The organism is Occultella kanbiaonis (assembly GCF_009708215.1).
Lineage (GTDB): Bacteria > Actinomycetota > Actinomycetes > Actinomycetales > Beutenbergiaceae > Occultella > Occultella kanbiaonis.
Window position 1 is genome coordinate 5,415,300 of sequence record NZ_CP046175.1, and the last position, 56,847, is coordinate 5,472,146.

Annotated in this window: 50 protein-coding genes (2 of these 50 running past the window's edge); 23 read left to right on the forward strand and 27 right to left on the reverse strand. The window is 72.4% G+C overall.

Annotated elements, in window-relative coordinates:
• The 5 genes from GKS42_RS24855 to GKS42_RS24875 form a co-directional block, all read left to right on the forward strand.
• Positions 1 to 685, forward strand: the 3' portion of a protein-coding gene (locus GKS42_RS24855) for a CPBP family intramembrane glutamic endopeptidase (protein WP_154796273.1). 137 nt of this gene lie to the left of the window's left edge; 685 of the gene's 822 nt are visible here — the last part of the coding sequence; its start codon lies beyond the left edge, outside the window; the stop codon is at positions 683 to 685.
• Between the two features lie 67 nt (positions 686 to 752).
• On the forward strand, positions 753 to 3,500 hold the full coding sequence (locus GKS42_RS24860; RefSeq protein WP_168217979.1) for a lysylphosphatidylglycerol synthase transmembrane domain-containing protein: 2,748 nt from the start codon (positions 753 to 755) through the stop codon (positions 3,498 to 3,500).
• A 193-nt stretch (positions 3,501 to 3,693) separates the two neighbouring features.
• The gene (locus tag GKS42_RS24865; RefSeq protein WP_168217980.1) at positions 3,694 to 4,920 is read left to right on the forward strand and encodes a PP2C family protein-serine/threonine phosphatase; all 1,227 of its coding nucleotides are present in this window, start codon (positions 3,694 to 3,696) and stop codon (positions 4,918 to 4,920) included.
• A gap of 86 nt (positions 4,921 to 5,006) precedes the next feature.
• Positions 5,007 to 5,471: a Fur family transcriptional regulator gene (locus GKS42_RS24870; RefSeq protein WP_154796276.1), complete on the forward strand. Its 465-nt coding sequence runs from the start codon at positions 5,007 to 5,009 to the stop codon at positions 5,469 to 5,471.
• Positions 5,472 to 5,485: 14 nt separating this feature from the next.
• On the forward strand, positions 5,486 to 6,994 hold the full coding sequence (locus GKS42_RS24875; protein ID WP_154796277.1) for a catalase: 1,509 nt from the start codon (positions 5,486 to 5,488) through the stop codon (positions 6,992 to 6,994).
• Between the two features lie 131 nt (positions 6,995 to 7,125).
• Here GKS42_RS24875 and GKS42_RS24880 read toward each other — a convergent pair whose 3' ends face one another.
• Positions 7,126 to 7,503 (reverse strand): ankyrin repeat domain-containing protein, encoded by a 378-nt coding sequence (locus GKS42_RS24880; RefSeq protein ID WP_154796278.1) that lies wholly within the window; start codon positions 7,501 to 7,503, stop codon positions 7,126 to 7,128.
• Between the two features lie 69 nt (positions 7,504 to 7,572).
• On the opposite strand from GKS42_RS24880, the gene GKS42_RS24885 reads away from it, so the two are divergent.
• Positions 7,573 to 8,073 carry an RNA polymerase sigma factor gene (locus tag GKS42_RS24885; RefSeq protein WP_154796279.1) on the forward strand — a complete coding sequence of 167 codons (501 nt, stop codon included), beginning with the start codon at positions 7,573 to 7,575 and terminating at the stop codon, positions 8,071 to 8,073.
• Positions 8,070 to 8,708, forward strand: a complete 639-nt coding sequence (locus GKS42_RS24890; protein WP_154796280.1) for a methylated-DNA--[protein]-cysteine S-methyltransferase — start codon at positions 8,070 to 8,072, stop codon at positions 8,706 to 8,708. The genes GKS42_RS24885 and GKS42_RS24890 overlap by 4 nt, the downstream gene beginning before the upstream one ends.
• Positions 8,709 to 8,721: 13 nt before the next feature.
• Here GKS42_RS24890 and GKS42_RS24895 read toward each other — a convergent pair whose 3' ends face one another.
• From GKS42_RS24895 to GKS42_RS24930, 8 genes are all read right to left on the reverse strand, one after another.
• Complete coding sequence (locus GKS42_RS24895) at positions 8,722 to 9,753, reverse strand: WxL protein peptidoglycan domain-containing protein (RefSeq protein WP_154796281.1); 1,032 nt, start codon at positions 9,751 to 9,753, stop codon at positions 8,722 to 8,724.
• A 111-nt stretch (positions 9,754 to 9,864) separates the two neighbouring features.
• Positions 9,865 to 11,259: a hypothetical protein gene (locus GKS42_RS24900; protein ID WP_154796282.1), complete on the reverse strand. Its 1,395-nt coding sequence runs from the start codon at positions 11,257 to 11,259 to the stop codon at positions 9,865 to 9,867.
• Positions 11,260 to 11,391: 132 nt separating this feature from the next.
• Positions 11,392 to 12,672, reverse strand: a complete 1,281-nt coding sequence (locus GKS42_RS24905; protein ID WP_154796283.1) for a hypothetical protein — start codon at positions 12,670 to 12,672, stop codon at positions 11,392 to 11,394.
• On the reverse strand, positions 12,669 to 14,033 hold the full coding sequence (locus GKS42_RS24910) for a hypothetical protein (protein ID WP_154796284.1): 1,365 nt from the start codon (positions 14,031 to 14,033) through the stop codon (positions 12,669 to 12,671). Before GKS42_RS24910 ends, GKS42_RS24905 begins: the two co-directional genes overlap by 4 nt.
• Positions 14,030 to 14,887, reverse strand: coding sequence for a heme ABC transporter ATP-binding protein (locus GKS42_RS24915; protein WP_154796285.1), 858 nt, complete (start codon positions 14,885 to 14,887; stop codon positions 14,030 to 14,032). The genes GKS42_RS24910 and GKS42_RS24915 overlap by 4 nt, the downstream gene beginning before the upstream one ends.
• Positions 14,884 to 15,936, reverse strand: coding sequence for a FecCD family ABC transporter permease (locus tag GKS42_RS24920; RefSeq protein WP_435529684.1), 1,053 nt, complete (start codon positions 15,934 to 15,936; stop codon positions 14,884 to 14,886). Before GKS42_RS24920 ends, GKS42_RS24915 begins: the two co-directional genes overlap by 4 nt.
• A 140-nt stretch (positions 15,937 to 16,076) precedes the next feature.
• Entirely contained in the window at positions 16,077 to 17,216 is a 1,140-nt protein-coding gene (locus tag GKS42_RS24925; protein ID WP_154796287.1) for a heme/hemin ABC transporter substrate-binding protein, read from the reverse strand.
• Positions 17,217 to 17,283: 67 nt separating this feature from the next.
• A complete protein-coding gene (locus GKS42_RS24930; protein WP_154796288.1) occupies positions 17,284 to 18,645 on the reverse strand; it encodes an LssY C-terminal domain-containing protein in 1,362 nt (453 codons plus the stop codon).
• Between the two features lie 75 nt (positions 18,646 to 18,720).
• Between GKS42_RS24930 and GKS42_RS24935 the strand changes: the two genes are divergently transcribed.
• The 4 genes from GKS42_RS24935 (at position 18,721) to GKS42_RS24950 (ending at position 22,538) form a co-directional block, all read left to right on the forward strand.
• A complete protein-coding gene (locus GKS42_RS24935) occupies positions 18,721 to 19,149 on the forward strand; it encodes an MmcQ/YjbR family DNA-binding protein (RefSeq protein WP_154796289.1) in 429 nt (142 codons plus the stop codon).
• 69 nt (positions 19,150 to 19,218) lie between these two features.
• Entirely contained in the window at positions 19,219 to 21,204 is a 1,986-nt protein-coding gene (locus GKS42_RS24940; RefSeq protein ID WP_154796290.1) for an ABC1 kinase family protein, read from the forward strand.
• Between the two features lie 81 nt (positions 21,205 to 21,285).
• The gene (locus tag GKS42_RS24945) at positions 21,286 to 21,753 is read left to right on the forward strand and encodes a MarR family winged helix-turn-helix transcriptional regulator (RefSeq protein ID WP_154796291.1); all 468 of its coding nucleotides are present in this window, start codon (positions 21,286 to 21,288) and stop codon (positions 21,751 to 21,753) included.
• Positions 21,754 to 21,947: 194 nt separating this feature from the next.
• Positions 21,948 to 22,538, forward strand: coding sequence for a GNAT family N-acetyltransferase (locus GKS42_RS24950; RefSeq protein WP_168217981.1), 591 nt, complete (start codon positions 21,948 to 21,950; stop codon positions 22,536 to 22,538).
• 6 nt (positions 22,539 to 22,544) lie between these two features.
• On the opposite strand, the gene GKS42_RS24955 is transcribed toward GKS42_RS24950, so the two are convergent.
• A complete protein-coding gene (locus GKS42_RS24955) occupies positions 22,545 to 23,135 on the reverse strand; it encodes a YqeB family protein (protein WP_154796293.1) in 591 nt (196 codons plus the stop codon).
• 59 nt (positions 23,136 to 23,194) lie between these two features.
• Between GKS42_RS24955 and GKS42_RS24960 the strand changes: the two genes are divergently transcribed.
• Positions 23,195 to 23,806: a TetR/AcrR family transcriptional regulator gene (locus GKS42_RS24960; RefSeq protein WP_154796294.1), complete on the forward strand. Its 612-nt coding sequence runs from the start codon at positions 23,195 to 23,197 to the stop codon at positions 23,804 to 23,806.
• Positions 23,807 to 23,829: 23 nt separating this feature from the next.
• On the opposite strand, the gene recD is transcribed toward GKS42_RS24960, so the two are convergent.
• The 10 genes from recD to GKS42_RS25010 all read right to left on the reverse strand — a co-directional run bounded on the left by recD (position 23,830) and on the right by GKS42_RS25010 (position 37,553).
• On the reverse strand, positions 23,830 to 25,707 hold the full coding sequence (gene recD, locus GKS42_RS24965; protein ID WP_154796295.1) for an exodeoxyribonuclease V subunit alpha: 1,878 nt from the start codon (positions 25,705 to 25,707) through the stop codon (positions 23,830 to 23,832).
• Positions 25,704 to 29,120 (reverse strand): UvrD-helicase domain-containing protein, encoded by a 3,417-nt coding sequence (locus tag GKS42_RS24970; RefSeq protein ID WP_154796296.1) that lies wholly within the window; start codon positions 29,118 to 29,120, stop codon positions 25,704 to 25,706. Before GKS42_RS24970 ends, recD begins: the two co-directional genes overlap by 4 nt.
• Positions 29,117 to 32,572 (reverse strand): exodeoxyribonuclease V subunit gamma, encoded by a 3,456-nt coding sequence (gene recC, locus GKS42_RS24975; protein WP_154796297.1) that lies wholly within the window; start codon positions 32,570 to 32,572, stop codon positions 29,117 to 29,119. The genes GKS42_RS24970 and recC overlap by 4 nt, the downstream gene beginning before the upstream one ends.
• 33 nt (positions 32,573 to 32,605) lie before the next feature.
• On the reverse strand, positions 32,606 to 32,953 hold the full coding sequence (locus GKS42_RS24980) for a hypothetical protein (RefSeq protein ID WP_154796298.1): 348 nt from the start codon (positions 32,951 to 32,953) through the stop codon (positions 32,606 to 32,608).
• Positions 32,954 to 33,024: 71 nt separating this feature from the next.
• Complete coding sequence (locus tag GKS42_RS24985; protein WP_154796299.1) at positions 33,025 to 33,636, reverse strand: copper resistance CopC family protein; 612 nt, start codon at positions 33,634 to 33,636, stop codon at positions 33,025 to 33,027.
• 113 nt (positions 33,637 to 33,749) lie between these two features.
• Positions 33,750 to 34,385, reverse strand: a complete 636-nt coding sequence (locus GKS42_RS24990) for a hypothetical protein (protein WP_154796300.1) — start codon at positions 34,383 to 34,385, stop codon at positions 33,750 to 33,752.
• 164 nt (positions 34,386 to 34,549) lie between these two features.
• Positions 34,550 to 34,996 carry a hypothetical protein gene (locus GKS42_RS24995; RefSeq protein WP_154796301.1) on the reverse strand — a complete coding sequence of 149 codons (447 nt, stop codon included), beginning with the start codon at positions 34,994 to 34,996 and terminating at the stop codon, positions 34,550 to 34,552.
• Positions 34,997 to 35,020: 24 nt separating this feature from the next.
• A complete protein-coding gene (locus tag GKS42_RS25000) occupies positions 35,021 to 35,896 on the reverse strand; it encodes a sulfite exporter TauE/SafE family protein (protein WP_154796302.1) in 876 nt (291 codons plus the stop codon).
• Entirely contained in the window at positions 35,896 to 36,921 is a 1,026-nt protein-coding gene (locus GKS42_RS25005; RefSeq protein WP_154796303.1) for a Gfo/Idh/MocA family protein, read from the reverse strand. Before GKS42_RS25005 ends, GKS42_RS25000 begins: the two co-directional genes overlap by 1 nt.
• Positions 36,922 to 36,971: 50 nt before the next feature.
• The gene (locus tag GKS42_RS25010; protein ID WP_154796304.1) at positions 36,972 to 37,553 is read right to left on the reverse strand and encodes a hypothetical protein; all 582 of its coding nucleotides are present in this window, start codon (positions 37,551 to 37,553) and stop codon (positions 36,972 to 36,974) included.
• A 128-nt stretch (positions 37,554 to 37,681) separates the two neighbouring features.
• Between GKS42_RS25010 and GKS42_RS25015 the strand changes: the two genes are divergently transcribed.
• From GKS42_RS25015 to GKS42_RS25025, 3 genes are all read left to right on the forward strand, one after another.
• On the forward strand, positions 37,682 to 38,608 hold the full coding sequence (locus tag GKS42_RS25015) for a DNA-3-methyladenine glycosylase family protein (protein WP_154796305.1): 927 nt from the start codon (positions 37,682 to 37,684) through the stop codon (positions 38,606 to 38,608).
• Between the two features lie 117 nt (positions 38,609 to 38,725).
• Complete coding sequence (locus GKS42_RS25020; protein ID WP_154796306.1) at positions 38,726 to 39,862, forward strand: hypothetical protein; 1,137 nt, start codon at positions 38,726 to 38,728, stop codon at positions 39,860 to 39,862.
• Between the two features lie 92 nt (positions 39,863 to 39,954).
• Positions 39,955 to 41,355: a hypothetical protein gene (locus tag GKS42_RS25025; protein ID WP_154796307.1), complete on the forward strand. Its 1,401-nt coding sequence runs from the start codon at positions 39,955 to 39,957 to the stop codon at positions 41,353 to 41,355.
• Between the two features lie 162 nt (positions 41,356 to 41,517).
• Here the strand turns inward: GKS42_RS25025 and GKS42_RS25030 are convergent, their stop codons facing one another.
• On the reverse strand, positions 41,518 to 42,228 hold the full coding sequence (locus GKS42_RS25030) for a GAP family protein (RefSeq protein WP_154796308.1): 711 nt from the start codon (positions 42,226 to 42,228) through the stop codon (positions 41,518 to 41,520).
• A 123-nt stretch (positions 42,229 to 42,351) separates the two neighbouring features.
• The gene (locus tag GKS42_RS25035) at positions 42,352 to 43,527 is read right to left on the reverse strand and encodes a winged helix DNA-binding domain-containing protein (RefSeq protein ID WP_154796309.1); all 1,176 of its coding nucleotides are present in this window, start codon (positions 43,525 to 43,527) and stop codon (positions 42,352 to 42,354) included.
• 139 nt (positions 43,528 to 43,666) lie between these two features.
• Here GKS42_RS25035 and GKS42_RS26835 point away from each other — a divergent pair, with 139 nt between their 5' ends.
• From GKS42_RS26835 to GKS42_RS25050, 3 genes are all read left to right on the forward strand, one after another.
• Positions 43,667 to 45,289 carry a LuxR C-terminal-related transcriptional regulator gene (locus GKS42_RS26835; RefSeq protein ID WP_163541528.1) on the forward strand — a complete coding sequence of 541 codons (1,623 nt, stop codon included), beginning with the start codon at positions 43,667 to 43,669 and terminating at the stop codon, positions 45,287 to 45,289.
• A 272-nt stretch (positions 45,290 to 45,561) separates the two neighbouring features.
• Positions 45,562 to 45,933 carry a hypothetical protein gene (locus GKS42_RS25045; RefSeq protein ID WP_232847836.1) on the forward strand — a complete coding sequence of 124 codons (372 nt, stop codon included), beginning with the start codon at positions 45,562 to 45,564 and terminating at the stop codon, positions 45,931 to 45,933.
• Positions 45,866 to 46,978 (forward strand): class I SAM-dependent methyltransferase, encoded by a 1,113-nt coding sequence (locus tag GKS42_RS25050; protein WP_174791118.1) that lies wholly within the window; start codon positions 45,866 to 45,868, stop codon positions 46,976 to 46,978. The genes GKS42_RS25045 and GKS42_RS25050 overlap by 68 nt, the downstream gene beginning before the upstream one ends.
• A 15-nt stretch (positions 46,979 to 46,993) precedes the next feature.
• Here GKS42_RS25050 and GKS42_RS25055 read toward each other — a convergent pair whose 3' ends face one another.
• Positions 46,994 to 48,103, reverse strand: coding sequence for an NADH:flavin oxidoreductase/NADH oxidase (locus GKS42_RS25055; protein ID WP_154796310.1), 1,110 nt, complete (start codon positions 48,101 to 48,103; stop codon positions 46,994 to 46,996).
• Positions 48,104 to 48,358: 255 nt separating this feature from the next.
• Here GKS42_RS25055 and GKS42_RS25060 point away from each other — a divergent pair, with 255 nt between their 5' ends.
• The 3 genes from GKS42_RS25060 (at position 48,359) to GKS42_RS25070 (ending at position 52,261) form a co-directional block, all read left to right on the forward strand.
• Positions 48,359 to 50,038: a response regulator transcription factor gene (locus tag GKS42_RS25060; RefSeq protein ID WP_154796311.1), complete on the forward strand. Its 1,680-nt coding sequence runs from the start codon at positions 48,359 to 48,361 to the stop codon at positions 50,036 to 50,038.
• Between the two features lie 222 nt (positions 50,039 to 50,260).
• On the forward strand, positions 50,261 to 51,334 hold the full coding sequence (locus GKS42_RS25065; protein WP_154796312.1) for a flavin-containing monooxygenase: 1,074 nt from the start codon (positions 50,261 to 50,263) through the stop codon (positions 51,332 to 51,334).
• A 132-nt stretch (positions 51,335 to 51,466) separates the two neighbouring features.
• Positions 51,467 to 52,261 (forward strand): MerR family transcriptional regulator, encoded by a 795-nt coding sequence (locus GKS42_RS25070; protein WP_154796313.1) that lies wholly within the window; start codon positions 51,467 to 51,469, stop codon positions 52,259 to 52,261.
• A gap of 39 nt (positions 52,262 to 52,300) precedes the next feature.
• Here the strand turns inward: GKS42_RS25070 and GKS42_RS25075 are convergent, their stop codons facing one another.
• Together GKS42_RS25075 and GKS42_RS25080 are read right to left on the reverse strand one after the other, a co-directional pair.
• Positions 52,301 to 52,870: a 1-acyl-sn-glycerol-3-phosphate acyltransferase gene (locus GKS42_RS25075; protein WP_154796314.1), complete on the reverse strand. Its 570-nt coding sequence runs from the start codon at positions 52,868 to 52,870 to the stop codon at positions 52,301 to 52,303.
• 21 nt (positions 52,871 to 52,891) lie between these two features.
• Positions 52,892 to 53,401 carry a MarR family winged helix-turn-helix transcriptional regulator gene (locus GKS42_RS25080; protein ID WP_232847837.1) on the reverse strand — a complete coding sequence of 170 codons (510 nt, stop codon included), beginning with the start codon at positions 53,399 to 53,401 and terminating at the stop codon, positions 52,892 to 52,894.
• 98 nt (positions 53,402 to 53,499) lie between these two features.
• On the opposite strand from GKS42_RS25080, the gene GKS42_RS25085 reads away from it, so the two are divergent.
• Positions 53,500 to 53,958 carry a nitroreductase/quinone reductase family protein gene (locus GKS42_RS25085; protein ID WP_174791120.1) on the forward strand — a complete coding sequence of 153 codons (459 nt, stop codon included), beginning with the start codon at positions 53,500 to 53,502 and terminating at the stop codon, positions 53,956 to 53,958.
• Positions 53,959 to 53,981: 23 nt separating this feature from the next.
• On the opposite strand, the gene GKS42_RS25090 is transcribed toward GKS42_RS25085, so the two are convergent.
• On the reverse strand, positions 53,982 to 55,445 hold the full coding sequence (locus tag GKS42_RS25090) for an FAD-dependent monooxygenase (RefSeq protein ID WP_154796316.1): 1,464 nt from the start codon (positions 55,443 to 55,445) through the stop codon (positions 53,982 to 53,984).
• 181 nt (positions 55,446 to 55,626) lie between these two features.
• Positions 55,627 to 56,589, reverse strand: a complete 963-nt coding sequence (locus GKS42_RS25095) for a helix-turn-helix transcriptional regulator (protein ID WP_154796317.1) — start codon at positions 56,587 to 56,589, stop codon at positions 55,627 to 55,629.
• Between the two features lie 85 nt (positions 56,590 to 56,674).
• Here GKS42_RS25095 and GKS42_RS25100 point away from each other — a divergent pair, with 85 nt between their 5' ends.
• Positions 56,675 to 56,847: the beginning of a VOC family protein gene (locus tag GKS42_RS25100; protein WP_154796318.1), read on the forward strand. It continues 394 nt past the right edge of the window; the window shows 173 of its 567 coding nt (coding positions 1-173); its start codon is at positions 56,675 to 56,677; the stop codon falls past the right edge of the window.

Genomic DNA, 56,847 nt, shown 5'->3' on the forward strand with positions numbered 1-56,847 from the left:
CGTGAACATCCTCGACCGCCTCACCCGCGGCCCACTCGGGGACCAGACCGCGACGCTCAACCCGCCGCTGTCCGAGCGGCCGTACTGGGACCTGCTCTACCAGGTGCTCTCACTGACGTTCGCGCTGGCACCGGTCGCCCTCGCCCTGTACCTGCTCAGCGACACCGGTCGCAATCCGTTCCGGCGGATCGGCCTGGACCTGAGCCGCCCCGGGCGCGACTTCGGCTGGGGTCTGGCCCTCGGCGCCATCATCGGCATCCCCGGGCTCGGCCTGTACTTGGCCGGGCGCGCGGTCGGCATCACCGTGTCCGTGCAGGCGTCCGCGCTCGACCCGTACTGGTGGTCGGTCCCGATCCTGATCCTCGCGGCCCTCAAGAACGGCCTCCTCGAGGAGGTGCTCGTGGTCGGGTACCTGTTCGAGCGGCTTCGCGAGAAGCGCTGGCGACTCTGGTCGATCATCGTGGTCTCGGCGCTGATCCGCGGTTCCTACCACCTGTACCAGGGCTGGGGGCCGTTCTTCGGCAACGTCATCATGGGGGTGGTCTTCGGTCTGTTCTATTGCTCGAAATGGGGCCGACGGCGGGTGGCGCCGTTGGTCATCGCGCACACCCTGATCGATGTCGTGGGTTTTGTGGGCTACGCCCTGCTTCCCGCCGCCGCTCTGGCTGCGCTCGGGCTGGCCTGATCGAGTGGTCGGCGCCGCGCCTGGACGCAGCGACGGCCCAGGGAGCATCTCACCTACTATCGGGGACATGTCCACCGATTCCGCAGGGCCGGTGACCCCGAGGGGCCCGGTCCGCCAGGTGCGGATCCTGGACATCCCGCTGACCCGGGTCCGGCGCCCGGTCGACCTGGTCCTGATGCTGCTGTCGCTGCTCGGCATCGCCGCCGTCCTGGCGCTGGCCGTGTACGCCTATGCGACCACGACCGGCGTGACCGAGGACGTCCAGTCCGCACTGGCCCAGGTGGTCCGCACGATCCTGCTCGTCCCGGTCAACGTGATCGAGGGCCTGCTCATCCTCGTGCTGCCGATCATCGTGGTCATCGAACAACTGGTCCGGCGCAACGTCCGCGCGGTGCTGGACGCCATCGCCGCGGCAGCGGTCGCCTACGTCGTGGCCCTGCTCGCGATCTGGCTGCTGGACTCATTCGCCACGAACGCCCTGGCCCGGTCCCTGCTCCGGTTCCAGGACGGCGCCTGGGTGATCACGATCTCCGCGCCGGTCGCCGCGCTCGGCGCCTTCCTGACGGCGGTCGGCACCAGTGACCGCCGGCGCATCGTGCGGATCTCCTGGAACCTGCTGTGGTTCGTCCTGATCGTCACGGTGATCACCGGGACCGCGACGCTGGTGGCGGCGATCGTGTCCGTGCTCATCGGCCGCGCGACGGGCCTCGGCATGCGGTACCTGTCCGGGGTCCTAAGCCAGCGGGCCCATGGACTCGAGCTCGTCGAAGGCATCCGGCGGGCAGGAGTGGACCCGATCCGGGTGATCCGGATCGGTGACTCGACCCTCGCCGAGGACCTGCGCCAGGACGTCGTCGAGGCGGCGGGACCGATCGGGTACACGGCGCCGTCGTTCGCGACCCCGTCCCGGACCGGGAGCGTGCCACCGACCGCCGGGCAGCCCGAAGCGACGGCGGCGGCGGAACCCACCCCCGCGACCGACGCACTCGGCGCCGCGACCCACCCGCTCGACGGCCGGGGCGAGGCACTCGGCGGCCCGGTCGAGGCACCGGGCAACGCGACCGACGTCCTCGCCGGCCCGAGCGACACCGAGACCAGCCTGCTCGCCCAGCTGCCGGAGTCCGCGACCATCGCGAACGAACGCGAGGGCGCGAACCGGGTGTACGCCGTCATCGACTCCGACGGCGTCCGTTGGGACGCCGTGGTGCTCGACGGCGACCGGCAGGTCATCGGCATGCTCAGCGCCGTGATCTCGACGATCGTGCGGCGCGGGCTGGCCCGCCGGACCGCCGTCTCGTTGCGGCAGGCCGCCGAGCGCGCCGCCCTCATGTACTACGCCGCGTCCGCCGCCGGGGTGAACAGCCCTCGCCTGCGCGGCATCGCCGAGACCGAGGACTCCGTCCTGCTGCTCGGCGAGCACATCGACCACGCCCGCCAGCTCTCCGACCTCCCGAACAGCGCGCTCACCGACGAGGTGATGATCAACGCGTGGAAGCAGCTGCAGATCGCGCATGAGGCGGGCCTCGCGCACCGCAACCTGACCGCCGACACCCTCATGATCGCCGACGCCGCCGGCCCCGACGCAGGTGAGGTCTGGCTGAACGGCTGGGAGGAGGGCGAGATCGCGTCCGGCTCGCTGGCCAGGCGGGTGGACCGCACCCAGCTGCTGACACTGCTCGCGCTGCGGGTCGGGCCCGAGCGGGCCATCGCTGCCGCCGCCCGGGTGCTGTCCATCGAGCAGCTCGCGGAGATCGCGCCGCTCCTGCAGCCGATCGCGCTGCCGATGCAGACCCGCGCCGAGGCCCGCGCGGACAAGGCCGGGATGGCTGCTCTGCGGGCGCACCTCGTGGACTTCATCCCGACGGCGGGGGTCGTCGAGCCGATCCGGCTCAGTCGGTTCAGCGCCCGCACCGTGATCACGCTGACGATCGCGGTGGTGGCCGGCTGGGCGCTCCTGACCACCCTGAACTTCCAGGAGATCGCCGAGGTCATCAGCGAGGCGAACCCGTTCTGGATGGTCGTGGCCTTCGTGCTCGGCCTGGTCACCTACGTCGGCTCGGCGATGGGGCTGGTCGGGTTCTCCCCCGAGAAGCTCGGACTGTGGCGCACCACGCTGGTCCAGGTCGCCGCCTCCGTCGTGACGCTGGTGGCGCCGGCGGGCGTCGGCCCGGCGGCACTCAACCTCCGGTACATGCAGAAGCGGGGTCTCGAGACGCCGGTGGCCCTGGCCACGGTGGCGCTGCTGCAGGTGTCCCAGTTCGTCACCACCGTGCTGCTCCTGATCGCGATCGCCCTGCTCACCGGCAGTTCCGGGGCCCTGCAGGGCTTCCCCTCGGGCGCCGCATTGATCGTCGCGGCGGCGCTGGCCGTGGTCGTCGGGGTCGCGTTCGCGGTGCCCGCGCTGCGCCGCTGGGTGATCGCGAAGGTCACCCCGACGCTCAAGCAGGTCTGGCCGCGACTGGTCTGGGTGGTGGGTCAGCCGCAGCGGCTCGCCTTCGCCCTCGGCGGGAACCTGGTGCAGACCCTCGGCTACCTGGCGTCCTTCGCCGCCGCGCTGGCAGCGTTCGGCCAGACCCTGCCGGCCACGACCCTCGCGATCATCTACCTCACCGGCACCGCGGTCGGCTCGGCCGTGCCCACCCCGGGCGGCATCGGGACCGTGGAGTTCGCGCTCTCCACGGGTCTGCGGACCGCCGGGATCGCCACCGCGACCGCGGCGTCGACGGCGGTGCTGTTCCGGGTCCTGACGTTCTGGATCCGGGTACCCCTCGGCTGGGCGGCACTGCGGTACCTGCAGAAGCAGAATGCGCTCTGACCCGACGGCGTGACCCAGCCGCGAGCGCAGCGCTCGGGAGCGGCGTCGGCGCCGGCGGTCCGCCGCCAGGACATGGGCACCTCGGTCCATTGTGATGCAGATTCGGCCCCCTTCCGCGTTGTAGGGTGAGACTCGCTCCCAAGCCCCCGCCCCCGAAGGCGGCTGACAGTCAGAGGCGGTGCACACGATGGCGGTGAGTTTCCGCTACGCCGTGCAGACCGACCTCGGGACCGTCCGGACGAACAACGAGGACTCCGCCCTCGGCAGCCCGCGGCTGCTGGTGCTCGCCGACGGCATGGGGGGGCACGCGGCCGGCGAGGTCGCCTCGAGCGTGGCCGTGCGGGTCTTCGCCGAGGTCGAGCACTCCCCCGGCTCGGACATCCCCACCCAGTTCCTGAACGCGGGACGGGCCTCCCGGCACGCGCTCCAGGGCATGTCCGAGGCCGACGCCATGCTCGAGTCGATGGGCACCACCCTGATCGCGGTGGCCAGCGACGGCGAGCAGCTGACCATCGGCCACATCGGGGACTCCCGCGTGTACTGCCTGCACGAGGGTTCGCTCTACCAGGTCACCACCGACCACACGCACGTGCAGCGGCTCATCGACCAGGGTCAGCTGACCCCGGAGCGAGCACGCACCCACCCCTACCGGTCGATGCTGCTCCGCTCCCTCGACGACCAGCCCGGCGGCGCCGACCTGGACATCATCGCCCTGACGGTGACCCCCGGGGATCGGCTGCTCCTGTGCAGCGACGGCCTCTCCGACTACCTGTCCGCGGAGCACATCGGTGAACTGCTGACCCGGCCGGACCTGGCCGAGGCGGCCCGTGGCCTGATCAACGCGGCGCTCGTGCTGGGGACCCGGGACAACGTCACCGTGGTGGTGGCCGACGTGGTCACCGAGCCCGACGGCGACAGCGACCCGCTCGAGGTGGCGCCGGTGTTCGCCGGTGCCGTCACCGACGGAATCACGCTCTCCCCGGACGCCGGCTCGGCCCTGAGCGAGTCGCTGCCGACCATGATCATCGATCCCGCGAACCCCGCGGCCGGCGCCCAGGTGCGCACGCCGCGGCCCGTGACGGCCGGGTCGACCGGGACCGGTGACGTCGACGACACGGTCGACCTCGACTCCGACGACGGCGTCACCCTGCTCGACCGCCCGACGGCCGCAGGCGACGACCTCGGCCCGACGGACGACCAGGCGGCCCACGACCACGACCACCACCACGAGGCGGCCGTGGCCGACTCGCCCGACCCACCCCCCACCGAGGGCGACGAGCCCCGGGTGGCAACCCCCGCCGTCGCCCGTTCCTTCGAACCACCCCCGACGACGACCGCCGCCATGTCGGCGCTGCCCGGCATCCTCGCCGGCGGCGCGGTGCTCATCCTCGTCGCGCTGCTCTGGATCATTCTCGGTTGATGTCCTGGGCGTCCGGGGCCACGCTGTGACACAGGACACCCGGACCCTTTCTGGAATGAATCCAGAAAAGGTGATTGACTGCGGGGGTGATCGGGTCCGAGGCGGAGGAGCTCCTGCGGGGGGCGTCACTGCGGGTGACGCGGCCGCGGGTGACCGTCCTGACGGTCATCCATGAGCACCCGCACCAGGACGCCGCGACGATCGTCGGGCTGGTCCGTGAGCGGATCGGCGGCTGCTCGACGCAGGCCGTCTACGACGTCCTGAAGACGCTCGTCGACGCGGATCTGGCGCGGCGGATCGATCTCCCGAACTCGTCGGCGCGCTACGAGGGGCTGCGTTGGGACGACCACCAGCACGCGGTCTGCCGGCGATGCGGCACGCTGACCGACGTCCACGTGGCGCCGGGCGCGATCCCACTCGCCGTTCCCCAGGCGCCCGGCTTCATCATCGACGCCGTCGAGGTCACCTACTGGGGCATCTGCCCCGCCTGCCGGGCCGTCGGCACCTCCGATCCGGTCGCGCCCCGCTCAGAGATTTCCCACCACCACTGAAGGAGCATCACGGAATGACCGAACAGTTCCAAGACAACACCCGGCCCCTGACGACCGCGGCCGGTGCCCCCGTTCCGGACAACGAGAACGCCGTCACCGCCGGTCCGCGTGGCCCGATGCTGCTCCAGGACGTGTGGTTCCTCGAGAAGCTGGCCCACTTCAGCCGTGAGGTCATCCCGGAGCGCCGCATGCACGCCAAGGGATCCGGCGCGTTCGGCACCTTCACCGTGACGCAGGACATCACCCGGTACTCCAAGGCTGCGCTGTTCTCCGAGGTCGGCAAGCAGACCGAGATGTTCGCCCGGTTCTCCACCGTCGCCGGTGAGCGTGGCGCCGCGGACGCCGAGCGGGACATCCGCGGCTTCGCCCTGCGCTTCTACACCGAGGAGGGCAACTGGGACCTCGTCGGGAACAACACCCCGGTGTTCTTCCACCGCGACCCGCACCACTTCCCGGCGCTGAACCGCGCCGTGAAGCGCGACCCGCGCACGAACCTGCGTTCGGCCGAGAACAACTGGGACTTCTGGACGAGCCTGCCCGAGGCACTGCACCAGATCACCATCGTGATGTCCGACCGTGGCATCCCGGACGGCTACCGGCACATGCACGGGTTCGGGTCCCACACCTACTCCTTCATCAACGCCGAGAACGAGCGGTTCTGGGTGAAGTTCCACTTCCGCACGCAGCAGGGCATCAAGAACCTCACCGACGCCGAGGCGGCCGCGCTCGTGGCCGGGGACCGGGAGTCCGCCCAGCGGGACCTGTTCGACGCGATCGAGCGGGGCGAGAACCCGAAGTGGACGTTCTCGATCCAGGTCATGCCGGAGGCGGACGCACGCGACTACCGGTTCCACCCGTTCGACCTGACCAAGGTGTGGTCGAAGAAGGACTACCCGCTGATCGAGGTCGGCGAGTTCGAGCTGAACCGGAACCCGGAGAACTACTTCGCCGACGTCGAGCAGGCCGCGTTCGCGCCGAGCAACATGGTGCCCGGCGTCGGGCCGTCCCCGGACCGGATGCTGCAGGGCCGCCTGTTCTCCTACGGTGACGCCGCCCGTTACCGCGTGGGCGTGAACCACCACCAGATCCCGGTGAACTACCCCCGCGGGGCCGCCAACGTGAACACCTACCACCGCGACGGTCAGATGCGCGTGGACGGCAATCAGGGCGGCGTGCCCGGGTACACCCCGAACAGCTACGACCGGTTCTCGGACCAGCCCGCCTACAACGAGCCGGCACTCGCCCTGGACGGCGCGGCGGACCGGTTCTCCTACCGCGAGGACGACGACAACTACTTCGAGCAGCCGCGCAACCTGTTCCGGCTGATGACGCCGGAACAGCGGTCGGCGTTGTTCGCCAACACGGCCCGGGCGATCGACGGGGCCTCCGAGACCACGATCGAGCGGCACATCAACCACTGCACCCTGGCCGACCCGGCCTACGGCGAGGGCGTGCGCCGGGCCATCGAGGCCCGCAAGGCCGGTGCGCTCGGTGACGACGACCGGATCAGCGAACTCGTCTGATCCTGCTCGACACGGCGGCCCGGTCACCTCCTGAGGTGATCGGGCCGCTCCCATGTTGGGTCGGGCCGAACGCGACATCGTTGGCTGGTCCCGGGCCTGCCGAGCCAACAACCTCGCGGTCGACGGCGGGGCTAGGAGAGCAGGTGGGCCCGGCCGAACAGCTCGGCGGTCGCGCGGGCGCTCGGGGTCCCGGCGTCGAGGTCCGCGCCGGCCGCGCGTAGGGCGGCGACGATCTCGTCCTCGCCCTTGAACAGGGCGCCGGCGATCGGTGACTGGTCCCGGTTGTTGCGCAGGTCCACGTCCGCGCCCCGCTCGATGAGTGCGGCGACGGCTGGTCCGTGACCGTGATAGGCGGCCAGCATGAGAGCGGTGTTGCCGTCGGCATCGCGGACATCGACGTCGAGCCCGTGATCGAGGAACTCCAGGAGTTCGTCGGTGCTGCCGGCACGCGCCAGGTCCATGACGATCGCGATCACCGCGTTCGTGTCTGCTTCGGAGAGCGGGTCCATGGTCGGATCCTAGGCTTACCCGCAGACCTCACATTCTCGGCTCCATGCGCGTCTACCTGGGTGATGACGATGAAACAGCCCTTCGAGCAAGCGGTGTCCCGCCACGGCGGCACCGTCCTGCGGGTCTGTCGCGCCGTCCTGGGCCCCGGTCCGGACGCCGACGACGCCTGGTCCGAGACGTTCCTCGCGGCTCTGCGGGAGTGGCCGGACCTCCCGGAGGACACCAACGTGCAGGCCTGGCTGGTCCGGGTCGCGCATCGTAAGGCGATCGACGTCACCCGCTCGCGAGCGCGGCACGCGATCCCCACCGGGGCAGTGCCGGACCGGGCCTCGACGATCGGCGTCCCGGGCGGGACGGACCCGGACGTCTGGTCGGCCGTGGCCGCGCTGCCCGAGCGGCAACGCCTCGCCGTCGCCTATCACTACCTCGGCGGCCTCGCCCACACCCAGACCGCCGAGCTCATCGGCGGCACGCCGGCGGCCGTCCGCCGGGCCGCCGCGGACGGGCTGCAGTCGCTGCGTCGTAACCCGCACCTGATCGGACTTGCCGAGGAAGGACATCACCGATGACCACGAACACCAACGCGACCGCCATGTCGCCCGACGACGATGCCGCCCTCCTGATCGCACGCACCACCCCCGACGATGACGTGCTGGCCCGCCTGCACCGCCGACTGGAGGACGCCGCGCAGGAGCAGGGCCTCCTGGACGTCGCCTACTCGGAGGTCGACACCCCGGTCGGGCGGCTCCTGCTCGCCGCCACCGAGGTCGGCCTCGTCCGCGTCGCCTACGAACGTGAGGGCTTCGAGGAGGTCCTCACCAAGCTCGCGACCGGCATCGGCCCACGCGTCCTGCGGGCCCCGGCCCGGTTGGAGTTCGCAGCCCGCCAGATCGAGGAGTACTTCGCCGGTCGCCGGACCTCGTTCGACGTCGCGCTGGACCGTCGCCTGTCCCATGGCTTCCGCGGCCTGGTCCAGCGGCACCTGCCGGACATCGCCTACGGACACACCGAGACCTACCGCGAGGTCGCGATCCACGTCGGGAACCCGGGCGCCGTCCGGGCCGTCGGATCCGCCTGCGCGACCAACCCCCTGCCGGTCATCGTGCCGTGCCACCGGGTCCTGCGTGCGGACGGCTCACTCGGAGGCTATGTGGGCGGTCCGGACGCCAAGGCGACCCTGCTCCAACTGGAGCGGGCTGCCTGACCGGCCCGGTGGCTCAGGCCGCGCTCTCGCGACGGCCGCGACGCACACCGATCACCACGGCGACGGCCAGGATCACGAAGAGCACCATGAGCCATCCCCAGGGCACGGCCCAGGTGCTGGCGCCGGCGGCCACATCGGCGCCGATCACGCCGTCGACGGCCTCCGGTGTGAGGACCAGGTCGGCATTGACCCGGATCAGTGGCCACCCGCTCAGGACCACCGATCGCTCCACGGCGGAGCCCGGCATGATCTCCTCGACGGTGCCCGTCACGGTGCTGCCGCCGGGGCCGCCGAGGGTGACGGACTCATGGGCCAGGGTTCGCACGTTGCCCACGTTCGTGACGGTGTAGGTCAGGACCGTCGGCGCCGCGGCGATCGGGTTGATCACGAGGTCCTGGCTCAGCCGCACGTTCGAGACCTCGAGTCCGACCTGCTGCTCGCCGGCGACGCGCACGTGCAACCGTGAGCCGAGGCGTCGATCCAGCCGCACCGTGCCGCCGTCCGCCGACGAGGTGTAGGCGGCGACGATGCCGCCAGGATGGTCGCCGGGGCTCGCGTCCACGGGCACCGCCAGCGTGAACGGCACCTCGACGCTCTCCCCCGCCCCGAGCGTGACCTCGGTCGTCTCGAGGGTGACCCAGGTGCCGAGATCCGCGGGCGCCACGTCGGCCGGCTGCAGGTCGAGGTGGCCCTGCGGGGTGGTGTAGCCGTCCGCGGCGTAGATGGCCAGGGGGAGCTCCGCCGTCCCGAGGTTGGTGACCACGAACGCGTCGGCGATGACGTCACCCGGGCTCACCGCGTAGTTGAAGTTCGGGCGTCCGGTGCCCTGGTCGTTGTCGGCCGGGGCCACGCTCCAGGTCAGTTCATCGGTCGCGACGTCCGCCGCCGCCGGCGCCTGACCACCGACGGTGGTACCCACCAGCAGCGCGAGGACGAGGACCCACAGCATGGGCCGGGCGCGCGCCGCCGCCGCGGTGCCGGCATCCGGACGCCGGACGCGCACCGTTGAGGGCGCGGGGCGGGATCGAGGCGAGGCGCTGTACATGTCGGTTCCTTCCGGCCGCGGGGGCGACCGCCGGTGACCCCGGCCGACGGAGCGCTGGGCTCCGCCGACCGGGGTCGCCGTACTGCTCGGAGGATGCTGGACGGGTACTGCTCAGCCCAGCGCGGTGAGGGTCAGGGTCGAGGTGTAGGCCCCGGCCGGGGTGTTCGCGGGGGCGAGCAGCGCGAGCTGCGCATCCACCGTGACCGTGCCGAGCGCGTGACCCGCCGACGCGGAGACGAGAGTCTGGGTGCTACCCAGACCCGGGTTGCCCGCCGCCACCGGAGCCCCGGGCTGCACGCCCGCGAGCTCACCGGTCAGCGCCGGGGTCCAGCCGAGGGCGCCACCGGCGAAGGTGTTCGACCCGGAGCTGAACGCACCGGCCACACCCGAGATCGAGAACTGCTGGCCGCCCTCGCGGGTGTCCTCGATCGCGATCGAGTGCAGGTTGCCGTTGGCTGCGAAGCCACTCGCGTTCGCGGTGGCGGTACCGAGGTTCACGGCGCCGCTGCCCTGGATGGTCCAGGAGAACACACCCGGCTCGGGCTCACTCGGCTCGGGCACGATCACCTCGATCGGCACGTCGCCGTCGCCGGGCTCGCCCGGCTCACCCTCGTCGTCCACGGTCCAGGCCACGGAGACCGGCGCGGCCGGCTTCTTCGGGTCGGCGGCACCACCCGAGGAGTACCAGTAGGAGGACTGACCGGTCGCGTACTGGAAGGTCACGTACGACTGCGGGAACGATCCCCAGTTCGCGCCCGTCCGGACCTGCGGGCTGACGCCGCCGCCCGGGTCCACCTCGACGCCCAGGTACTCCGGCGTCGCAGTGAAGCCGTCCGCGTCGACACTCAGCCCGGTGAACGTGGCCAGCTCGATCACCGCAGGCGTGAGCTCCTCCCACAGGGTCGGGTCCTCCATCGAGGCTCCCCAGCCCGACCCGGTGCCGGTGAGGGTGCCAGTACCGTCCGCGGCCACCGTGAGGGTGGGGTCGCTGACGGTCCAGTAGGTCAGGCCACCGTAGAAGACCACGGTGTAGTCACCGTCCCACGAGATCTCCGCGGTGCCGGCCTCGGTATCCACGGTGCCGGTGCCGGCGGACAGGACCACCTGGTTTCCGGTGGTGCTGCGGGCGCCGGTGCCCACGGCTGCGCCGCTGGCGTTCTGGCACTTGGTGGACCAGGTGGGCTGGGCCCAACCGCCGTCGGCGGTCGGCTTCTCGATCGCCACGTTGCCGACCTCGGTCTGGTAGAAGCCGTCGGCCTCGGTCCAGACCCGGCTGCTGCCGGCGTTGCCGGCGGCCCCGGCGACGAGGAAGTTGCAGCCACCGAAGTAGGCGCCGCCGCCGGCCTCCTCGCTCATGGCCCAGCGCAGGGTGACGTCGTCGACCTCGGTCGCTGCGGCCTGGGCGGGCGCCGCGATCGCGATGCCCGCCGAGAGTGCGACTGCCAGGGCCCCCAGCCCTGCCAGGACGCGGCGGCCGGACGATCCTGCCGCGGATGTGCTGTGCATGTGATGCCTCTCTTGTTGTGAGGGGGAAGAACCTGTCAATTCAGGCGAGCCTTACCTTACTTAGGTTTGCCTTACCAATCCAGGGCTTCTCACTCCGCGGTCACTCGGCGACCCGCCAGACGACGCCGTGGCTCATCTGGAGATGAGCCACGGCAGGATGAGCCAGCCCTTGCGGAACCCGACCAGAGCTGCCCCCGAGAGCGCGAACACGCCGGACAGGGCCCACGCGAGCTGCTCGGCTGGGTCCATGCCGGGCAGTGCCCCGACGTCCGGAATGAGGCCGGTGGACGGCAGCAGCGTGTCCGGAGCGAGCGCTGCCGTGCTGACGAACGGCGAATCGGTCACCAGCGGCGCCACGGCAGTCGGCGCGACCCTCGACGGGGTTCGACCTCCGCCGGATCCCCCGCTGCCGTTGCCGCCCGCAGCGCCCGTGCCACTCCCGCCGCCGAACCCTGGCCCGATGCCGCTCGGGGGCTCGACCAGCACGGGCGGGGGCACCATGACCGGGTGCTGGGCGTCGTAGGACACGTAGACGGTGGTGGCCGGCTTCGCTCGGTCGCGCAGCCCCCCGGAGGAGTACCAGTACGAGCCCTGCCCGGTCTGGAACTGAAAATCGATGAAGGGCTGCGGGAACGAGCCCCAGGCGTCACCGGTGCGCACCTGCGCGGTGGCACCGCCCGGCACGTTCACGGTCACCCCCGAGTAGGCGGGCAGTGCGGCGAACCCGGTCTCGGCATCCAGGTCGACGGCGCCGAGGTTCGCGAGCACGATCTGGCGCTCCGGCAGCGGGACCCACTTCGAGGTGTCCTCCATCGAGGCACCGAACCCACCCGCGGTGGCGGTCAGCGTGCCGATGCCGTCGACGACAGTGAGCACGGGGTCGGACGCCCACCAGTACGTCATGCCGCCGTAGTAGGCGACCGTGAAGGACCCCTCCCAGCGGACGGTCGCCGTGCCCTCATCCGGGTCCATCTCGCCCGTGCCGCCGTCGATCACCACCTGCTGGCCGCTCGAGTTGAACCCGGAGGAGCTGAGCCGGTTACCCGCCGGGTCCAGGCATCGCTCGTCCCAGGTGGCCTCCCGGTAGCTGGTGCCCGCTCCGGACCCGACGGGGCGCTCGATCGTGACGTTCCCGTCCGACGAGTGGTAGTGCGGGTTGCCGTTGACCCACACGTGCGAGCTCCCGGCGTCCCCGGCGATCCCCGCCGAGAGGAAGTTGCATCCGCCGAAGAACGCTCCGCTGCCGGTCTCGTCGTTGAGCCCCCAACGCAGCTGCGCGTCGCTGAGGGTCACCGGACCGCCGGCGCCGGGGATGGTCACGGTGACGTTCACGTCGTCAGCGTGCGCGGGAGGCACCGCCGAGAACGCGAGCGCGGCGGCCAGGGCGAGGGCCCCGAGGATGCGCCGACTCATACTCCCACCTCACGACGGGTCGTCCGGCGTACCGGGGGCAGCACGGCCGTGTCGTCGACCGGGCCGGCCGCGCCGGTGCGCTCCGGCCCGCCTGCGCCGGTGCGCTCCGGCCCGCCTGCGCCACCGGCGACGGGCGACCACGGCACCGGCACGTCACTGCCCGAACGGGCCGCGGAACCCGCTGTTGTCGCTTCGGCAGCGGAAGCCGCTGTAGTCGCTTCTGCCGCGGCGCGCTTCCTGCGCCGTCGTCGCACCAGCGCCGCGATCAGCGAGGACAGGATCAGTACCAGCAGCACCGCCCCGACGATCACGGCCGCGAGGAACGCCCAGGACAGTCCCGGCTGCTCCTGCGTGAGCGGTGCGGCAGCGTCGGGATCGGGCATGACGGTCAGCGTGATCTCCGGCGCCTGCCCGGACCCGGCGCCGGACATGCGCAGCACATGGGTGCCGAGCCGGATGTCCGCGGGCAGTGCCAGCGTCCCGGCGACCTCCCCGAACTGGCCTGCGGTGAAGGGACCGGCCGCGGCCAGCCCACCGGCGAGGGTCACCAGTACCTGCTCTCCCGGCGTGAAGCCCTGCCCGGTGAAGCCGACCACCCGGCCCTGCACGACCGCCGTCTGATCCACCCCGATCGTGGCTGGACCGGTGGTGACCGGGGTCTCCTCGGAGCCCCCGGCCGGGGTCTCGGCGTCTGTGGCCCCGGCGCCGGTCGCCTCCGGTTCGGTCGCCGCGTCGGTGCCGCTCGTGCCGCTCGAGCCCGCGGAACCCGCGGTGTCGATGAAGGTCACGGGCGTGAACGACTCGCTGTTCGCGTTGACCACGCCGTGCGCGCCGACGGTGATGATGCCGCAGCTGACCTCCCGGCAGTCCACGCTCGCGGCATTGCCCTCGCGGTCCTGGGCGGTGAAGGTGGGGCCCGGGATGACCATTGAGAGCGAGAAGGTGCCGTCGGCGGCGAGCAGGCCGCCGTTCGCCGCGGAGGCGGTGCTGGAGCCGGGGAACGAGACGAAACGCTGGTAGCCGTTGTTGTCCAGCGCCTCGGTGTCCGGCACGTACAGGTAGGTGTCACCCGTGTGTCCCCCCGCGCTGGGACGCCAGGACCCGCCACCGGGGTCCGTGACCCACCCGAACAGCACGTAGATGCCGCCGAAGCCGTTCTGGATCGACTGGAACCCGGACCCGGTCACCGAGATCGTGGTGGGCTCGGTCAACGACACCTGGGCCCCGCCGAGGTCACTGTCGACGGTGACGCCACCGGCCGCGGCCGCGGGGGTGGCGGTCAGCACGGACGCCGCGCACAGTGCGACCGCCGCTGCGGTCGCGGCGAGCGCCGTGCGCCACCGGTCGGCCGTTGCGTTCATGACTCCTCCTTCTGTGGGCTGCGCCGATCGCGCAGCGGGAGTACCACGAGCGCGCCGGAGTCCTCGTGCTCCACGACTGCGATCGGGTACCGATAGACCTCGGTCAGTAGGTCCGCGGTGAGCACGGCTCGCGGGGGCCCGTCAGCGCGGACCCGTCCGTCCGCGAGCAACACGATCCGGTCCGCGTAGGCGGCGGCGAGGGTGAGGTCGTGCAGCACGACGACCACGCCCACCCCGGCAGCGGCTCGTTCGCGGACCTCGGCGAGCAGGCGCTCCTGGTGCCGGATGTCCAGGGCCGCGGTGGGTTCGTCGAGCATCAGCACGGCCGTCTCCTGCCCGACGGCGCGGGCGAAGGCCGTGCGGGCCTTCTCACCGCCGGACAGGGTCGGGAACAGGCGCCCGGCCAGGTGCTCGACCTCGCTGGTTCGCAGGGCATCCGCGACGACGGCGTCGTCGTCGTCGGCGAACCGCGTGCCCCGCCACGGCGCCCGGCCCATCCGGACGACGTCCTCGGCGCGGAACGCGAACGAGAGCCGGGCTTCCTGGACCTGCACGGCGCGGGCCCGGGCACGCTCGGCCACGGGCACGGCGCTCAGGTCGTACTCGCCGAGCAGCACTCGGCCCTGCTCGGGGTCGAGGTCGCCCGCGAGCGCCGCGAGCAGGGTGGATTTGCCCGCGCCGTTGGGGCCCACCAGGGCGACGACCTCGCCGGCGTGCACCCGCAGGTCCACGTCGACCAGCACCGGCTGCCCGCCCAGGTGCAGGCTGAGGCCTTCGCAGCCGATCAGCGCCGGCCTGGGCTCGGGGTCGTCCCACGGGTGGACCGCGCTCGGCGCCCGCACCGCCTGGCTCATGACCAGCCCCCCGCGCCGCGCCGGGTCCGGCGGATCAGGTAGAAGAAGAACGGGCCGCCGACTAGGGCGGTGAGCATGCCGATCGGCAGGTCCGCGTAGGGCACCACGGTGCGGGCGGCGAGGTCCGCGGCGAGCAGCAGGACCGCACCACCGAGCGCGCTGGCGGGCAGCAGCACGGCGTGCCCGGGGCCGACGAGCATTCGGATCAGGTGCGGCACCACGAGCCCGACGAACGCGATCACGCCGCAGAACGCCACGGCGGCACTGGTCAGGACGGCGACTCCGACGATGACTACGATCCGGAGCCGCTCGACGTCCACGCCGAGGTGCCGGGCGGGCCGCTCGCCGAGCGCGAGCAGGTCGAGCCGGCGCGCGAACAACCCGGCGGCGGCGACCCCCAGCACGATCACCGGCGCCGCGACCAGCACGTGCTCCCACCGGGTGCCGTTCAGGCTACCGAGCTGCCAGAACACGATCTCCTCGCGTGCCGAGGTGTCCCCGAGGAAGGTCAGGAACGCGATGATCGCCCCTGCCACGGCGTTGACGGCCACCCCGGTCAGGACCAGGGTGACGACCTCGGTGCGCCCCTCCTGTCGCGCGGTCGAGTAGGCGACCGCGGTCGTGATCAGCCCGCCGATGAAGGCAGCCACCACGGCGGTCCAGGTGCCCAGGGTGTTCACGCCGAGCACGATGACGGTGCAGGCGCCGACCGCCGCACCGGAGGAGACCCCGATCACACCGGGCTCGGCGAGCGGGTTGCCGAATACACCCTGCATGAGCACGCCCCCGGTGGCCAGCGCGGCCCCGACCATGGCGGCGAGGAGCAGCCTGGGCATCCGGACCGCCCAGAGCGCGGACTCCGCGTTCGGGTGCGCGGGCCCGGGCAGCACGCCAAGGCCCAGCCGGTTCAGGATCGAGCCGAGCACCTCGGCCGGCGTGATCCCCATCTGCCCGAGGCCGACGGACAGGATCAGCAGGACCCCCAGCGCAACGGTGAGCGAGACGAAGAGCACCACCACCCGGCCGGCCCGGGACGGCGCGTGCGCCACGGAGGTCCGCCCCGGCGCACCGCCGGCGTCGCCGAGGTCGCCGGCTGAGCCGACCGCGACTGGGTCGCCATGGTCCGTCCGTGCCCCACCGGCCGGGTCTGGCGGCGCCGGGCGGCTCAGCCGCACGGGGGTGTAGGCAGTCACCGGTTCGCCTCGGGTGCGTAGATCGCGACCGCCAGCGCGTCGAGCACGTCGGCGGTGTTCGGCCCGAAGGACAGGATCTGGCTGTCGTCCATGTCCACGACGCGCCGGTTCTCCCCGGCCGGGGTGTAGGCGAGCGCTGGCACGGCCTCGAGCAGCCCGTCCACGCCGTCGACGGACTCCAGGCCCTTGCTCATGACCAGGACGAGGTCCGGCTGTGCGGCGATCAGTCCCTCGTCGGTGAGCGGTCGCATGCCGTCCCACCCGATCTCGGTGGCCACGTCCACCCCGCCGAGGGCGGTGATCAGGGAGTCGGTCCCTGACCCGGTGCCGAACAGGTAGTAGATCCCGGACTGGCCGCGGACGTACAGGAACGCGATCCGCAGGCGCTGCCCCTCGGGCGGCGCCACGGCGGCGATCTGCGCGACGGTGGCCTCGATGTCGGCGGTGGCGCGGGCCGCGAGCTCTGCGCCCTCGGCGCTCAGGCCGACGGCGTCCGCCACCTGCTGGATGAGCGGTCCGACGCCCTCGAGGCTGCGGTGTGAGTCCACCACCACGACGGGTATTCCGGCGTCCCGCATCTGCAGGACCACGTCCCAGGGTCCCAGGCTGGTGTCGGTGATGATCAAGGTCGGCGCGAGGTCGAGGATCGACTCGGCGTTCAGCTCGTGCCCGTTGGCGGTCACCAGGGGCCGGTCGGCGATCTCGGGGTACGCCGACGAGGTGTCCCGGCCGACCAGGTTCTCCCCCAGGCCGAGCTCGAAGACGGTGCGGGAGGTCGACCCGTAGATGTCCAGCGCGAGGATCCGGCTGACGTCCGTCACGGTCACCCCGGTGCCCTGGGCGTCGGTGAGCGTGACCGGGAGCACCGGTTGCGGATCCGCCGCGATCGGCACGATCGCGGAGTCGGCGAGGACCGCCGAGCTCGGCCCGACGTACGCCCCCGGGTCCGTGAGCGGCTCCACCTCGGCCAGCCGCGCGCCGCCGTCGGGCGCTCCTCCGGCGCCGCCGGCACTACCGGAGCACGCTGCGACCAGCGCGAGCACCGCGAGCAGTGCCGCGAGGATCCGCGCGGGACCGAGACCCTTGCTGCTACCCGGCTGCCGCGCTGACGGCACCACCGATCGACGTGACCGCACGGGCCCACCTCCCTGTTCTCAGGAGAGGCTAACCTAAACTAGGCAAGGCTTGCCTAATCGTCGCGGTTCAGACCCCGTCGATCGGGTGGTTCTCCGGGTTCTTCCCGCTGGTGAACCGCCGCGCGGTCTCACCCGAGAACGCCAGGAGCACCAGGATCTCGAGCGAGGAGCCGATCAGGTTGCTCGAGAGCGCACTCTCCGGGGCCGCCGTGAGCCACAGCACCGCGTACACGATGATGCTCACCGCGCTGATCGCCATGGTCACCATCCGGGCCCAGTTGCGGCCCCGGTACACCAGGTAGGACAGCAACAGGTAGGCGAGCAGGTAGCCCATGATGACGCCGCGCACGAGGACGTACCCCTGCTCGAGGCTGAAGCCGAGGTCGAGCATCGGGGCGAGGATCCACAGTTCGTCGATCGACTCACGGGCCAGGTGCAGCACCCAGTTCAGCGAGAACGCTCCGGCAACCACCCGCAGCAACATCAGGAACAGCCCGAGGGCAACGGTCAGCGGCACGGCACGGCTCTGCTCGGCCTCGCGGTGATCGGCCTCGACGGCCGCCAGGATCTCCGGCGTCGCCGGCGGCAGCGCCCGCACGTCGACGATCGGCAGGTCCCCGTCGGTGCGGATCGCGTCGCCGCCGCCGTTGCGCGCGTGGTAGCCGGTGGAGAAGTTCTTGAGGTGCTTCACCCGGATGCCGTCGTTGCCGGCCTCGGGCGCGGTCAGCGTCGCGACGATGTGGTCCCGCTCGGCGTCGATGTCCGCGTCGATCCGGTGCGTCACCTGCAGTGTGAACAGATTGAGCCCGACGGCGGTGTCGTAGGTTCCCGCGGCCAGCCAGTTCGCGCGGTGTCCGCCGGGCAGGCGCCAGCCCTTCGGGCATGGCCAGAACCGGACGTGGTGGCGCTTGGCGGGGTTGCCCTCGACCTCCTGCTGATAGGTGAACCGCTGCCGGCGTCCGAACAGGTAGAGCGGGCTCACCGGTGCGTCCGGGTAGGACCGGCGCATGATGGTCGAGACCACCATCCGGCGGCTGCTGGTCAGGTTGATCTCGTCGGCGCGGTGCCAGCCGGCGCGGAGCATGGCCTCGTGGATCCGGTCCTGCCGGCCCCGGAAGCCGACGTTGACCGGATCCCCGAGCAGCCCCTCACGGGTGCGGGAACGGCCGATGAAGTAGTCCGGCACGTACACCTTGGTCAGCAGTGAGTGGATCCGCGGCAGCAACAGGTACGCGACGATCAGCCAGAACGGCAGGAACGCCCAGAGGTGGCGCCAGCCCGCCGTCACGAACTGGTTGACGAGCAGGAACGCCAGCCACGCGGCGGCGACGGTCGCGAAGGTGAAGAACACGCGGTCGGCGAATCTGACCGGGTTCTCCTGCACCTCCTCGACGGCCGCATGGGCCCGCTCGCTCAACGTCCCGCGCATGGTGCAACGGTAACGTGGTGGGGGGTCCCCACGATCGGGACCGACACTCCGACCGGCCCGGCCCCGGAAGGCACCATGGGACACCCGCAGATGTTCGACGACGCCGATCCGTACCTGGCCCGCCTGCGCGCGATCTGCGCCCGGTTCCCCGGCGCGACGGAGACCGTCAGCCACGGGCGGCCCACCTTCAGGACCGCCAAGATCTTCGTCACCTACGGCGGCGGCACGAAGGGCCCGAGCGGCACCCGGGAGAGCTACGACCGCTCGATCATCGTCCTTCCCGACGCCGCCGAGCGCCCTGCCCTCGAGCAGGACGAGCACTACTACCTGCCGGCCTACTACGGGCCGTACGGCTGGATCGGCTGGCACCTCGCCCACGACGGCGCGACCCCGGAGCAGGTTGACTGGGACGAGGTGTTCGAACTGGTGGACGCCTCCTACCGGCAGGTCAGCCCGGCCCGCCTGGTGGCCGAATGGGACGCCGCGTCTCCACCTTCCGGGTGAGTCCACGCGCGCACGTTCACCCTTCCCGGGGATTGGTGCCACGCTCCGATTGCCGGGAGACTCGTGGCCATGGTCGACTTCCTGGGGAGCTCGCTCACCGTCGCCAGCGTGATCTTCTCGGTGCTGATCTTCGCGCTGCTCGTGCGGCGGCTGCTCGGCGTGCGGATGGGCCTGCTGCGCACCATGGTGGCTGCCTTCATCGCGGGCGCCCTCGGGCCGACGGTCCTCCAGGCGATCCTGCCCGCGCCACCTCAGGACCAGGACTTCCTGACCCTGGGTCTGTACGTCGCGCTCCTGTCCGGTTTCGTGCTGATCGTCGCGATGGCGATCCTCGTGGTCATCGAGGCGCTGGTCCCGACCGGCTCACTGCCCGGACCGCTGGAACTGCGGCGCTCGGCGCGGGCCCGGCTCTCGCGCACCCGCCGCTACCTGCACATCCTGCGCGTCGTGGCCAAGCACGGCCTGTCCCGGTTCCTGCGCGGACGGGTGCACCGGGGACTGCGCACCGCCCCGGAACGGCGTGACCTGGCCCGGTCCCTGCGCCGGGCCCTCGAGGACGGCGGCGTCACCTTCATCAAGCTCGGGCAGCAGCTGTCCACCCGCCGCGACCTGCTGCCCCCGGAGTTCACCGCCGAGCTGGCCGCACTGCAGGACGATGCACCCGCGGTGCCGTGGCCGCAGGTCCGGGACGCGCTGGAGACCGAGCTCGGCCGCAGCGTCGAGGACGTGTTCACGTTCCTCGACTCGCAGCCGCTGGCCGCCGCGTCCGTCGCGCAGGTCCACGCGGGGCGTCTGCTGGACGGTTCCGAGGTGGTCGTCAAGGTCCAGCGGCCGGGCATCAGCGCCGAGGTGGAGCGCGACCTGGACATCATCGCTCGGCTCGCCCGCACCCTTGCCGACCGCACCGAGTGGGGCGCCTCCCTCGGGCTCCAAGGGCTCGTCGACGGCTTCTCGGAGGCCCTCGCCGAAGAGCTCGACTTCACCATCGAGTCCGGCAACATGCGCTCCGTGGCAGCCGCGCTGCACTCGGCGGGCACCGAAGGGATCCGAGTGCCCACCCCGCACACGGACCTGTGCACGCCCCGCGTGCTGGTCATGGAGCGGATGGCCGGCATCCCGCTCGGCAGCGCCGAGGAGACGCTGGCCGCCCTCGGCGAGGAGCGGCGCCGGGAGATCGCGGACACGCTCCTGCGCGTCGTGATCGACCAACTGCTGACGAGCGGGATCTTCCACGTCGACCTGCACCCCGGGAACCTGCTCGTCGACACCGACGGGACCCTGGCGATGCTCGACCTCGGCTCGGTCGGCCGGCTCGGGTCCGTGACCCGCGCGAACGTCGGCCGCCTGGTGGCCGCGCTCGGCTCCGGCGACTCGCAGGCCGCCACCGACGCGCTCCTGGAACTGGTGGACCGTCCGGAGAACGTCGACGAGCGCGGTCTGGAACAGGAGATCGGCATCATCATCCTGCGGTTCACGACGGCCGGCAGCACGGACGGCGCCGCCGCGTTCGGAGCCCTGTTCCGCCTCGTCGCCACGCAGCGGCTCGGCATCCGCCCGGAGGTCGCCGCCGTGTTCCGGGCGGTCGCCACGCTCGAAGGGACCGTCACCACCATCGACCCCGGCTACGACCTGCTCGGCGCCACCCGGGCCGCGGGCGTGAGCCGGATCGCCCGGGAGCTCACCCCGGAGGCGGTGCGGACCCGCGTGGTCCACGAGGTCGCCACCGCGCTTCCGATCCTGCGCCGGTTGCCCCGCCGGATGGACCGGCTGGCCGACGCCGCCGAGCACGGGCGCCTCTCGCTGGGAGTCCGGCTCCTGGCCGATCCGCGCGACCGACGGTTCGTGACCGGACTGTGGCACCAGGCGCTGCTCGCCGTCCTGGGTGCGACGGCGGGGCTGATGTCGGTCGTGCTGTTCGCCGTCGCACCCGGTCCCCTGGTCACACCCGAGATCGGGGTCTACCACGTCCTGGGAAGCACGCTGCTGTGCATCAGTATCATCCTCGTGCTGCGCGTCCTCATCGTGATCTTCCGACGGGAGACCGACGAGGGCTGACGCACGCCCCGCTCGGCCCCGTCTTGACAAACCTCCTGCCCCGGCTAGAATTACTTGAACCGTAAACAAATTGGGGTGCACATGTCCGAGCCACTCTGGCTGACCCGCGAGGAGCGTTCGACCTGGCTCGCCCTGACGGGCCTGATCACGAAACTGCCGGGGGCCCTCGATGCCCAGCTCACCCGCGACGCGGGCCTGAGCTTCTACGAGTACATGGTCCTGGCAATGCTCGCCGAGTCCGACGACGGCGTGCTGCGGATGAGCGCGCTGGCCGAGCTCACGAACGGGTCGCTGTCCCGGCTGTCCCACGTGGTGCAGCGGCTCGAGCGCCAGGAGCTGGTCCGGCGCGAGACCTGCGCCGATGACCGCCGGGCGACGAACGCGATCCTCACCGACGCCGGCCGGTCCCGCGTCGAGTCCGCCGCACCCGGTCACGTCCGGCACGCGCGCACGCTCGTGGTCGACGCCGTCAGCGCCGAGGACCTGGCCACGTTCGGGCGGGTCGGCGAGGCGATCCTGGACCGGGTCGCCGACCAGCGGCGCAACTGACCGACCCGCGTTCAACGCTGAGATCGCACGTGCGGCCCTGACCTCGCACCGTGTGGTCGTGCGAGGTCAGGGCGCCACGTGCGATGTCGGTCCCCACGCTTCCGCGGAAGCGCGCCGCGGCGAACCGCCGGCCGACCCACCGGGTCGCCCCCGCCGTCGGGCACGGGACGAACCGTGCCCTACGGTGGGCACCGATGAAGATCACCGGAACCCGCGTGGAACTGCGGGACTGGACCGTGGCCGACGACCCGCGGGTCCGTTCACTGCTGGACCCGGCCCGCCCGTGGCACCTGACGAACGGCCCGTACTTCGGCCCGCCCACCGCGGAGTCGATGGGGGCCATGCGGGCCGGGATCCTTGCCCTGGCGGCGATGGATGAGGCGGATCGCCCCGATCCCCGCGGCATGCTCGCCGTCGTGGACCGCTCGGACGGCACCCTCGTCGGCGCCGTGACCTGGTACTGGGAGAGTCGCGAGACGGACTGGCGGCGCCTGGGCATCGGCATCCACGACGAGGCGTACTGGGGTCGCGGCCTGGCCACCGAGGCGATGGCACTGTGGACCACGTACTTGTTCGACGCCACCGACGCACTCCGCCTCGACTTCGCCACCTACTCGGGCAACGAGGGCATGATCGGCGTCGGCCGGCGGCTCGGGTTCGTGGAGGAGGGCCGCTTCCGCAAGGCCCGGCGCTGGTCCGGCGGGGTGCACGACTCGGTGGTCATGGGCGCGCTCCGCGAGGAGTGGGACACCCGGCGCGCGGCATGGCCCGCCACCGGCCCCTGATCGGCGTCAGGCCTTCCGGTCCACCATCTCCCACCGGTAGCCGTGCGCGACGAATGCGTCCCGGACGGCCGCCCGTGGTGCCTCGACGTCACCCTTGTAGAGCTGCCTGCCCTCGACGGAGTCGATGACGAGCGTGCTGCCCTCGCGGTAGACGCCCGCCACCTGGCCCCGCTCGATGCGGCGCTCGTCATCGCCCTTGGCGATCAGGATCTCGCCGTCGGAGACGGTGATGCGAGGACTGCCTGCGATCACGACCGCGGCCACGACCAGGCCGACGACGGCGCCGATGACCGGACGCAGCACCACCAGCACCGGCGCCTCGAAGGAGCTGAGGAACTCGATCGGCCCGGCGAACGGGATCGGGAACCGCGCGGCGAGCGTGCCCAGCCAGGGCAGCAGGAAGCCCACCCCGACGCCGAGCACGGCGCCGATGACCGCGACCAGCCACTTGTCCTCGGCGCCCATGGCGAGCACGGTGGCCGGTTCGCCGCCGGTCGGCGGTTGCTGCCCGACGGCGGCGCTCGGCTCCGGCGCGTCGGCGGCGCCTTCCGCGAGACGTCGCCGGTAGTCGTCCATTGCGTTGAAATCGCGTGCCATGGTCCCCTCCCGAGTGGTGGAACAGTACTGTACCAGGCGGGTACGGTAGAGTTCCGTCGATGACCAGGACGCGGGATGCCGACCACCGGGCCCAGGGCGTCGGTGCGCTCTCGCGGCAGGCGATGATCGACGGCGCGATCGAGATCCTCGCGACCGACCCCTCGGTCTCGCTCAGCGAGGTGGCCCGCCGCCTGGGCGTAGGCAGGACGTCCCTGTACCGGCACTTCTCCGACCGGCCCTCGCTGCTGGCCCGGGTCCAGACCGAGGGGGCACGCCGCATCATCGCCGCCCACGTGGCCGCCGACCTGAGCGCGGGTACCGGCCTGAGCGCGTTGGAGCGTCTCTGTGAGCACCTGTTCGAGCTCGGCCCCGTACTGTCCCTGCTCTTCGCCGACAACCCACTGATCACCGACGAGGCCCTGGCCGATCCGTCCGTGGCGCTCGCCGCCGGCGCCACCGGCGAGCCCCAGGAGCCGGTACCGCACACGGTGCTGCGCGGGCAGGCCGACGGATCCATCGACCCGGGCCTCGATCCCGCCTGGGTGGAGCTGTACCTGTGGATGACGCTCGCCGCCGGGCACCTGTACGCCACGCAGATGAACTCCCGCCGGGGCGGGCTGGAGCGGGTACTGCAGGCGCTCCGCCGCACGCTGAGGCCGCCGCACGCCTGATCTCGGGCCCTGCGCCGGCCCCGTCAGTCCGCGACGAGCCGCTGCCGCAGGCCACTGGCTCGCTGCACCTGCCGCCCGACCGCCACCCGGACGGCCGCCTCGCTGCCGACGATCCGCACCCTGCGGCTCGCCCGGGTGATCGCGGTGTAGAACAGCTCACGGGTGAGCAGCGGCGAGTCCTCCGGCGGCAGCAGCACGGTGATCTCGTCCGCCTGGCTACCCTGCGCCTTGTGCACCGTCATGGCGTGCATCGTGTCCAGGTCGCCCAGACGGCTCGGGCCGAACGGCTGGTCGCCGGCGCTGCCCCGGATGACGGCGACGCGGCCACGGGTGCCGTCGTCCCGTCTCGTCGCGACGACCACGCCGCTGTCCCCGTTCAGGACCCCCGTCGCATAGTCGTTGGCCGTGACGAGCAGCGGGCGTCCCACGTACATCGGGTCGTAGAGCCCGTCGCCGGTCTCCTCGGTGAGCCAGCTCTCGACGTGCCGGTTCCAGGTCCGCACCCCCCACGGTCCCTCGCGGTGGCCACAGAGCAGCCGGTGCCGGCCGAGGAGGTCGAGCGCCTCGCGGCTGCGGCCGTCCTGGGCGGCCCGGTAGACGGCGAGGGCGTGCTCGGTCAGGATCGGCCGCAGGGCGCGCGCGGGTTCGGGATCCTCGACCCAGACGACCTCGGTTCCGCCGGTGCGCAGCTCGTCGAGGACGGCATCGGCGTCGCCGAGGCGTACGGCGTCGGCGAGCCTGCCGATGGTCCGGCCGAAGCGGTGTGGGGTGAGCAGCCGGACGACGGCGACGGGCCCCTGGCCGGTGCTCACGGCCGTGTCCGGATGCTCGACCCTGGCTGTCTGCTGCGCCCCGGCGACGAGGTCGGCGAGGACCGCACCGGCGTCGACCGAGACGAGCTGGTCCGGGTCCCCGACCAGGATCAGCCGGGTCGTCGGGCGCAGCGCCTCGAGGAGCCGGGCCATGTGGGTCAGCGAGACCATCGATGTCTCATCGACGAGGACCACGTCGTGGGGCAGGTGGTGGTCGCGGTCGTGACGGAACCGCGTCACCGAGTCCGGCCGCCTCCCGAGGAGCCGGTGCAGGGTCACCGCACGCACCTCACCCAACGGCTCGATCAGGGCCAGGGTGCCGGCGTCGTCGGTGGTCCTCATGATCACCTCGAGCGCCTCGGTGACCGCCTCCTGCATCCGGGCGGCGGCCTTGCCGGTCGGCGCGGCCAGCCCCACCCGCAACTGTCGGCCCGGCCCGGCCTGCTCGGCGAGCAGCGCGAGGACGCCGGCAACGGTGCTGGTCTTGCCCGTGCCGGGCCCGCCCGTGAGCACGCTGGTCCACGCGCCGATGGCGACCCGGGCCGCGTCCCGCTGCTCCTCCCAGCCGGCGCCGAAGACGCGCCTCAGGCCCGACTCGAGCAGGTCGCCGTCGACCACCGGTGCCGGCTGGGCGGCCCTGGCCACCAGGTCGGCGACCACCTGCACCTCCTGGTGGTGGTAGCGCTGCAGGTAGATCAGTCCGTGCTCGAGCACCAGCGCGCCCTTGCGGACGAGTGAGCTGTCCCGCAGCTGCTCGAGCCAGTCGCCCGGACCGGACCACGGCAGTGCCGGCGCAGGGTCGAGCGCGCGCAGGGCCGCGTCGAGCTGGGCGACGTCGACGGCCACGGAACCGGTCCGGACGGCGCGAGTGGCGAGCGCCGCGGCGAGCAGCGCTGCGTCCGCGGACGTCACCTCGATGCCCCCGGCGACGCGCCCGAGGGTCCGCGCCACGTGCAGGTCCGCGGCGGTGAGCAGGTGTGCCGCGTTCAGCTCCCCGAGGAGCCCGCTCGCATCGCGGGCCAGCCTCCGGTCGCGCTCGTCGACCGGTTCGAACAGTTCGAGCGGCGGCGCCGCCGTGGTCCCGGTCATGCCGCGCTCTCCTCGAGGCCGTCGAGCAGATCGGAGACGCCCTGGACGAGCGCGACCGGCGGGCGCCAGGAGAACACACCGCAGGGTTCGCCGTCGACGATGGGGGTCTGCGGCCCGCACATGCCCCGCACGTAGAGGTAGAGCACGCCACCGAGATGCTTGCGTGGCTGGTAGTCCGGCAGCCGCCAGCGCAGGAACCGGTGCGCCACCACGGCATAGAGGAGGGCCTGCAGCGGGTAGGAGGAGTGCCCCATCGCCTCCGCGAGCGCCTCCGGACGGTAGGCGGCCGCGGTGAGCGGTTGCTCCGGATCGTTGAACGGGCCGAGCCAGTTGGTCTTGTAGTCCACCACCAGATAGGAGCCACCAGCGCGCAGGACGACGTCGACGGAGCCGGTCAGGTAGCCGCGCAGTTCCTGCTGGGCGAGCATCGGCTGGGCGTCGAGGACGTCCGCCCACGCACGGACCGGATCACCCTCCTTCAGGTGCCGGCGTAGCAACGGGGCGAGGTCACCCAAGCGGGCCCGGGACGCGGCACCGCGGACGTCGCCGCCACCGAGCGGCAGCTCGAAGTCGAGTTCACACAGCCGGTCCCGCCTGCCGATCGCGCGCAGCGTGACCCCGGGCGCGAGCGGTCCCAACGGGCTGTCACAGACAGCGACCAACGCATCGGCGAGTTCCTCGGGATCGAGCTCGACGGGCCACCAGAGGAGTTGTTCGTGGATGTGCCGGAGCAGCTCGGAGCGCAGGTCGGGCGACTGCGGGTCGGCGTGTTCGAGGACACCGTGCACGAGGGACCCGAAGGTGGCCCCGACCGGGAGCGTCGCCATCGGCGATGGCACGTCCGCGCCGGGGATCAGGGCGTCCAGGCCCGGCAGCGTGGGTTCGGCCGTCACCACCGCTTGGGGTGTCTCCGGTTCGTCGTCGCGCGGCGTGAGGTCCGGCTCGCTGCCGACACCGCCGGTGAGTTCGTGGGCGTCGGCCTCCCGCGGCGTGCTCAGGCCCGTGTAGGACGTGCGCCGCCAGTTGCTGTCGATCGCGCGGTCGAGGTGGCGGATCGAGAGTTCCGGGACCGGGGCCTCCGGTGGAACGGGTGCGACGGCCGCGTGGTCGGCGACCTCGAGCGTGAACGCACCATGGTCGGCCCACGTGCTCAGCTGGGCGGTGGCGAGCTCGTCGGTGCGGGGAGTCGGGACGGCATCCGGCACCATCGCGGCGCCGTCGGGCTCCCGTCCGAACAGCAGCCGGTGCAGCGCGGAGTTCGGGGTGTTGTTGGTGGGCGACCACCACAGCACCACCTGGGACTGGGCCCGGGTGAGCGCCACGTAGAGCAGCCGCAGCGCCTCGCCGGCCTCCTCCGCCTTGTGCCGGGCGACGGACTCCGACCAGCCCGGGTTGTCGGTCTCGCCGCCCACGTCGCGACAGCGTGTGCGCGCGTCGTCCGCCTCGTGGAACTGCGGGATCTCGGGTGTCTTCGCGACGTGGCGGTCGAACAGTGCCGGGCAGTACACGATCGGGTACTGGAGCCCCTTGCTCGAGTGGATCGTCACGAGCTGCACGGCCGCGGCGTCGGAGTCGAGACGGCGGCTCCGTGCCCCGGAGGCCTGCACGGCGTCGTCGGCCATCTGCGCGCGGAGCCACTCGATCAGGCCGGCCAGTCCCAACCGGCCGGAGCCGGCCTGCTGGCTGGTCTCGTGCAGCAGTTCCCCGACGTGCTGGAGGTCGGTGAGCGTCCGTTCCCCGCCCACCGAGGAGAGCACGTGGGCGGAGCGCCCCTCGATGTTCAGGGCCTCGAGGACCGCGGCGGCGCCCTGCCGGTCATAGACGTCGGCGAGCCGCCGGTGCCGTGCGGACAGGTCGTCATCGAGGTCGTCACCGCCGGCGTCGAGGTCCGCGGCGGTCATCCCACCAAGATCGGTCAGGGCCGCGGCGCGGTTCAGCGTGGCTCGGTGCGGTGCGGCCATGGCCTCGAGGAGAGCGAGCCAGTCACGGGCGGCCGCACTGCGCAGCACGCTGCCGCCGCCGGCGCTGACGGCGTGGATCCCGAGCCTCCGTAGCTCGGCCTGGGCGGCGAGCAGGTCCCGGTTCGTGTGGGCCAGGACGGCGACGTCGCGGGCCTGGATCGGTCGCGGCGGCAGTGGGTTGCCGCCGGAGTCGCGAGCGTCGTCGAACGTCGCTCCGGAGGCGAGCAGCTCGGCGATGTCGAGAGCCAGATCCCGCGGGATGTGGTCCCGGGTCGCCGCGATCGCGGCGCTGCCGCCCAGGTGCTCCTTCTTGAGGACCTGACGCAACCGGACCGCGCCCGGGTGCGGCAGGCCGTGCAGCCGGGAGCCCTCGTGGCGGGCCCGGACCGGCACCACGGAGATCTGGTCGTCGCCGAGCGCGGCGCCACGGAGCATGGCCTGAAGCGCGTCCACGACGGGCGCGTCGCTGCGGTGGTTCGTGGGCAGGGTGCGCTTGTCCTGGGCGTGGGAGGCCGCCTTGAGGTAGGTCACGACGTCCCCGCCGCGGAAGGCGTAGATCGCCTGCTTGGGGTCGCCGATGAGCACCATGGTCGCGTGGCCGGCGAACGCGCGCTCGAGAACCTGCCACTGGATCGGGTCGGTGTCCTGGAACTCGTCGACCAGCACCACCTTCCAGCGGGTGCGCATCCGCTGGGCGGCGAGGGAGTCGGGGGTCGCGAGTGCGTCGGCGAGCTGCGTCAGCAGATCGTTGTAGTGCATCACCTGCAGCCGTCGCTTGCGGCGCTCGAGCTCGTCCCGGACGGCCTGGGCGAACCGGGCCCGGCGCACCGGGTCGCTGCGCCGGTCACCGGTCGCCGGGTCGGGGCGCAACTCGGCGTAGACGTCGTCGACGACCGCCCGCGCGATCCTCAGGGCCACCTTCCGGCTGAAGATCGGCGTGTTCCTGTCTCCCACGAACCCGCGCAGGTAGAGGTCGTCGACGACCTCGACCAGGAGATCGTCGAGGTCCTCGACCAGCTGCGCGGAGGCGTCGGAGGTCCCGGCCACCCCGAGCGAGCGCAGCACCTGATGGCAGAACTGGTGCGTGGTCGCGATCGTCGCCTCGTCGAAGGACGTGAGCGCCCGGCGGACCCGGCCGAGGCGGCGCATCCGCTCGGCGTCATCGACGTCGACCAGCAGGTCGATCAGAGGCCCGGCGCCGGCCGCCGTGTCCGGGTGGTGTAGAGCCCGCTCGACCTGGACGAGCTGCTCGCGGACCCGTGCGCGCAGCTCCTGGCTGGCGGCCCGGCCGAACGTGATGATGAGCATCTCGGTCAGCTGCACGTGGCCCTCGGCGACGTAGCGTGCGACCAGCGCCGCGATCGTCCACGTCTTGCCGGTACCGGCGGAAGCCTCGAGCATGACGGTGCCGGAGGGAAGCGGGTCCCTGATCGAGAAGTCGAGGGACGTCATAGCCGTTCCATGCTCTCGGCCTCGAGGACGAACATGGGCTCCCACAGTTGGAGTGCCAGTTGCCCGAACCTGGTGCCGACGCCCGCGCGCCAGCGCTCGTCCTCGCCCGGGTCGCCCGCGACGTCCGACAGGCCCGCCCCCGGGCCGAAGACGCGGACGAACGCGGGGTCGTCCTGCTCACCTGTGCTCGTGTACCAACCGGTCACGGTCGTCCACTTCTTCTCGGCCGCCTCCATCGCGGCACGCTCGTCGCCCGCCTGGGCGCGGAAGGTCTCGGCGAACGCGTTGGCCGTCTGGACCCCGAGCGGAAGCGGCTGCGCCAGGCCGCGGTCGTAGAGGTCGATCAGCTGGACGAGGATCGCGAGCGCGGTGCCGGAGTCCACCGGCCCGTGCGTGTAGTGCCCGACGTAGGTGCGCCGCCCCAGCTTGAGCTGACCGAGCACCTGGCTGGTCGCACCGTCGTGTCCGGCGGCCGACAGCACGAGCGCCGTGACCCAGGAGCGCAGCCGCTGCTTCGCCCTGATCGAGGAGTAGGTCGACGTGATCGCGCTGACCGGTGCGCCGTACAGGTCCCCGATCGTGCCGGTGAGCCGGCGTCCGTCGGGGAGTTCGATGTCGATGTCCACCGCCGTGGCGGCACCCCCGCGCAGGTCGAGGGTGGCCCGGGCGATGCCGTCGACGTTCCCGGCGACATCGGCGAGGATGGCGTTGCCGAGTTCACCCGGCGGTGCGCTTCCGCGCCAGTGTTCCTCCCGGCGCGCCTGGGTCAGGTCGGTGCCGTCGAGGACGGCCTCGAGCATGCGGTCGCCGATCTTCCACTTCTCGAGGCCGTCGAGGTCGATCGGGATGCCCTCGGCCGCCTCCTCCGGTTCGTCGGGCAGGATCAGGCCGAGTCGCTGGCGCAGGAACGCCTGGGCCGGCTGGGCGAGGAAGCGCTGCAGGTTCGCGAGGTCGATGTCCTCCCCCGTGATCGGCGGCAGCGGCTCCGGGACCAGGGTCTCGAGGACGGCCTCGGTGCCGGTCACCAGTGGGCGGGACAGGTGGGCCCGGGCACCGGCGAGCGCGCTGGGGTCGAAACTGAACGGGCGGTGGTCCGGGAGCAGCGAGTCCTCCCCCGCCGCGGGCGCGCCGAGGTTGCGCGCGTCGTAGGGCTGCAGCGGATGCCGGCGTACCAGCGGTACGTCCTCGGCTCGGACCGCCGTCTCACCGAGGGCGTCGATCAGCTCACCCAGCGGCACCGCGGGTGGGCGATCGGCACCGCTGTGCTCGTCGGCGCCGGTGTAGGTGATGACGAGGGCCCGCTCCGCGGCCATGACCGCATCGAGCAGGAGCTGTCGATCCTCGGCCCGGGTGTCCCGCTCCCCGGTGACGGGGGTCCTCGAGAGGGCGTCGTCGCCGTCGGGCGTGATGGTCCGGGGAAACACACCGTCGTCGAGTCCGACGAGGGCGACCACCCGGTGCGGCACGGACCGCATCGGCACCATGGTGCAGACGGTCAGCGTGCCCGTCCGGAAGCTCGACCGGGTCGCTCGGCCGGCCAGGTGCTCGGCGAGCAGGGTGCGCACGTCCGCGAGCGCGAGGTCGGTCGAGGCGGTTCCGCGCCGGGCCGCCGCCTCGATCCGGGAGAGCTCGCGCTCGAGCTGGGTCGTCTGCCAGCCGTCGGCGGGGGCCAGGTCGGCGAGTCCGAGCACACCCTCGCGCAGGGTACGGGTCCAGTCCTCGGCGGCACGGCACTCGTGCAGGGCGCCGAGGGTGGCACCGATACGGTCGAGCAGTTCGGCGAGCCGGCCGGCGAGGTCGATGTCCCCGCTGTCGAGATCGTCCAGCGCGACCGTCCGGCCGAGGTAGGTCGTGTCCTGCCCGTCGAGGACGGCGCCGGTGAGGACCCGGTCGAGACCGGTCCGCCAGGTGTTCTGCTCGAAGTTGCCCAGGTGGTAGGCGGCGCGGTGGTCGGCGTCGAGGCCCCACCGGATCGCCACTTCGTCGACCCAACCTGCGATTCGGTCGATGTCGTCGTCATCGAGGGAGAACCTGCGCCGCACCGGGGCCGACCGGGCCAGGTCGAGGACCTCGCCGGCGGTGAGCCGCCCGCCGGCCAGCTCCACCAGGCGCGCGGCCAGGGCCAGCAGCGGGTTCGTGGTCCCGGGCGCCCGGTCCGCGAGCATGACACGCAGCCGGTGGGCCGGGTGCCCCGCCTCGCCCTCCCCCGCCGTCCGGACCACCTCGCCGAGTCCGAATCCGGCGTGCACGAGGGGCGCGTAGGCGTCGATGTCCGGGCACATCACCAGGATGTCCCGGGGCTCGAGGTCGGGGTGGTCCTGGAGCAGCCCGGTCAGGACGTCCCGGAGCACCTGGATCTGGCGGCCGCGGCCGTGGCACGCGTGGATCTGGACGGAGGCGTCACCGGCCGGGACCACCCTCGCGGCGCGCTCCGCCGCCGTGGGAACGTGGTCCGCCTGGAGGTCCTGCTGCAGCCACCGCAGCAGCGAGGCGGGCTCGGAAGGCGCGTCACCGCCGTCGGCAAGCAGTGCGTCGACCGTTGGCGCGGTGGCCAGGGTGCGTTGCAGCTCGCGCGCGTCCCGGCCGAGGGAGGCGAGCAGCGGATGCTGGATGTGATCGACCGACGCGTCCTCGATCCGGGGCGTCGGCCCCGCCGCGACGACGTCCCGCAGCGCGTCCCACGCGGCCGGCGACGCCTGCGGCAGCCACAGGTGCACGTCCCGGTGCTCGGCGAGCGCGCCCAGGACCTCCACCTCACTGGCGGCGATCCGGGTGTGCCCGAACAGGGACAGCCGGCCCGGCAGCTCCAGGTCCGCGCCGCCGGAACGCACCGCGGTGAGGACCTCGGCGTGCCGTACGTCCGGTGGCGGGGCGTCGACGAGTTCGAGGACGGCCCGCCACAGGTACGGCTGCCAGGCCAGATCCTCGGCGAGGGTGCCGCCGAGACCGTCGCCGCCGCCGCCCGCACGCCAGTCGGTCACGATCGCGGGGCGCTGCAGGGCATAACCGGAGAAGAGGCCGGCGAGCCGGCGAGCCACGGCGTACCGGCGCCCCCGGCGCAGGCCCTGCTCCGTCTCGTCCAGCGAGCCGTCGGCCCCGAGGTGGGTGGCGAGCGCACCGGCCCAGGGCTCGCGCAGGGACTCGTCGACGGCCCGCAGGACCGTCCAGGCGAGCTGGTCCGGATGCCACGGGTCGTCGCGCTCGATGCCGAGCACCAGGGAGACCAGCGAGTGCGGGTTGAGGAACCGCACGCCCGCGCAGACGCCGTCACCACCGCGGGCGCCCGTGCCCAGGCGGTGGGACAGCCGCTGTGCGAGCCACCGCTCGACGCCCCTGGCGGGCACCGCGACGACCTCCTGTGCGAAGGGGTCGGCAAGTGGCGTCGCGAGGAGCTCGGCGAGCCCGTCGGCCAAGGTGCCCGTGGCGGCCGCGCGGTGCAGGAACAAGGTCACGCGGTGACCCTATCCGCGGGGCCGGACACGTGCTCAGCGGTCGTGGATATCCTTCCCGCGGGCCGTGCCGGCGTCGGCTTCGGGCACGGCTGCCGGTGCGGCGAGCTCCACCGCCACGATCGCACCGTCCTCGCCGTACACGAACGTGCCCCACGGCGGGTCAGCGGGCGTGGGCGAGGGTGCGGGCAGCTCGCGCTGCTGTTCCAGCTCCTGCAGTGCCTCGTGCCGGGTGGGGGCGAAGACCTCGTCGATGATCCCGAAGGTGCCGCCGCCGTAGCCCTCGCCGCGGCGGTCCCGCGGGCGCCGCTCGGCGCGCAGCAGCGCCTCGATCCCGACGGCGAGGGCCACCAGACCGAGCACGGCGACGAGCCAGGGCGACATCCACCCAGGCTACGCCGCCCCGCCCGCGTGGACGGGGCGGCGGCGAGCGCCGCGACCCGGTACCGGTTCGTTCAGGAGCGGCTGCGCCGCACGATGACCGCGGCCACCGCGCCCACGACCGCGATCGCGACCACCACGAACGCGACGATCCGGCCCACTCCGGACTCGGACCCGTCATCGCCGGTGTCGACGGCGGAGGCGCTGTCCGAGGGCTCGGGGTCACTGGTTCCGGCGTCGGTGGTGCCCGACTCGGTGGGCTCCGTCGGCTCCGTCGGCTCGACGGTGGTCACCGCGGGCGCGTCCACCGTGAACTCGTACGCACCGGAGATCGGGTGACCGTCCGAGGACACGACCCGCCAGGTGACCGTCCAGACCCCGGCCGGTACGCCGTCGGGCACCGGCAGTGCCACCTCGGTACCGTCCACCACCGGCGCCTCCTCGGTGAGCACGGTGCCCTCGGCGTCGGTGAGGACGATGGCGGCGTTGAGATCGAGGATGTCGTTGTTGAAGGTCAGGCGGACCTCGGTGGGTGCGGCGGACAGGGTCTCGCCCTCCGCCGGGGCGGAGGAGAGCAGCACGTCGTGCGCCTGGGCGGCGCCCGCGTGGAGGGTCAGGCCGAGGAACAGGGCGACGGCGGAGATCGCCAGGGCGCGCAGGTTCAGAGCGCGTGCGGACAGGGACATGGGAGAACCTCACAGGGCTTGGTGATGGGGCCCGGGCGCTGGTGCGCCGCCGGGCGGGATCGCTGGGGTTGCGTCACCGGCCCGGAGTCCCCGGCGCAACTGCGCGGGCGGGCTCAGGCGGTGGCGCCGAGCAACGGCGGTCCCCGCCGTGGAGCCAGGTCCAACCAGGCGATCCGGGGGCGGGCGACCCGGGGCAGGGCAGCGATGCCGTGCGGCCGCCGGCTCGCCTCGACGGCCGGGAGCGTGCGCTCGACGAGCACCGCCAGCAGCGGCGCCCACCAGGTCCAGAGCGCGAACAGGGCACGGTCACCCCGCCAGAGCAGGGCGGCGTTGAGGACGGTCGCGAGCACGTGCGCGCCGAGCATCGCGGCGGTGAGGGTGTGACCGCCGCCCGGGGCGCCGACGCAGTGCTGCACGGTCTCGGAGAGGGCCACACCGTGGGCGTGGCCGGCGCCGACGACGCCGGTCGAGCAGCCCGAGGTCGCGCCGAGGCCGGCCGTGGCGGTGAACACGTGGTGCAGGCCGAACTGTCCGGCCCCGAGCAGGGCGACCACGGTGCCGGCGTTCAGGCGACCGCCGCAGACTCCGACCGCGATCAGCATCGTGAAGGCCCAGGCGGCGGCCACGACGAGCGGGTCGCCGAGCGTGCCGCCGGCAGCCAGGTGCGCCCCGAGGGCGAGGCCGAGGACGCTCACCGAGACCGCAGCCGCGCGCAGGAGGCGCAGCAGGCCACGGCGGGGATCGGTCACCGGGCCATCCTAGGCCGGAGCCCGAAGGCGCCCGCCCTCCCGCCGTGAGACAGACCCTCCCGCCCGAGGAAGTGGGTTGTCACGTTCTGCCTCAGGCACCAGGTTCTGCGTCACGCCCGGCACGCCGGGCACGCCGGCGACGGCGGGGCGCGTCTGGGGGGGCGTCAGTCCGCGGCCACCAGGGTCGCCACGTCGGCCGCCACCTCGACCGTTGCGCCGGTCGGCCCGTCGAACACGGCGCGGCCCCCGAGCGGCCGCTCGAGCCGGATGGTCTGGAACATCGGGTATCCGGCGTCGTCGCAACCGAAGTTGAACTGGGTCCCGTGCGGCGCCACCACGTGGGTCGTGATCGTCACCGTGGTCTGGGTCTCCTCGACCTCGATGGAGTGCGGGTCGCCGCAGCCGGGGCTGCCGCCGGTGTATCGGACCAGGATCTCGCGGCCGCTGTCCCCCTGGACCGCCACGGCGTCGGTCCGGGCGTCGTTGACCACGGGGAACCCGACGGTGAGCGCCCACACGATCAGGGCCGCCGCCGCGGTCAGGATCGCGGCGACGAACCAGAGCGTGGAGGCCCGGATCCGCCGTCGAACCTGCTCATCCCGATCGTCCATGGCGCCATCATCGCGCACAGCGGGTCAGAAGAGCAGGTAGAGGGCGCCCACCACGGTGAGGATGATGACGAGCCGCTCGAACAACGCCTGGTCGATCCGGGGTGCGAGCCACCTGCCGAAGAACGCGCCGGCGATCACCGCGGGGATCAGCACCAGGTTGAGCAGCAGGCCCGGGACGGTGATCAGCCCGAGCCCTGCCTGGAACGGCACCTTCGTCACGTTCACGATCGCGAAGAACCACGCGGACGTGCCGAGGAACCGCTTGACCGAGAACCGGGATGCGATGAAGTACATGCTCATCACCGGGCCGCCGGCATTGGCCACCATCGTGGTGAACCCGCCGAGCGTGCCGTAGATGCCGGTCTGGACGCGGCGGGCCAGCCGGCCGGAGCCTGCGGCCGGCGAATCCTGGGGTGCCGCCGGCCCTCCGGCGACCTCGCCGGTCACCACCGGGTCGCCGCCCGGCACGGCCACCCCGGTGTCCGACGTCGCGGACAGCGCCGCGGCCCGGAGCTCCGCGCGCCGCCCCACGGCCCGGCGCAACAGCGTCACGCCGATCACGAGCAGCAGGATGACCGCGATGACCCGCTGCACCCAGGCGTCGTCGGCGAGCGCGAGGAACACCACCCCCAGCGCGACCCCCACCAGCACGGTGGGCACGAGCCGGCGCAACGTGGGCCAGTCGGCGTGCTTGCGGTACGCCCAGACGGCGAAGACATCCCCGACGATGAGCAGGATCAGCAGTACCGCCGTCGACTCCCGCGCCGGAAGCAGCGCCGCGAAGATGGCGATGGTGATCGTGTTCCCGCCGGGCAGGGCCGCCTTGGACAGCCCGACGATGGCCGCGCCGAGAACGAGCAGCGCCCATGCGAGCGCGGTGAAGTCGGTGAGGGCGGGCATCAGGAGAACGTCAGCCCATGCTCGGCGCGGTATTCCGCCAGGAGGGTGTCGATGATCCGGGCGGTGCGGATGGCGCTGGTCCCGGTGCTCGGGCTCACGCCGACCCCGGTGAGCTCGTCGACGACCGCCTGGATGAGGGGCTGCTGCACCGTGGCCGGGTACGGCGCCTCGATCGACTCCTCGGCGTCACCGCGGACCAGCCGGAGCGGCTCCTGCGCGAACGTCGAGAACGTCAGCGAGCCGGCGTCTCCGACGATCTCCACCTCGTCGCGGTACTCCCCGGCCGCGTAGCACCACAGCCCCGTCCCGCCGACGCCGGATTCGAACTCGAACGCGGCGCTGACCAGGTCCTCGGCCGGGTAGCGCCCGGACCGGTTCGACGCGTAGCCGCTGACCCGGGCGATCGGCCCGAGCAGGTGGTCGAGCAGGTCCAGCGTGTGGGAGGCGAGGTCCACGAAGTGGCCGCCACCGGAGATCTCGGGGTTCACCCGCCAGGGCATGTCGCCGCCCTCGGAGATCGGCGCTGGCTGTTGATTGCGGACGGCGACGGCCTGCAACGAACCGATCGCGCCGCCGTCGAGCAGTTCCTTGACCTTGGCGAAGCGCGGCATCGCGCGCCGGTAGTACGCGACGAACAGCGGCAGACCGGCCCGCTCGGCGGCGGCGTTCATCTGCTCGCACTCGGCGGTCGTGCGGGCCATCGGCTTCTCGACGTAGACCGGCTTGCCGGCCTCGAGGACGGCGACCGCGTAGTCCCGGTGGGAGTCCGGCGGGGTGGCGATGTAGACGGCATCGACCTCGTCGTCGTGGATGAGGGCGTCGGCGTCGGCGTAGGCGCGGGGCACGCCGTGCCGGCGCGCGTAGTCCGCCGCCTTGGCGCCGTCCCGGCGCATCACCGCGACGAGGTCGGACCGGTCGGCCTGGCGGAACCCGGGCCCGCTCTTGACCTCGGTGACATTCCCGACGCCGATGATGCCCCAGCGGATGGTGGTGGGCGGCGCGCCCGTGGCGTCCGAGGTATCCATGCCCCGAACCGTAGCTCTCGGCGCCCCCGCGCGGCCGACCCGACCACCCCTCAGACGACGTCGGAGGACCGGGGCTCGTTCGCCGTCGATGCCGCGGCCCGCGCCCGCCGCTCGACCGAGGCGAGCATGAGGTGGCGGATGAACCCACTGCCCGGCCGGATGAGCCGCCAGTACCGCGCCATCGCGCGGTGCGCGCCGGCGTCGGTCGTCACGACCCGGGTCCGGGTCACCACCCGCGTGCGCCCCGGCCCGGCGTCCTCCAGCTCGAAGACCAGGATCGCCTTGCCGTAGCCGGGCTCGTCGAACGCATCGAAGGTCTCGGCGTCGCGGACGTCGGCCCGGGAGTCGGCGCCGCCGAAGCGCCACCACCGGCCGAGCAGCCCGAGCACCCGCTGCCGGCCCCGGTCCTCGGCGAGGGGGATGAACATCTCGCCCTTCGGGGTCCGGTACCGCCGACCGTTCGCCGCGATCCCGATCACCGCCCGGGCCGCGAACAGCGGGGCCGCGAGCCGCAGGTCCCGGAAACTGAAGTCCGAGACGGCATCCCAGACGGCGTCACGGGGCGCGTCGATGACACGTGCGTGCCGTTCGGAGAACTCAGCGGTCGGCATGAAGCGGTCGGCGAGGTTCATGTCATCGAGCGTGGCACCGGCGGCCCGGGCCAGGGATCCCTCCCCCGAGGGAGATCACCTCCTGGCCGCGTCCGACCGGGTCCGGCGCCGCTGCTCCCGGCCGGGTCCGGCGTGCCTACACTCGCGGAGTGAGCGGGCTGGAGCGCACCTGGCAGCCGACCCGGCCGACCCCGCTCGGGCCGACCCTGGCCGCGCTGCGCCGCGGCGCCCACGACCCGTGCTTCAAACGGGAGGGGACCGCAACCTACTGGCGCGGGCTACTCACGCCGCAGGGCCCGGCCGCGCTCCGGGTGAGCCGGTCCGACGCAGGCGGCCCCGTGCTCGCGATGGCCTGGGGCGACGGCGCCGCCTGGGTCCTGGACGCCGTCCCCGCGATGCTCGGCGCGTTCGACGAGCCCGCCGGGTTCGACGTCACCGGCCACCCGACCCTCGGCCCGCTCGCACGCCGGCACCCGCACCTGCCGCTGACCCGCACCCACCAGGTACTGGAGGCGCTGGTCCCGACCGTCATCGAGCAGAAGGTCACCGGCGCGGAGGCGTTCGGCTCATGGCGGGCGCTCGTGCAGCGCTTCGGCGAACCGGCACCAGGGCCCGCCGGCGGGCACGGTCTTCGGGTGCCGCCGACGCCGGACGTGCTGGCGGCGATCCCGAGCTGGGAGTGGCTGCACCTGGGGATCGACCCGGCGCGCTCCCGCGCCATCGTCGCGGCAGCCCGCGTCGCACCGTCGCTTGAACGGCTCGCCCGCGGTACCTCCGCGGACGCCGATCGCGCCCTGCGCTCGCTGCCGGGCGTGGGCGTGTGGACCAGCGCCGAGGTGCGCGTGCGTGTGTTCGGCGACGCCGACGCGGTCAGCTTCGGCGACTATCACGTGGCCAGGAACGTCGGGTGGGCGCTCACCGGGAGAATCGTGGACGACGGCGAACTGGCGGTTCTGCTCGAACCGTTCCGTCCGCATCGCGGCCGGGTGCAACGCCTCGTGATGCTCAGCGGGGTGGCGCCGCCACGCCGTGGGCCGCGAATGGCCGTGCGCACCCACCTGCCCGGCCGCAGTTGAATCTCTTCTGAATCCGCACCCATCCGAACTGGGCACGTCTCCGAAGACCAGGTGACGGACGAGTGAGGACGGCGCTTCGCGAGAGACCTTGCGAGGGCCGGACGGGGAGGTGGGCCGATGGAACCGGCGCCGACGACCGAGCCGTCCTCCGCGCGCCCCGCGGGCCACGGTGTCTCCCGCCTGCCGCGCACCCTACTGCGGGCCCTCCTGCTGGCCGGCGGAACCCTCGCCGTCGGCGTCCTGCTTGCCGGCCCCGCCTCCGCGGACGACCAGGAGCCCGACGGCGGCCCGTTGGGCGGCCTCATCGATGAGGTCGTGCAGCCGGTGACCGAGGCGACCGAGACGATCATCGAACCCGTGACGAACGAGGTGGTCGCACCGGTCACCGAGACGGTCACCGAACCCGTGACGAACGAGGTGGTCGCACCGGTCACCGAGGCAGTCGTCGAACCCGTGACGAACGACCTGGTCGCACCGGTCACCGAGGCAGTCGTCGAACCCGTGACGAACGACCTGGTCGCACCGGTCGCCGAGACGGTCGTCGAACCCGCGATCGAGGCGGTCACCGAGCCCGTCGCCGAGACAGTCGTCGAACCCGTGGCCGAGACGGTGGCCGCCGTCACCACGCCGGTCGCAGCGGCCGTCGCGCCGCTCACCGACCCGACCCTCGGCCTCGCGGCGGAGCCACTGGCCCCGATCACCGACGCCCTCGCCCCAATCACCGACGTCCTCGCCCCGGTCACCGACACCCTGGCCCCCATCACTGGCGCCCTCGCCCCAGTCACCGGCGCCCTCGCCCCGATCACCGACACACCGCTGCCCGGCGCCGACCCCGTCCCGACCGGCCCGGCCGAGCCGAGCGCCCCGGTCGCGCCGGACGCGAGCGAGACCGTTTCGCCGACGGCTCCGGTCATCGCGACCGTCGGAGCCGGCGCCATCGTGACGTCGACCGATGCCGGCCTCGTCGCGCCGGTCCAGTCCCGGTCCGCGCCCACCGCAGGGGACGACAAGGCGGCCGCGTGGCTCGCGACGGCCGACGGTCCCGGGCCCGAGGACGAGCGCCGGCAGCCATGGTCTCCCCCGCGGCCGCCCGCTCCGTCCGCCGGGTCCGGCGGCCCCGCGCAGCACTCGCCCGAGCACGCGGTGCTGGCGGGGACGACTCGCCTCCTACCCATGACGATGACCAGCGATCGCGGCGAGGACACGCTCGTCGCAGACCCGCTGAACACCCGTCCGGGCTTCGCCCCGGACTGATTCCCTCTCGCTCCGAAAGGTGCCGGCGACCGCCGCGCACCATCCCGGGCGGACCGGCCACGGCCGGCTGCCCACCAATCGGAAGAGAGATCATGAAGACCTGGATGCAAAGAAGCCTTGGCGTAGCGGGATTGGCGGGCGGGCTATGGCTCGCGGGCTCGATCGCCGCCTACGCCGATGACCCGGCCAGCCACGAGCAGGACAGCTCCACCGAGTCCTCGGTCGCGGCACCCATCGAACTGGGCGGCCTGTCGCTCGGTGTCGAGACCGAGGACCGATCCTCGGTCGAGCAGTCCTCGTCGTACACCGACTCGGACGGCAACACCACCGAGACCGAGAGCGTGGAGGAGTCATCCTCACAGAGCGACCTCGGGATCGACGTCGGCGAGATCTCGATCGACCCGGCGGCGATGCTCGCCACCGAGAGCTCGACGTCGTCCGTCGAGGCCGGCGACAGTGGCTCGACGGAGGGCTCGCAGCTCACCAGCGGTGAGGTCGAGGCCCCGGTCAGCCTCGGTGGCGTGACCGTCACCGGCTCCCAGCAGTCGGCGAGCACCACCGAGGAGTCGACCACGACCACCACGGACGAGGGCAGCGCGTCGACCTCCGAGTCGACGTCGGAGTCCTCCGCCACCGGTGGCGCGCTCGAGATCGGCCAGCTCGACATCGACCCGGCCGCCGCTCTGAGCGACGACCGCGAGTCGGAGACCACCTCCACCGAGGGCGGCGTGAACGACGCCGAGTCCTCGTCGGAGACCTCGCTCGAGGCTTCGTCGCCGATCACCTTCGAGGGGATCGCCGCCACGGCAACGGACGAGCGCTCCTCGGAGCGGGAGATCGGATCCACGGTGACTGACTCCGAAGGCACCGCCACCACCTCCGAGACCGTCTCGCAGGCCTCCTCGAACGCCGTCGGCGTCGAGGGTCTGGACCTGGCCGTGGACCCCATGGCGAGCGTCTGGAACAGCACCGGCTCGGCCGCCACCCAGGCGCGCGGGATCGAGGGCGCCGAGAGCTCGGCGTCCGAGTCCGACACCGCGATCTGGGCCGGCGCGCCGTTCCACCTCGGTGGCATCACCGCGGCGGGCGAGTCCGCTCAGGCCGAGGAGCGGCAAGCCACCTCGACCGTCTCCGACGACGAGGGCACCGTCACCTCGACCGAGCAGTCGTGGGACGCCACCCGCACCTCGTTCATCGGGCAGACCGGTGACATCGCCGGTGAGCCGTGGGTCTGGCTGACCGACACCCGGTCCGACGCGTCGGCCTCGGCCGGAGACAGCGAAGGCTCGGACAGCAACACCGCGCAGATGGTCGGCTACGCGTTCCCGTTCGCGATCGGGGACTCGGGTTTCGCATCCGAGATCGTCGATGCGTCCGGCACGCACACCGCTGACGCCATCACCGACGAGAACGGCACCCGGACCAACGAGCGGACCACCGAGAACCAGTCGGTGACCCGCCCCGGGTTCGTCCTCGACGGCGCTGCTGGGTGACCCGCACGGGCTTCTCGACACCGAGAACGCCCAGCGCAACCGACTGGTCTGAACTAGTCACGCCCGGCCCGGCCCCTCACGGGGCCGGGCCGTGGCCACGCGGGTGCGACCGGGCCATCCGGGCGGCGACCATCGGCTGCCGCGATCGCCGGCGTGTGGCGCCTAGAAGCTACCGATCCCCTGCCCGATCAGCAGGACACCGTAGACGAGCAGCAGCACCACGGCGATCGTGGTGTTGTTGCGCATCAGCCACACCTCGAGTGCGCGCAGCGGCTGCTCCGTGCGCACCGGGAACAGCAGGTGCAGCCCGACCGGAACGGCAACGGTCAGTGACGCGATCACGGTGTAGATCACGAGCAGCAGGGCGACGTCGCCGGTGCCAAGACCGGCCGTACCGATCGTGAGGGCGGCCCCCGCCGCGAAGGCCACGTTCTTCGGGTTCGCGCCCGCGAACAGCAGGCCGCTGCGCAACGACCGCACGGGGGTGGTGCTCGCGATCGAGGACATCCATCCTGGCAGCTGCGGGACCGGGAGACCCGTGTCCGGGTCGATCTCGGCCTCGGGACCGGGTTCGGACTCGGTGGGCCGGAACTTGCGCCGGGCCATGACCAGCAACCACACGCCGAGCGCGAGCTGCAGCACACCGGCCACGGGGTTCGGTCCGTCGGAGGAATCGGTCGGCAGGTAGCCCGCGAGCAGGGTGAGGACCGTGACCACCGCCGCGATCCCGACCGCCCAGCCGAGCAGGAACGCGATCCCGTTCGCCCGCGAGCGCGGTGACAGCAGGATCAGCACGCTGACGATGATCGGGATCGGGCTCACCGATACGCCGAGCCCGAAGGGCAGGATCGCACCGACCAGATCGAGCATCATGCCCACCTCTCGCCTCTGGGACCACGCGACGTCCGGCCCGCCGACGGCACGGTCCGGCGGACCACGCGGGCAAGCAGGTCGAACGCTAGCGTGCCACCGCCTCGTCGGGGTAGCCGGTCCGGATCAGGCGTGCGCGCCGACGCTGATATCGCCGAACGCCACCTCGGGGCGCGCCTGCAGCACCGCGGCCACACGGTCGGCCTGCTCCTCGATCGCGCGCCGCCGTCGGGCGGTGGGCCCCTCGAACATCTCCACCGTGATCCTGACCCGGCTGCCGCTGAGGCGCTGGTGCCAGACCCCGGCCACCACGCCGTCGAGCAGGACCACCGGGAAGTTCCCGGCCTGCCCGCCGGCCAGTGCCCGTTCGGCCGCCCGGCCCGGGAAGATCCGCTCCCGCGGCTGGCTGCCCACGCCATAGGCGTCGAAGAGCGGGAGCAGGCGGACCTGGTCGCGCCGTGGCTCGACGTCGGGCGCGCCGGCCACGCGCAGGCACCCGGCACCGTCCCGGTCCACCCGTTCCAGGCGTGGGTCCGCCTCCGCCTGCGCGAACAGGTCCGCGGCCCGGCCCGGACGGATCGCGAGCCACTTCGCGAACTCGGCGGCAGTGGCCGGGCCGTAGGCGGCCAGGTAGGTGTGCACGAGGTCGACGGCGGCGCCCACGCCCGGTTGCGGGTCGAACCCGGGCAGCCAGGTGCGCGGGCTCGTGTAGGTGACCTTCCGGCCCCGCGGCCGCCCGAAGCAGAGCAGGCCGCGGTGCCCGGCGATCCCGATCAGCTGCCGCCAGCGCGGCCAGTAGCCGCCGAACGCCGGCATCACGAGGTCACCGGCCCATGGTCCCGTTGCGCCGATGACCGCCTCGTCGAGCTCGTCGACGGTCAGCTCGACGTCGAGGAGGACCGTACCGAGCGCCGCCAGGACCGCGTCGGCCTGCTCGGGGGTGAGCCGCATGGCCGGGGGCGGGGTCGGCCCCGCGGTCCCGATCCAGCCCATCGCGCCGACCCACCGGGACAGGCCGTCCGCGGAGAGCAGGTGCACCGTCCCGCGCGGGCCGTGGGCCTTGACGAGGGTCCGGTCCTGTTCGAGCGCGTGGCGCACGTCGGAGCGCGTGGCGCCGCCGACCCGGAGCCCGATCGAGGTCTCGCCGGCCACCATCACCTGGGCGTGTGCCCCGAGGATCGCGTCGACGACGGCGGTGATCGCCGTCGAGCGGTCGGCTCCGGTCGGCACCGTCTCGAGCAGGCGGTGGGTCGCCAGCCGGGCCGCCAGCAGCCGGTCCCAGTCGTCGCCTCGTGCGGTCATCGGATTCCCCTCGCCGTCGTGTTGACCCCAGGTTAGGCGCGATAGCGGTCAGGACCTGTCCCCTACGACCAGGGTGACGGCTTCGCAGAATGGCGACCGTCCGCCGTCGGACGCGCGTACCGTTGGTGCGGAGCAGATCATGGACGATCTCACGGCGGTCTTGGACACGGGGCGACTGGCGTTCGCCCACGGGGACTGGCAGGGCGCGCATCGGGACCTGTCCAGGGCCCGGGAGCTCGGCACGCTCCCGACGGCGGACCTGGACCTGCTCAGCCGGGTGTGCTGGTGGGTCGGCAGGGCGCGGGAGTCGCTGGAGCTCTCCGAGGACGTCTACAACCGGTTCGAGCAGGAGGGCGATCTGCCCGGTGCGGCGAACAAGGCGCTCAACCTCGGGCTGCTCTGGTTCATCCGCGGGGATCTGGTGATCGCCTCGGGATGGGTGAACCGCGCCCGTCGGATCCTGGCCGATCTGCCGGAGGGCGTCGAGCACGGCTATCTGCGCTACCTGGACGCGATCGTCGAGCTGGACTTCTACGGGCTCGGCCCGGCCCGCGAGAGCGCCGTGACCCTGAGGGAGATGGGACAGCGCCTGCACGCCCCACAGCTGACCTCCCTCGGCCTGGTGCTCTCGGGACTCGCCGACGCGCACACGGGCAATCCGGCGGCCGGGTTCGCGCAGCTCGATGAGGCGATGCTGCCCGTGCTCGCCGGCCAGCTGCCGGCCGAATGGGCCGGCGACGTCTACTGCACCGTCATCCACACCTGCCACAGCCTCGGTGACCTGAGCCGGATGCGCGCCTGGACCGCGGCCACGGAGCAGTGGTGCGAGCAGTTCCACGGCGAGGTGGTCTACTCCGGGATCTGCCGCGTGCACCGCCTGCAGCTGTTGTGCACGCAAGGGGACTGGTCGACGGCGGAGGCCGGCATCGAGCGTAGCGGCGCAGAGCTGACGGGTCTGAACAACTGGGTGGCGGGTGAGGCGTACTACCAGCTCGGCGAGATCCGGCGGCTGCGGGGAGATGCAGGCGGCGCCCGGGCCGCCTTCGACCGGGCCCGTGATCTCGGTGCGGAGACCCAGCCGGGTGCGGCCCTGCTCGACCTGGCGGGCGGGCACGTCCGTGAGGCCTCGGCCGCGCTGCGGGCCGCGCTCGCCGGCCGGGACCGGCTCTCCTCCGCCCGGCTGCTCGGCCCCGCCGTGGAGATCGCCCTCGCCCAGGGCCGCACCGACGAGGCCGACCGGCTCTGCGGCGAGCTGGAGGCCGTCGCCACCGAGTTCGCCACCGAGGGTTTCCGCACCTGGGCGGTGCACGCGCGGTCCGCCGTACTGGTGGCCCAGGGTCGCCACGAGGAGGCACTGCCCGTGCTGCGCCGCGCCGCGGTCGGCTATCGCGCGCTGCAGGCCCGGTACGAGACCGCCCGGATCTACGAACTGAGCGCCCTCGCCCACACCGGCCTCGGGGACGAGGCGGCCGCGGAGTCCGACCTGGCCACGGCGGTCGCCATCTACGGCGAGCTCGGCGCGGCGCCGGACGTGGCGCGCCTCGACGCAGGCCCGTTGCCCGGCGGGCTGACCGCACGGGAGGCGGAGGTGCTGCGGCTGATCGCCGCCGGCGCGAGCAACCGGGACGCGGCCGCCGCCCTGTTCATCAGCGCCAAGACGGTGGACCGGCACCTGGCGAACATCTTCGCCAAGATCGACGTCTCCTCCCGGACCGCGGCCGCCGCCTGGGCCCACGAGCACCGGCTGAGTGGCCGTCGCTAGGGGCGCGGCCCTCGAACCCCGCCGAGTTCGACGCCAAGCCTTCGAACTAGCCAGAAGTTCAGCACTAGCTCGAGGTGTCGGTGACGAACTCGACTGCTGTCTCGACCCGGTCATCGCCCGGGCCCGGCGCCAGGGGGCGCTTCCGCGGAAGCGCCGTGCACCGAACACCCCATGGCCCGACCGCGCGATTGGGTGATTCGCCCGATTCGCGAGCCGGCGCGGATTCCTAGCGTTGAGGCACCGGTTCATACCGAGTCCGAAGGAGGATCACGATGGACCTCAGCCTCGCAGTGTTGGCAGGCAGCATCTCCAGCGTGATCTTCGCCGGGAGCGTCCTGCCGATGGTCCTCAAGGCCGTCCGCACGCGCGACCTCGCGTCCTACAGCCTCGGCAACCTGTTGCTCGCGAACACGGGCAACGTCGTGCACTCCATCTATGTGTACAGCCTGCCGGCGGGCCCGATCTGGGCGCTGCACGGCTTCTATCTCATCACCACCGGCCTGATGCTGGTCCTGTACCTGCGCCACGCGCGTTCGGTGCCGGAGCCGGTGGCTTCCATCGACAAGGAGAACCCCCTTGAGTACCACCTACCCGACCCCCGCGACGGCACCGAGCTCGTCGGAACCGTCGGCGACCGAGGCTGAGGAGACCGCCGCCCTCGCGGCCCGCTACCTCGAGATCCTCAACTCGAGCGCGATCGCCATCCTCACCAGCATCGGCCACCGCGCCGGGCTGTTCGAGACCCTGGCGACGCTCCCACCCGCGAGCAGCGAGCAGATCGCCGACGCGGCCGACCTGAACGAGCGCTACGTGCGCGAGTGGCTGGGCGGCATGTCGGCAGCCGGCATCGTCGTCTACGACCCGGTCCGGCAGACCTACCACTTCCCCCGTTCGCACGCCGCCGTGCTCACCAGCGCGGCCGGCCCGGAGAACCTCGCCCAGCTCATGCAGTACATCCCGATGCTCGGCAGCGTGGAGGCCCGGGTGCTGGAGAGCCTGCAACACGGCGGTGGGCTCGACTACTCCGAGTACCCGGGCTTCCAGCGCACCATGGCGCAGGAGTCGGCGACGGTGAACGACGCGGTCCTGGTGGACGGCATCCTGCCGCTCGTGCCCGGGCTCCCGGGCCGGCTGACAGCGGGGATCGACGTCCTCGACGTCGGCTGCGGCTCCGGTCACGCGATCAACCTGATGGCCAGGGCCTACCCGAACAGCGCCTTCGTCGGGTACGACTTCTCGTCCGAGGGCGTCGCGGCCGCCCGCGCCGAGGCCGCGGCCTGGGGCCTGGCAAACTCCCGGTTCGAGGTGGTCGACGTCGCCGGGATCGCCGAGCGGGGCCACTTCGACCTGGTCACGGCGTTCGACGCCATCCACGACCAGGCCCACCCCGCGCAGGTGCTCGGCAACGTGCGGTCGGCGCTGCGCGAGGACGGGGTGTTCCTGATGGTGGACATCAAGGCGTCGAGCAACGTGGAGGACAACGCCGCCCTGCCCTGGGGCAGCTACCTCTATGCGATCTCGATGTTCCACTGCATGAGCGTCTCCCTCGGGCTCGGCGGGGACGGTCTCGGCACGGTCTGGGGCACCCAGCTCGCGGAGCGGATGCTCGGTGAGGCCGGGTTCACCGACGTCGAGATCGTGGACGTGCCCGCCGATCCGTTCAACGCCTACTTCGTGGCGCGTCCGTAGTCGCGAGCGCCGCCGTCAACGCCCGACGGCGGCGCTTGCGTCGTGCGCTAGGGCGGCACGTGGGCGGGCCCGCAGGTACTGCTGCGGCCAACTCGCGGCATCCGGCTCGCCCAGTTCGGTCGCCGCGCGCAATGCGAAGTGCGGATCGCGCAGCCACTCACGGCCTGCCATGACGGCGTCGGCGTCGCCCGCCTGAAGAATCTGTTCTGCCTGCGGACCGTCGGTGATCTCGCCGACTGCGCTGACCGGCAGCCCGGCCAGGCGGCGGACCTGGGCTGCCACCGGCACCTGGTAGCCGGGCCCGACCCTGATCTGCTGGTGGGCGACGAGGCCACCGCTGGAGATGTCGAAGAATTGGGCGCCGCGGTCGGCCGCCCAGCTGGCGACGGTCGCAGTCTGCATGACGTCCCAACCTCCGTCGGCCCAGTCGGTGCCCGAGAACCGCACGAACAGGGTCGCGGCCGGCGCGGCCGTGGCCACGGCCTCCACGACCCGCAGCAACAATCGGGCCCGGTTCTCGAGCGAGCCTCCGTAGTGGTCGTCGCGGCGGTTCGACAACGGCGAGAGGAACTGATGCAGCAGGTAGCCGTGCGCGGCGTGCACCTCGAGCACTCCGAATCCCGCGGCGGCCGCACGCCTGGCGGCATCGGCGAATGCGGTCACGACGGCATCGATGCCGGCGAGGTCCAGGGCCGCCGGCTCGGCCAAGCCCTCGAAGGCGATCGCCGACGGCGCCACCGTCTGCCAGCCGCCGCGATCGCGTGGAACCGAACCCCGTTCGCTGGCGAACGGTGCGAACGTCGACGCCTTGCGGCCGGCGTGGGCGAGTTGGATGCCGGGGACGGCCCCTCGGGCACGGATGGCCCCAGCGATCGGCGCCCAGGCCTCGCGTTGCGCGTCGTTCCACAGTCCGGTGTCGCCGGGCGAGATGCGTCCCTCGGGTACCACGGCGGTCGCCTCAGCGATGACCAGGCCGGCACCGCCCGAGGCGAACTGCGCCAGGTGCACGTGATGCCAGTCGTTCGGGACACCCTCGACCGCCGAGTACTGGCACATGGGTGCGACCCACAGCCGGTTGCGGAAGGTGGTGGTGCCAAGGTCGAACGGGCTCAGCAGCAGGCTCATGCCGTGTGCAACCGCCGACGACGACACGTATTCCCTTGGCAGCCGGTGTGATCCGCGCGCAGGCCGGCGAGGTTCCGCGGCCCCGTGAAGCACCCACCGCGCAGCACGGCAGACCTCCTCGTGGCCCAGGCCGTGCGACTGCCCGAGTAAGGGCGGTCGGTCGACCGCCGACGGGGCCGAACGCGCGTAGCATCGACGAGGTGAGAGACGCCGTCGGGTTCGGCTCGACGCGACGACCGGGCCGGTGAGGTCCCGGTGTCCGCGCCGACGACCGAACCGCTCGAGACCGGCCGGACGCTGTTCCAGCGGCGGGCCTGGGCGGGCGCGCTCCGGGCGCTGCGGCAGGCGGATGACGCCGCCCCGCTGGAGTCGGCGGACCTGGACCGGTTGGCGAAGTCCGCCTACCTCAGCGGGCACGAGCCGGAGAGCATCGCCGCGTTCACCAGCGCGTTCCAGCTCGACGTCGACACCGACCCACGGGCGGCGGCGCGGAGCGCGTTCTGGCTCGGGTTCGTCCTGACCCAGGCCGGCCGGTGGTCGGAGGCGGGCGCGTGGCTGGAGCGAGGGTCGGCGGTCCTCGACCGAGCCGGCCTGGACGGTCCCGAGCGTGGCCTGCTGCTCGTGCCGCTCGGTCTCCAGCGCGCGTTCGCAGGCGACGGTGAGGGGTCGGCGCGCCTGTTCGCCCGTGCCCTGGACCTCGGCCGCGAGCACCGCGACCCGGACCTGCTGGCCCTCGCCCGGCTCGGCACCGGCCGGGCAGCGCTGATGCCCGGGATGGCCACGACCGCTGAGGCCGTCGCGGCGGTCGGGCAGCTGGACGAGGTGATGCTCGCCGTGACCGCCGGCGAGGTCACCGAGATGATCGCGGGCCTGGCCTACTGCGCCGTGATCGACGCGTGCCGGATCCTGCTCGACGTGCGCCGGGCACAGGAGTGGACGGCCGCGCTGACCCGCTGGTGCGAGGACCAGCCCGAACTGGTCCCGTATCGAGGCCAGTGCCTCGTGCACCGCGCCCAGGTGCTCCAGTTGCACGGCGCCTGGGCCGACGCCGCCATCCAGGCCCGCCTCGCGCGGGAACGGCTGAGCGACCCGCCCGGGCAGGCCGCGGCGGGGGATGCCTGGTACCAGGAGGGTGAGCTGCACCGGTTGGGCGGGGACTGGGCGAGCGCGGAGGAGGACTACCAGCGAGCGAACACGTTCGGGCGCCAACCCCAGCCCGGGCACGCCCTGCTGCTCCTGGCCAGCGGACACGGCGCGGCGGCGGCCGGGACCATCGCCCGGATCCTCGACGAGACGGCCGACCCGTTCGCGCGGCCGCTGCTGCTGGCCGCCCAGGTCACGATCGCGCGGGAGCTCGGGGACGCCGCCGCGGTGCGTTCGGCGGCGGACGAGCTGGTGTCCCTTTCCGGCCGACGGCCCTGCCAGTACCTCGCGGCGCTCGCCGGTCATGCGGTCGGCGCCGCGGCGCTGGCCGAGGGCGACGCGGCGGGTGCGCTGCCGCCGCTGCGGGCGGCGCTCAGCGTGTGGGCGAGCCTGGACGCGCCGTACGAGCAGGCCGGCACCCGGGAGCTCATCGGGCTGGCCTGCCGCGTCCTGGCCGATGACGCCGGCGCCGCCCTGGAGCTGGGCAGCGCCGAGGAGACGTTCACCAGGCTCGGTGCCGGGCCGGATGCCGCGCGGGTCGGGGCGCTGTTGCGACCCGAACCTGCTCAGCCGTCGAGCCACCCGCTCTCCGTGCGGGAGATCGAGGTGCTCAAGCTGATCAGCGCCGGGCACACGAACCGGGCGATCGCGACGGCGCTGCACCTCAGCGAGAAGACGGTGGCTCGGCACGTCGGGAACATCCTGACGAAGCTGGACCTGCCGTCCCGGTCCGCCGCTACCGCGTGGGCGTACGAGCACGGCGTGATCCGAGCCGGGGCCACCCCGAGCTAGCCCGAGTGCCGCCCGCGGCCGGGCGCGCCGCCGCAGCAGCGGCACCGACGGCCCGGCCCGCGCGGCACCCACGGCCCGAAGGGCCGCACCCGACCCTCCCCATCGCGGCGGCGCCGCGGCAGAACTACCCACGCTCCGCCGTCGGGCATTGCTCAGAACTGTCGATGTGCGCGCCGTACCGGCTTCCTAGCGTCGAGACACGACACGACGAGAGGAACGACCATGAGCACGCACCACACCATCGTCATCGGCGGCGGCCATTCCGGCCTGTCCGCCGGGTACCACCTCGCGCAGGCCGGCGTGGACTTCGTGATCCTCGACGCCGAGGACCGCGTCGGCGCGCACTGGGAGCGGCACTGGGACTCCCTGCGGCTGTTCTCCCCCGCGCGGTACAGCTCGCTGCCGGGGCTCGCCGTCCCGGGCGATCCCAGGCACTTCCCCGACCGCGACGAGATCGCCGGGTACCTGCGGACCTACGCCGAGCACATCGCTGCGCCGGTGCGCTCCGGCGTGCGGGTGGACGCGCTGCGTCGCGCCGGGGACACCTACGTCGCCGAGGCCGGCGACCAGCGGTTCGAGGCTCCGAACGTCGTGGTCGCGACCGGGCCGCACCAGGAGCCGCACGTGCCGGACTTCGCCGCCAAGCTGGACCCGGGTATTCGGCAGTGGCACTCGACCGGCTACCGGGGCCCCTCGGACCTGCCTGCCGGGGACGTCCTGGTGGTCGGTGCGTCCCACTCCGGTGCGGACATCGCCTACGAGACCGCCGCCAGCCACGCCACGACGCTCGCCGGCACCGTGAACGGACAGATGCCGTTCCGGATCGAGGGCCCAGAGGCGCGAGTGATCCTGCCGATCTGGTTCTTCGCCACCCAGCACCTGCTCACCATGCGCACGCCCATCGGCCGGAAGATGCGCCCGCAGGTCCGCGCCCACGGTGCGCCGCTGCTGCGCGTGCGGAGATCGGACCTGGACGCCGCCGGGGTACAGCGGGTGGGGCGGATCACCGGCGTCGCCGACGGACTGCCGGTTGCCGACGGGCGGGAGCTGGACGTCGCGAGCATCATCTGGTGCACCGGATACCGCCCGAACTACAGCTGGATCGACCTGCCGGTCACCGACGAGGCGGGCTTCCCGATCAGCGACCGGGGCATCACCGCGTTCCCCGGCCTGTACTTCCTCGGGGTGCCGTTCCAGTACGCGTTCGCGTCGATGCTGATCGGCGGGGCCGGCCGGGACGCGGGGTACGTGGTGCGGCACCTGCTGCGGACCCGGGAGCCGGTCGCCGCCGCGTGACCGGTGCAGCGCGAGCACCGGCGCGAGCGCGAGCGCGGCGAGGGAGCGCCCCGAACGGATCCGGAATCGGCTGTTGACTTTGACGCGACGTCAAGGTCCAGACTGGTCTCACCGACACCCCAGGAGGGACCGATGAACCGGAACGAAGCAGTGCTCGACCACCCCGCGTCGACCGACGCGCAGTGGTCCATGCACGAGATCACCCGGCTCACCGGGACGACCAGTCGCACGCTGCGTCACTACGACCAGATCGGACTACTGGAACCGTCCCGGATCGGCGCGAACGGCTACCGCTACTACGACGGCGAGGCCCTGGTCCGGCTGCAACGCATCCTGATGCTGCGCGACCTCGGTCTCGGCCTCGGCACCATCGCCGAGGTGCTCGACCGGTCGCAGGACGAGGCCACGGCGCTGCGGACGCACCTGGAACTGCTCCACCAGGAGCGCGACCGGCTCGATCGACGGATCGAGTCCGTTCGGACCACCGTGATGAAGAGGGAAGGAGGTGAAGAACTCATGGCAGAAGAGATGTTCGACGGCTTCGACCACACCCGGTACAAGGGCGAGGTCGAGCAGCGTTGGGGACGCGACGCCTACGCGAAGAGCGACGCCTGGTGGCGCTCGCTCGGCGACTCCGAGAAGAAGGCGTTCCAGCAGCGCCAGGCCGACATCGGTGCCGACTACGCCCGGGCGGCGGCCGAAGGCCTCGACCCCGGCGACGAGCGGGTGCGGGCGATCAGCGCCCGGCACCACGAATGGCTCGGCGTGGCCTCGAACGAGGTGTCCCGCGGCTACTTCCTCGGACTGGCCGACATGTACGTCGCGGACGACCGGTTCGCAGCGAACTACGGCGGGACCGACGGCGCCACGTTCGTCCGGGACGCGATGCGCGCGTACGCCGAGGGCGCGACGTTCAGCGGCGAGTAGTCGCTGATCGGCCGGGGCTGCAGACCCGGCCGAACCCGCTCACCCCTCCTCGTCGCGCAGACGCGGCTCGATCGTCTCCGTCTGGCGTACCCCGGTCTTGCCCTTGTAGAACGCGCGGATGACGTCCATGTCCGCGACCACGTCCCCGGTGAGCTCGAGCGTGGGGCCGAGTCCGGTGGTCATCGTCCTGCGGTCCACATAGCCGAGCGTCACCGGCAGTCCGGTCTCCTGGGCGATCCGATAGAACCCGGACCTCCAGTAGGGCGCACCGCTCCGGGTGCCCTCCGGCGTGATGACGAGGTGGAACCTCTCGCCGGCGCGGACCCGGTCCACGACCTCGGCGACCACTGTCGACGGGTCCCGCCGGTCCACCGGGATCCCCCCGAGTGCCCGCATGATCGTGCCGAACGGCTTCTTGAACAGTTGGTGCTTGCCGAGGAACCTCAGCCGGTAGCCGCCCTGCCAGGCGATCGCGAGCATGAACACGAAGTCCCAGTTGGACGTGTGCGGCGCACCGAGCAGGATCCCCGCGCCGCGCGGGTCCACCGGCTCCGAGCGCTGGGTCCACCGGCTCAACGACCAGTACAGCCGGGCGATGGCCCGCTTCACGTCTGCCTCATGGGCTTGACCTTACGGGCGCGACGAGGCGATCGCCGGGTCGATGGTCCCAGCGGTCGATACTCCTTCGGGCGGGCGGTGCCCAGCGATGACGGTCTCCGTGATTCGTTGGAAGGCCGAGCGCTCAGCGTCCGTGAGTCCGGCCAACAGGCCGTCGAGCGCCCGCGCGACGTCGGCGTGGAACACGTCGACCGCCGAGGCTCCGGCGTCGGTCAGCACGACGTCCACGGAACGCCTGTCCCCCGGGACCGGCCGGCGCTCGACCAGGGAGCGGCGCTCCACGCGGTCGACCAGCCCGGTGAGCGCAGCCTTCTCGACGCCGAGGCGCCGGGCGAGGTCCGCCATGCGCAGCGGACCGTCGATCAGCACGCACAACAGCTGCCCCTGGCTCGGGGTCAGGTCATGCCGGTCCGCGACGGCGCCGATGGTTGACCGCACCAGGTTCGCCAGATCCGCGAGCGCGGGCAGCCCGGTGGCCCCCAGGGTTGGGCACCCTGGCGCACGGTCCGCCGGTTCGCTCACGGGAAACATCGTACGCGTTGACGATAGTTAATAGTGCGTACAGTATTGATGACGAACCATGCAGGAGCCGCAGTGACCACCACGGAGGAGCAGTCCGAATGACCTTCAACACGCCCAACGGCACCTACGGCATCAGCTTGCCGCCGGCCGAGGAGCTGCACGCCAGGAACGAACCCACCATCGCCACCATCCGAGAGGGCGGGTCCACGCCGGGCATGCAGACCCTCGTCCTGATCACCCGCGGCAAGAAGAGTGGGCTCGAGCGCGAGAACCCGGTCGCCTACTTCCCGCTGTCCGACGAGTCCTGGCTGATCCTCGCCTCGGCCGGAGGGGCGACGAAGCACCCGTCCTGGTACTTCAACCTCGCCGCGCACCCCGACGAGGCACGGGTCGTCCTCGCCGGCGAGGAGTTTCCGGTGGCCGCCGAGGAGTTGCACGGCCCCGAGCGCGAACACCACTGGCAGGAGATCACCGCTGCGGCGCCCGGCTTCGCGGAGTACGCGACCCGGACCGACCGCACCATCCCGGTGATCCGGTTGACCGGGCGCGCCGCCTGAACCACACGGTGGGCTGGGCCTCGTCACCCGGTGGGTGACTCGGGACCGAACCAGCGGGCGAGTGCGGCGGTCAGCCCCTCGTCGGTTCCTTGTCCAACCCACGCGACGTGCCCATCCGGGCGAACCAGTACAGCCGAGGGGGCGCTCACCTCGCCGAGCACCGGCAGTTCCCAGGTGCGGGCGAACCGGGCGTCGACGAGCCGGACCCGGTCGGCCCAGGGGGTGATGTCGATCCGGGCCGGTTCACCCAGGTCGAGCAGGAGCGGCCTGGCCTGATGGAGCAACGAGTAGACCCGGGTCGGACCGTCCCTCGTGTCGACGTCGAGGTCCGGCATGCGACGGCCCAGCAGCGGATGCCCCTCGCCGAAGTCGTAGGCGATGTCGAGACCATGGATCCGGGCAGCCAGCCGCGTGCGGGGCTGGTCCATCGTCATCAGTTCGTCGACGGTCTCGGTGAGTGCAGCGGTCCGCGGGTCGGAGCGCTGCAGGACCGACTGCGCCATCGAGTACCTGAGTGCCCGGGCCGTGGGCGGGTGCCGCTCGTCGCGGTAGGTGTCCAGGAGCGACTCGGGCGAGACACCCTTGACGACCTGTGCGAGTTTCCAGCCCAGGTTCACCGCATCCTGGATCCCGAGACCGATCCCCTGCCCGCCGGCGGGATAGTGGATGTGTGCGGCATCCCCGGCGATCAGCACCCGCCCAGCCCGGTAGTCCGCGGCCTGCCGGGTGGCGTCGGTGAACCGGGAGATCCAGATCGGGCTGTGCACTCCGAAGTCGGTTCCGTAGACCGCCGACAGGGCCCGCCCGAGGTCGGCCAGGCTCGGATCGGCGCCGGAACCGAGCTGCTGCTCCGTCGTCACGACCCGATAGGTGCGCCCGTCCGCCAGCCGGCTGAGGCCGTGGACGCCCGACTCGTCCTGACGCATGCCGCTCGGCGGCTCCTCGGCAACCTCGACCTCGGCGATCAGATTGCTGCGGGTCGCATCCGACCCGGGAAAGTCGATGCCGGCGGCCTTGCGGATCACGCTGCGCCCACCGTCGGCGCCGACGAGGTACTTCGCCCGCGCGGGCGGGCCGTCCGAGAACTCGACACCCACGCCGTCGTCACCCCGGCCGAGGCCGACCACCTCCCGCCCACGATGGACCGGCACCCCGAGCTCCTCGATCCAGTTCGCCAGGATCGGCTCCATGCGGTTCTGCCACAGAGCGAGCACATAGGGGTGCCGTGTCGGAAAGTCGCTGATGTCCAGCACGGTCGTGCCGAACGTCGCCGCCTGCACGGTCCGGCCCTCCGCCAGGAACTGGTCCACGATCCCGCGCTGGTCGAGGATCTCGATCGTCCGTGAGTGGATCCCGCCCGCACGCGAGCCGGTCAGCTCGGACGTCGGGCGCTGCTCCACGATCGACACGTCGACCCCTGCCAGGGCGAGTTCACCCGCCAGCATCATCCCGGTCGGCCCGCTCCCCACCACGATCACGTCTGCCATCACAGTCCCCTCGCCGTACCCGCTGATGGGCACGGCCAAGCAGCGTAGAGCGGTGAGGGGGTCTTGCGGCAAGCCCCCGTGCCGGACGTATCCTGAAAATGCCAGGACGTGCCTTCCCGCCGCCGCAGTTCTCGATCTCCTCGATGACCAGCGCGCTCACGCGCTTCCGCGGAAGCGCCCGCTAACCCGCTTCGGTGGCGTCGAGGAGTCCACGCCCCCACGCCCTCATGTAGGCGATCGCCTCGGGGGGACCGTGCACCACGAACGGCGCACCGATCGCGACGAGGCAGAAGGCCGCCCAGTCCAGCGACTCGGCGGCGATGTGGACCTCGCACGAGGTCTCGTCCAAGGGCTCCACGGTCCCGTGGTGCACGATCTCGGCCCCGATCCGTTCGGCGGGCGCCTGGACTGTCGCGTGCACGCGGTGGCGTGACGGCAGGACGCCGAGCTGAGCGCGCACGAATGCGACGGGATCGTCATCGGGCAGACGGCGCGGGGCGAACCTGTTCCCGGTCCGGTGGGGCTCCGTGATGCGGTCGACCCGGAACGTCCGCCAGTCCGCACGGTCCAGGTCCCACGCGACGAGGTAGATCCGGTTCTCCACGTTCACGATCCGGTGTGGTTGCGCCGTACGTCGAGAAGGTTCGCCTGCTCGGGAGCTGTAGGCGAACTCGACCGTATCGGCGTCGCGGCAGGCGAGGGCCAGCGTGGTGAGCGCGGTGATGTCGCCGATCGCAGCGCGGTTCCCGGGGCCACCGGCCGGGACCGCGACGGCCCGCAGGCTGTCGATCCGGCCTCGGATGCGGGGCGGGAGGACCTGCACGATCTTGGCCATCGCACTGACGGCAGCTTCGGCCGAGGACGGGTGCGCACCCGTGGCGATCTCCTTCAGCCCGAGCACCGTGGCCGCGGCCTCGTCCTCGCTGAGGACCAGTGGCGGAAGGGATGCCCCGGCGCTGAGCTGGTAGCCGCCGCCGGTCCCCCGGGTCGTGATGATCGGATAGCCGAGCTGCTGCAGGCCGTTGACGTCGCGGCGGAGGGTCCGCTGGCTCACGTTGAGCCGGCGCGCGAGTTCGGTTCCGGGCCAGTGGCGCCGGCTCTGCAGGAGCCCGAGGAGGTCAAGGGCCCGGGTGCTGGTCGACATTCCTCCAGACTAGTTTCACTTGTGGCCAGATACCGACCGGAAGTCACGCGAGACTTGGAGGACCAACACGAACTGAAGGAGTCCCATGTCTGCTCCCACGCCGTCGACCGTCCCCGCCGCCCCCGCCGGCTCCGCGACCGTCGACCCGTTCATCTGGTCCGACGACGCTCCCGGCCTGATCGCCTTCCTGGTCGACGTGTTCGGCGCCGCCGAGGTTCCGGAAGCCCGTACCGCCGACACCGACGGGCTGGTCCTGCA

Coding starts and splice junctions, on each gene's coding strand:
- GKS42_RS24860 (WP_168217979.1), top strand. CDS start 753: ATGTCCACCGATTCCGCAGGGCCGGTGACCCCGAGGGGCCCGGTCCGC.
- GKS42_RS24875 (WP_154796277.1), top strand. CDS start 5,486: ATGACCGAACAGTTCCAAGACAACACCCGGCCCCTGACGACCGCGGCC.
- GKS42_RS24880 (WP_154796278.1), bottom strand. CDS start 7,503: ATGGACCCGCTCTCCGAAGCAGACACGAACGCGGTGATCGCGATCGTC.
- GKS42_RS24885 (WP_154796279.1), top strand. CDS start 7,573: ATGAAACAGCCCTTCGAGCAAGCGGTGTCCCGCCACGGCGGCACCGTC.
- GKS42_RS24890 (WP_154796280.1), top strand. CDS start 8,070: ATGACCACGAACACCAACGCGACCGCCATGTCGCCCGACGACGATGCC.
- GKS42_RS24895 (WP_154796281.1), bottom strand. CDS start 9,753: ATGTACAGCGCCTCGCCTCGATCCCGCCCCGCGCCCTCAACGGTGCGC.
- GKS42_RS24900 (WP_154796282.1), bottom strand. CDS start 11,259: ATGCACAGCACATCCGCGGCAGGATCGTCCGGCCGCCGCGTCCTGGCA.
- GKS42_RS24905 (WP_154796283.1), bottom strand. CDS start 12,672: ATGAGTCGGCGCATCCTCGGGGCCCTCGCCCTGGCCGCCGCGCTCGCG.
- GKS42_RS24910 (WP_154796284.1), bottom strand. CDS start 14,033: ATGAACGCAACGGCCGACCGGTGGCGCACGGCGCTCGCCGCGACCGCA.
- GKS42_RS24915 (WP_154796285.1), bottom strand. CDS start 14,887: ATGAGCCAGGCGGTGCGGGCGCCGAGCGCGGTCCACCCGTGGGACGAC.
- GKS42_RS24930 (WP_154796288.1), bottom strand. CDS start 18,645: ATGCGCGGGACGTTGAGCGAGCGGGCCCATGCGGCCGTCGAGGAGGTG.
- GKS42_RS24935 (WP_154796289.1), top strand. CDS start 18,721: ATGGGACACCCGCAGATGTTCGACGACGCCGATCCGTACCTGGCCCGC.
- GKS42_RS24940 (WP_154796290.1), top strand. CDS start 19,219: ATGGTCGACTTCCTGGGGAGCTCGCTCACCGTCGCCAGCGTGATCTTC.
- GKS42_RS24945 (WP_154796291.1), top strand. CDS start 21,286: ATGTCCGAGCCACTCTGGCTGACCCGCGAGGAGCGTTCGACCTGGCTC.
- GKS42_RS24950 (WP_168217981.1), top strand. CDS start 21,948: ATGAAGATCACCGGAACCCGCGTGGAACTGCGGGACTGGACCGTGGCC.
- GKS42_RS24955 (WP_154796293.1), bottom strand. CDS start 23,135: ATGGCACGCGATTTCAACGCAATGGACGACTACCGGCGACGTCTCGCG.
- GKS42_RS24960 (WP_154796294.1), top strand. CDS start 23,195: ATGACCAGGACGCGGGATGCCGACCACCGGGCCCAGGGCGTCGGTGCG.
- recD (WP_154796295.1), bottom strand. CDS start 25,707: ATGACCGGGACCACGGCGGCGCCGCCGCTCGAACTGTTCGAACCGGTC.
- GKS42_RS24970 (WP_154796296.1), bottom strand. CDS start 29,120: ATGACGTCCCTCGACTTCTCGATCAGGGACCCGCTTCCCTCCGGCACC.
- GKS42_RS24980 (WP_154796298.1), bottom strand. CDS start 32,953: ATGTCGCCCTGGCTCGTCGCCGTGCTCGGTCTGGTGGCCCTCGCCGTC.
- GKS42_RS24985 (WP_154796299.1), bottom strand. CDS start 33,636: ATGTCCCTGTCCGCACGCGCTCTGAACCTGCGCGCCCTGGCGATCTCC.
- GKS42_RS24995 (WP_154796301.1), bottom strand. CDS start 34,996: ATGGACGATCGGGATGAGCAGGTTCGACGGCGGATCCGGGCCTCCACG.
- GKS42_RS25000 (WP_154796302.1), bottom strand. CDS start 35,896: ATGCCCGCCCTCACCGACTTCACCGCGCTCGCATGGGCGCTGCTCGTT.
- GKS42_RS25005 (WP_154796303.1), bottom strand. CDS start 36,921: ATGGATACCTCGGACGCCACGGGCGCGCCGCCCACCACCATCCGCTGG.
- GKS42_RS25010 (WP_154796304.1), bottom strand. CDS start 37,553: ATGAACCTCGCCGACCGCTTCATGCCGACCGCTGAGTTCTCCGAACGG.
- GKS42_RS25020 (WP_154796306.1), top strand. CDS start 38,726: ATGGAACCGGCGCCGACGACCGAGCCGTCCTCCGCGCGCCCCGCGGGC.
- GKS42_RS25025 (WP_154796307.1), top strand. CDS start 39,955: ATGAAGACCTGGATGCAAAGAAGCCTTGGCGTAGCGGGATTGGCGGGC.
- GKS42_RS25030 (WP_154796308.1), bottom strand. CDS start 42,228: ATGATGCTCGATCTGGTCGGTGCGATCCTGCCCTTCGGGCTCGGCGTA.
- GKS42_RS25035 (WP_154796309.1), bottom strand. CDS start 43,527: ATGACCGCACGAGGCGACGACTGGGACCGGCTGCTGGCGGCCCGGCTG.
- GKS42_RS26835 (WP_163541528.1), top strand. CDS start 43,667: ATGGACGATCTCACGGCGGTCTTGGACACGGGGCGACTGGCGTTCGCC.
- GKS42_RS25045 (WP_232847836.1), top strand. CDS start 45,562: ATGGACCTCAGCCTCGCAGTGTTGGCAGGCAGCATCTCCAGCGTGATC.
- GKS42_RS25055 (WP_154796310.1), bottom strand. CDS start 48,103: ATGAGCCTGCTGCTGAGCCCGTTCGACCTTGGCACCACCACCTTCCGC.
- GKS42_RS25065 (WP_154796312.1), top strand. CDS start 50,261: ATGAGCACGCACCACACCATCGTCATCGGCGGCGGCCATTCCGGCCTG.
- GKS42_RS25070 (WP_154796313.1), top strand. CDS start 51,467: ATGAACCGGAACGAAGCAGTGCTCGACCACCCCGCGTCGACCGACGCG.
- GKS42_RS25085 (WP_174791120.1), top strand. CDS start 53,500: ATGACCTTCAACACGCCCAACGGCACCTACGGCATCAGCTTGCCGCCG.
- GKS42_RS25090 (WP_154796316.1), bottom strand. CDS start 55,445: ATGGCAGACGTGATCGTGGTGGGGAGCGGGCCGACCGGGATGATGCTG.
- GKS42_RS25095 (WP_154796317.1), bottom strand. CDS start 56,589: ATGTCGACCAGCACCCGGGCCCTTGACCTCCTCGGGCTCCTGCAGAGC.